General features: G+C 34.4%; 39 protein-coding genes and 1 pseudogene. 20 read left to right on the top strand and 20 right to left on the bottom strand.

Annotated elements, in window-relative coordinates:
* Positions 1–106: 106 nt before the first annotated feature.
* Together ACN4EE_RS10215 and ACN4EE_RS10210 are read right to left on the bottom strand one after the other, a co-directional pair.
* Positions 107–1,075: a CHAD domain-containing protein gene (locus ACN4EE_RS10215; protein ID WP_431706335.1), complete on the bottom strand. Its 969-nt coding sequence runs from the start codon at positions 1,073–1,075 to the stop codon at positions 107–109.
* Between the two features lie 178 nt (positions 1,076–1,253).
* The gene (locus ACN4EE_RS10210; RefSeq protein WP_431706334.1) at positions 1,254–2,093 is read right to left on the bottom strand and encodes a leucine-rich repeat domain-containing protein; all 840 of its coding nucleotides are present in this window, start codon (positions 2,091–2,093) and stop codon (positions 1,254–1,256) included.
* A gap of 432 nt (positions 2,094–2,525) precedes the next feature.
* Here ACN4EE_RS10210 and ACN4EE_RS10205 point away from each other — a divergent pair, with 432 nt between their 5' ends.
* The gene (locus tag ACN4EE_RS10205) at positions 2,526–3,335 is read left to right on the top strand and encodes a glutathione S-transferase family protein (protein WP_431706333.1); all 810 of its coding nucleotides are present in this window, start codon (positions 2,526–2,528) and stop codon (positions 3,333–3,335) included.
* 205 nt (positions 3,336–3,540) lie between these two features.
* Complete coding sequence (locus ACN4EE_RS10200; RefSeq protein ID WP_431706332.1) at positions 3,541–3,978, top strand: hypothetical protein; 438 nt, start codon at positions 3,541–3,543, stop codon at positions 3,976–3,978.
* On the opposite strand, the gene cobT is transcribed toward ACN4EE_RS10200, so the two are convergent.
* From cobT to ACN4EE_RS10160, 8 genes are all read right to left on the bottom strand, one after another.
* Positions 3,907–5,058 (bottom strand): nicotinate mononucleotide-dependent phosphoribosyltransferase CobT, encoded by a 1,152-nt coding sequence (gene cobT, locus ACN4EE_RS10195; RefSeq protein ID WP_431706331.1) that lies wholly within the window; start codon positions 5,056–5,058, stop codon positions 3,907–3,909. The two genes, ACN4EE_RS10200 and cobT, sit on opposite strands and share 72 nt — an antisense overlap.
* A 251-nt stretch (positions 5,059–5,309) precedes the next feature.
* The gene (locus ACN4EE_RS10190) at positions 5,310–6,014 is read right to left on the bottom strand and encodes a hypothetical protein (protein WP_431706330.1); all 705 of its coding nucleotides are present in this window, start codon (positions 6,012–6,014) and stop codon (positions 5,310–5,312) included.
* Positions 6,015–6,089: 75 nt separating this feature from the next.
* On the bottom strand, positions 6,090–6,944 hold the full coding sequence (gene purU, locus ACN4EE_RS10185) for a formyltetrahydrofolate deformylase (protein WP_431706329.1): 855 nt from the start codon (positions 6,942–6,944) through the stop codon (positions 6,090–6,092).
* A 140-nt stretch (positions 6,945–7,084) separates the two neighbouring features.
* Positions 7,085–7,837: a phosphoadenosine phosphosulfate reductase gene (gene cysH, locus ACN4EE_RS10180; protein WP_431706339.1), complete on the bottom strand. Its 753-nt coding sequence runs from the start codon at positions 7,835–7,837 to the stop codon at positions 7,085–7,087.
* A 184-nt stretch (positions 7,838–8,021) separates the two neighbouring features.
* The gene (locus ACN4EE_RS10175; protein WP_431706328.1) at positions 8,022–9,314 is read right to left on the bottom strand and encodes a Glu/Leu/Phe/Val family dehydrogenase; all 1,293 of its coding nucleotides are present in this window, start codon (positions 9,312–9,314) and stop codon (positions 8,022–8,024) included.
* A 134-nt stretch (positions 9,315–9,448) separates the two neighbouring features.
* Positions 9,449–10,696 (bottom strand): beta-ketoacyl-ACP synthase II, encoded by a 1,248-nt coding sequence (gene fabF / locus ACN4EE_RS10170; protein WP_431706327.1) that lies wholly within the window; start codon positions 10,694–10,696, stop codon positions 9,449–9,451.
* A 344-nt stretch (positions 10,697–11,040) separates the two neighbouring features.
* Positions 11,041–11,289 (bottom strand): acyl carrier protein, encoded by a 249-nt coding sequence (gene acpP / locus ACN4EE_RS10165; RefSeq protein ID WP_431706326.1) that lies wholly within the window; start codon positions 11,287–11,289, stop codon positions 11,041–11,043.
* A gap of 288 nt (positions 11,290–11,577) precedes the next feature.
* The gene (locus tag ACN4EE_RS10160; RefSeq protein ID WP_431706338.1) at positions 11,578–18,702 is read right to left on the bottom strand and encodes a hybrid sensor histidine kinase/response regulator; all 7,125 of its coding nucleotides are present in this window, start codon (positions 18,700–18,702) and stop codon (positions 11,578–11,580) included.
* 229 nt (positions 18,703–18,931) lie between these two features.
* On the opposite strand from ACN4EE_RS10160, the gene ACN4EE_RS10155 reads away from it, so the two are divergent.
* Entirely contained in the window at positions 18,932–19,192 is a 261-nt protein-coding gene (locus tag ACN4EE_RS10155; protein ID WP_431706325.1) for a hypothetical protein, read from the top strand.
* 10 nt (positions 19,193–19,202) lie between these two features.
* Here the strand turns inward: ACN4EE_RS10155 and ACN4EE_RS10150 are convergent, their stop codons facing one another.
* The 4 genes from ACN4EE_RS10150 to ACN4EE_RS10135 all read right to left on the bottom strand — a co-directional run bounded on the left by ACN4EE_RS10150 (position 19,203) and on the right by ACN4EE_RS10135 (position 23,189).
* On the bottom strand, positions 19,203–20,516 hold the full coding sequence (locus ACN4EE_RS10150) for an AMP-binding protein (protein ID WP_431706324.1): 1,314 nt from the start codon (positions 20,514–20,516) through the stop codon (positions 19,203–19,205).
* A 5-nt stretch (positions 20,517–20,521) separates the two neighbouring features.
* The gene (locus ACN4EE_RS10145) at positions 20,522–21,202 is read right to left on the bottom strand and encodes a salt stress protein, Slr1339 family (protein WP_431706323.1); all 681 of its coding nucleotides are present in this window, start codon (positions 21,200–21,202) and stop codon (positions 20,522–20,524) included.
* A 178-nt stretch (positions 21,203–21,380) separates the two neighbouring features.
* Complete coding sequence (gene ndhN / locus ACN4EE_RS10140) at positions 21,381–21,860, bottom strand: NAD(P)H-quinone oxidoreductase subunit N (RefSeq protein WP_431706322.1); 480 nt, start codon at positions 21,858–21,860, stop codon at positions 21,381–21,383.
* 93 nt (positions 21,861–21,953) lie between these two features.
* A complete protein-coding gene (locus ACN4EE_RS10135; protein ID WP_431706321.1) occupies positions 21,954–23,189 on the bottom strand; it encodes an FAD-dependent hydroxylase in 1,236 nt (411 codons plus the stop codon).
* Between the two features lie 210 nt (positions 23,190–23,399).
* Between ACN4EE_RS10135 and ACN4EE_RS10130 the strand changes: the two genes are divergently transcribed.
* The 8 genes from ACN4EE_RS10130 to ACN4EE_RS10095 all read left to right on the top strand — a co-directional run bounded on the left by ACN4EE_RS10130 (position 23,400) and on the right by ACN4EE_RS10095 (position 28,942).
* Positions 23,400–23,729 carry a type II toxin-antitoxin system Phd/YefM family antitoxin gene (locus ACN4EE_RS10130; protein WP_431706320.1) on the top strand — a complete coding sequence of 110 codons (330 nt, stop codon included), beginning with the start codon at positions 23,400–23,402 and terminating at the stop codon, positions 23,727–23,729.
* A complete protein-coding gene (locus ACN4EE_RS10125) occupies positions 23,719–24,099 on the top strand; it encodes a type II toxin-antitoxin system PemK/MazF family toxin (protein WP_431706319.1) in 381 nt (126 codons plus the stop codon). Before ACN4EE_RS10130 ends, ACN4EE_RS10125 begins: the two co-directional genes overlap by 11 nt.
* A gap of 104 nt (positions 24,100–24,203) precedes the next feature.
* Entirely contained in the window at positions 24,204–25,859 is a 1,656-nt protein-coding gene (locus ACN4EE_RS10120) for a DUF3352 domain-containing protein (protein WP_431706318.1), read from the top strand.
* Between the two features lie 149 nt (positions 25,860–26,008).
* Positions 26,009–26,902, top strand: a complete 894-nt coding sequence (locus ACN4EE_RS10115) for a response regulator transcription factor (RefSeq protein WP_431706317.1) — start codon at positions 26,009–26,011, stop codon at positions 26,900–26,902.
* A 3-nt stretch (positions 26,903–26,905) separates the two neighbouring features.
* Positions 26,906–27,190, top strand: a complete 285-nt coding sequence (locus ACN4EE_RS10110) for a circadian clock KaiB family protein (protein WP_431706316.1) — start codon at positions 26,906–26,908, stop codon at positions 27,188–27,190.
* Positions 27,191–27,281: 91 nt separating this feature from the next.
* The gene (locus ACN4EE_RS10105; protein WP_431706315.1) at positions 27,282–27,698 is read left to right on the top strand and encodes a XisH family protein; all 417 of its coding nucleotides are present in this window, start codon (positions 27,282–27,284) and stop codon (positions 27,696–27,698) included.
* On the top strand, positions 27,686–28,015 hold the full coding sequence (locus tag ACN4EE_RS10100) for a XisI protein (protein WP_431706314.1): 330 nt from the start codon (positions 27,686–27,688) through the stop codon (positions 28,013–28,015). The genes ACN4EE_RS10105 and ACN4EE_RS10100 overlap by 13 nt, the downstream gene beginning before the upstream one ends.
* A gap of 162 nt (positions 28,016–28,177) precedes the next feature.
* Entirely contained in the window at positions 28,178–28,942 is a 765-nt protein-coding gene (locus ACN4EE_RS10095; protein WP_431706313.1) for a Uma2 family endonuclease, read from the top strand.
* A gap of 179 nt (positions 28,943–29,121) precedes the next feature.
* Here the strand turns inward: ACN4EE_RS10095 and ACN4EE_RS10090 are convergent.
* Positions 29,122–29,693: pseudogene (locus tag ACN4EE_RS10090) on the bottom strand (Uma2 family endonuclease).
* 176 nt (positions 29,694–29,869) lie between these two features.
* On the opposite strand from ACN4EE_RS10090, the gene ACN4EE_RS10085 reads away from it, so the two are divergent.
* The 5 genes from ACN4EE_RS10085 (at position 29,870) to ACN4EE_RS10065 (ending at position 33,965) form a co-directional block, all read left to right on the top strand.
* The gene (locus ACN4EE_RS10085; protein WP_431706312.1) at positions 29,870–31,120 is read left to right on the top strand and encodes a sensor histidine kinase; all 1,251 of its coding nucleotides are present in this window, start codon (positions 29,870–29,872) and stop codon (positions 31,118–31,120) included.
* 106 nt (positions 31,121–31,226) lie between these two features.
* Positions 31,227–32,957, top strand: a complete 1,731-nt coding sequence (locus ACN4EE_RS10080; RefSeq protein WP_431706311.1) for a serine/threonine-protein kinase — start codon at positions 31,227–31,229, stop codon at positions 32,955–32,957.
* A 102-nt stretch (positions 32,958–33,059) separates the two neighbouring features.
* Positions 33,060–33,170: a cytochrome b6-f complex subunit PetM gene (gene petM / locus ACN4EE_RS10075; protein WP_431706310.1), complete on the top strand. Its 111-nt coding sequence runs from the start codon at positions 33,060–33,062 to the stop codon at positions 33,168–33,170.
* A 325-nt stretch (positions 33,171–33,495) separates the two neighbouring features.
* Entirely contained in the window at positions 33,496–33,699 is a 204-nt protein-coding gene (locus ACN4EE_RS10070; RefSeq protein WP_431706309.1) for a hypothetical protein, read from the top strand.
* Positions 33,696–33,965, top strand: coding sequence for a type II toxin-antitoxin system RelE family toxin (locus tag ACN4EE_RS10065; RefSeq protein WP_431706308.1), 270 nt, complete (start codon positions 33,696–33,698; stop codon positions 33,963–33,965). Before ACN4EE_RS10070 ends, ACN4EE_RS10065 begins: the two co-directional genes overlap by 4 nt.
* 7 nt (positions 33,966–33,972) lie before the next feature.
* Here the strand turns inward: ACN4EE_RS10065 and pyrR are convergent, their stop codons facing one another.
* From pyrR to ACN4EE_RS10050, 3 genes are all read right to left on the bottom strand, one after another.
* Complete coding sequence (gene pyrR / locus ACN4EE_RS10060) at positions 33,973–34,506, bottom strand: bifunctional pyr operon transcriptional regulator/uracil phosphoribosyltransferase PyrR (protein WP_431706307.1); 534 nt, start codon at positions 34,504–34,506, stop codon at positions 33,973–33,975.
* Between the two features lie 172 nt (positions 34,507–34,678).
* Positions 34,679–35,407 carry a PP2C family protein-serine/threonine phosphatase gene (locus ACN4EE_RS10055; RefSeq protein ID WP_431706306.1) on the bottom strand — a complete coding sequence of 243 codons (729 nt, stop codon included), beginning with the start codon at positions 35,405–35,407 and terminating at the stop codon, positions 34,679–34,681.
* 32 nt (positions 35,408–35,439) lie between these two features.
* Positions 35,440–37,146 carry an ABC1 kinase family protein gene (locus tag ACN4EE_RS10050; protein WP_431706337.1) on the bottom strand — a complete coding sequence of 569 codons (1,707 nt, stop codon included), beginning with the start codon at positions 37,144–37,146 and terminating at the stop codon, positions 35,440–35,442.
* A gap of 353 nt (positions 37,147–37,499) precedes the next feature.
* On the opposite strand from ACN4EE_RS10050, the gene ACN4EE_RS10045 reads away from it, so the two are divergent.
* The 4 genes from ACN4EE_RS10045 (at position 37,500) to ACN4EE_RS10030 (ending at position 41,455) form a co-directional block, all read left to right on the top strand.
* A complete protein-coding gene (locus ACN4EE_RS10045) occupies positions 37,500–37,874 on the top strand; it encodes an ArsR/SmtB family transcription factor (RefSeq protein ID WP_431706336.1) in 375 nt (124 codons plus the stop codon).
* A gap of 301 nt (positions 37,875–38,175) precedes the next feature.
* On the top strand, positions 38,176–38,457 hold the full coding sequence (locus tag ACN4EE_RS10040) for a hypothetical protein (RefSeq protein WP_431706305.1): 282 nt from the start codon (positions 38,176–38,178) through the stop codon (positions 38,455–38,457).
* Between the two features lie 111 nt (positions 38,458–38,568).
* A complete protein-coding gene (gene dxr / locus ACN4EE_RS10035) occupies positions 38,569–39,738 on the top strand; it encodes a 1-deoxy-D-xylulose-5-phosphate reductoisomerase (protein ID WP_431706304.1) in 1,170 nt (389 codons plus the stop codon).
* 847 nt (positions 39,739–40,585) lie between these two features.
* Entirely contained in the window at positions 40,586–41,455 is an 870-nt protein-coding gene (locus ACN4EE_RS10030; RefSeq protein WP_431706303.1) for a hypothetical protein, read from the top strand.
* Positions 41,456–41,599: 144 nt separating this feature from the next.
* Here the strand turns inward: ACN4EE_RS10030 and ACN4EE_RS10025 are convergent, their stop codons facing one another.
* Together ACN4EE_RS10025 and ACN4EE_RS10020 are read right to left on the bottom strand one after the other, a co-directional pair.
* A complete protein-coding gene (locus ACN4EE_RS10025; RefSeq protein WP_431706302.1) occupies positions 41,600–41,884 on the bottom strand; it encodes a hypothetical protein in 285 nt (94 codons plus the stop codon).
* Positions 41,885–41,987: 103 nt separating this feature from the next.
* Positions 41,988–43,121, bottom strand: a 1,134-nt coding sequence (locus ACN4EE_RS10020; RefSeq protein WP_431706301.1) for an RNA-guided endonuclease InsQ/TnpB family protein, incomplete at its 5' end; no start/stop codon positions are given.

The following is a 43,121-nucleotide window of genomic DNA, read 5'->3' as shown; positions in this document are numbered from 1 at the left end:
AAAAATGCAATTGTTATAAATTAACAGTTTGAATTTAACCTAATACCTGATACCTGATACCTATTAAAATTTTACCCATGAGTGCGTAACGTCAGTTATTAATTTATTAATTAATGATCTTTCTTAAATTATGACAAAAATCAGGAGAGAAAAATTTGATTTGTAGTTGTTGCCATTGTTGCCATTTATTTACTTTATCCTCTACAATTAAATTATGTAAATTATTAAGTTTCTTTAACCATTTATTACCTATTACTTCTGTTAAATGATCTTGTAAACAAAGATTATCTTGAATTTCTCCTAAAATTTCCTGTACTTGCACAATAAAGCCTAAATATTCTTGATATTCTTCGGGATAAAATTCTGTAAATAATTCTAGTTGATAACGAGTTTTTTTTGCTTCTTTTCTTAGTTTATGTAAACTTTCTCCTTGCTGATTAATTAATAAATTAATCTTTTTTTCTGATAAGTTTTCTTGAATTTGTATAACTCCATTTTCATCAATATTTGTACCAACTAACCATCCTGATTGTAAAAAAAATCGACTTATTTGAGGTAATAATAAATCTGGTAAAACATTCTTGATATTTTGCAGTGCGATCGAACTAAATCGAGGATTATCTAACCAAGACAATAAATCTTCTTTGAGATGTTGATATTTTTTGCTAGTTAAAATAGTTATTAAATTGTTCGTATTAGAGTCTAAATTTGATTCACTCATTTTATGAATAATTTTACCAACTAAAACACTTTCTTCCTCTAAAGATTTATGATGAAATTTGTTTTCTAAATTAATTTTAAGAATGTCTAAATCTCTTTGTTTGCCCAAAATTCGGGCAAGATAACTTATTTTTTTATCCGTAATACTTGATGGTATAATAATTACGATCGAAAAAACACTTAAAACACTTCTTAGTCTGCGCATCCCGACTCGAATTTGATGTAAATTTTCGGGATCATTTTCTGTTAAGATTTTTTCTTCATACTTAACAATTTTTTTAGTCTGTTTAGCTATGGCATTAAAAGCAAAATCAGCTAAAGTAACAGGATTATCTTTAATCTTGAAATTATACATAAGTTTGATTCAGTTCCATAAAGATTCATCTTTTTATTCCATTGTAACGTCAGTTCAAGATAAAATTCGGACTAAATGATTTTTTATTTATTACCTATTACCTATTACCCATTACCTATTACCTATTACCTATTACCTATTACTTTTTTAAATCAGTAAAATTATAGTGTATCCTAGTTTATCGATTACCAATAAAGCATAAAGCATTAGGATTATTAGGGCAGAATTGTCGAGAAACAGGATTATTATGAATATATAATTTCCTCAAACTTTCTAATTCCCATAATGGTTCAATATTGGCATCAGTGATACTATTACTGTTAATAGATAATTCTTCTAAATTTTTTAAAGCAATTAACGGACTTAAATTAGAGATTTCATTTTTGTCTAAATATAACTCTTTTAAATTGGTTAATTTACTCAGAGGAGTTAAATCAGAAATTTTATTTTCTTTAGCATATAATTCTTCTAAATTACTTAAATTTTCTAAGGGTTTTAAGTCACTAATATTATTTTGATTGATATAGAGAGTTTTGAGTTTAGTTAAATTTTCTAAAGGTTTTATATCCTCGATTTTATTATCACTAATATACAGTTTTTCTAAATTAGTTAAAGACTCAAGGGGAGTTATATCCGATATTTGATTATGCCCTAAAATCAATTTTTTAAGATTAGTCATGGGTTTTAAAGCACTAATATCAATAATTTCGTTATCGTATAAAGTTAACTCCGAGAGATTGACAAAACTATTAAAAGGGCGTAAATCAGTAATTCCTTGACTGCTAATATTAATGCTAAATACCTTCGGTGCAATTTCTGCGACTTGTTGACAATTTTCGACTCTCAAGGCTTTGACAATGGCGTTAATCGTTTTTTGGGTTGCGGAAGGCACGGATTCTTCTTGGCTACACCAATCACTAAAATTATTGATAGTGACGGTATTTTGGGCAAGGGTTTTATGTTGAATAAAAGTAGTTGCTAATATTCCTATCATTAAACTAGATTTAAAAAGAGACATTGTGTTCACTCCCACTATAAAATCTTTACTATCATACCTTGAGTTCAATAGAGATAGACTATATTTAGTAAAACAAGGGTTGAAGTGCTATACGGGTTGAATATTATTCAAACCCTACAAACTAATAAGAATGTCTAACATAAAAATTATACTTTAGACTAACGTTATAAGTAGTGTTTTTTAGCCAAAATTTATCGTTTAGATACACTACTGGTAGTGTAATTTTTCATTTAGTCTAAAGTACAGTAAAAAATGATGAATATGATAGGGAAACTAGAAGACTAGGAAAAAATTTTAATTCTTAATTCTGCATTCTTAATTCTTAATTCTTAATTCTTAATTCTTAATTCTTTAATTCTGCATTCATGTTCACTATTTCTTGGAAAAACGCTAAGATGAATGTTAAGTTTTATAAAGATAGAGGTTAAATAAATGTTAGAACTATATCAATTTGAATTATGCCCTTTTTGTGAAAAAGTTAGGTTAATTCTTGATTACAAGGGATTGGAGTATAAAAAAATTGAAGTTACTCCGGGTATTGGACAAATTGAAGTATTTAAAGTATCAGGACAAAAACAAGTTCCTGTGTTAAAAGATGGTGATACATTTATTGCAGATTCCACAGAAATCGCTTTATATTTAGATAGTAAATACCCCGAAAAACCCTTAATTCCTGCCGAGGGCGTGGCTAGGGCGCAGTGTTTATTGATGGAAGAATGGGCTGATGATTCTTTGGCGTTGAAGGCGCGTAAGGCTTTTATGGGTGCTTTAAATCATTATCCTAGTTTCCGTACTTCTTTTCTACCGAAAAATACTCCTGATATTTTGAAAACTTTTGTCAGCGCTTTTCCTTCGGAAATTTTTAATGCTATCGGTATGGGACTTACTTTTGGTACTGATGTACTTAAAATAGGGGAAAAAGGTTTAAAAAAGGATTTAGAGTCTTTAACTTTAATTCTGCAAAATCAACCTTATTTAATTGGTGATAAAATCACTTTAGCTGATTTAACGGTTTCTGCTTTGACGACTATTGTTAAGTTTCCTCCCGTTGCTTATTTTGATTTACCTATTGATTTGGAGGGTAAAGGCATCCCCGGTGTGGGTGATAGTGGTGTTTATGATGTCTTTTTTACATGGCGCGATCGAATTTATGCTGATTATCGTCAACCTGTGGACAAGTCTAATAGTAATAATTTTAACTCCGATGGGGGCAATCAACCCACTTCGATCGAAATAGAATAACGAATTAACAATTAATAATTAACAATTAACAATTAACAATTAACAATTAACAATTAACAATTAATAATTATTCACTATTCACCATCCATTACTTGAGCAAATATTAAATTAATCAGGAATACTGGGGATTATTTTCTTAAAGACTTTAGCATAGAAAGGAGAAAAGATAAATGAAATCATTATAAATATAAGAGGTTATAATCGTATGTTAGAAAAGAAACAAGATTTAATTAGTTTGCAACGTCAAGTAACCAAGCTATATCATACGGTAAAAAAATTAGGGGAATATATCGGGTGGGATGAAATTAATCATCTTTTGTCAGAGGATTCTAATGTTATCTCTAATTATCATCAAGAGAAAAAAAGTCATGGCAATTTAACCTTAATTCGCCCTTCTTGTGATCATAAACCGACAAATAACTTTGATTCTGATGAAGATATTTTAATCGATGATGGTTCTATTTATGCAGATTTGTCTTCCCATTCTCCTATTGATAGTAATATTTCCTGTGAAGAACAAGTATATCGTTTAACTGCCCAGTTAACTGCTGCCTATCATCGCATTGCTTCTTTAGAAGATCAATTGTTCGCTATTCGTAACACTGTAGAAACGAGAAATAATGGCTTCTATCATGCTCAATAATTCTTCTTTAGTGATACCTAATAAATGAGATGCCATAGCGCTTCCTCCAGCGCCTACTCCTTCTTTAACGAATCCTTGTTCAAATACTTGTAAACTAGGATAACGAGAAAGGCTAAAATTCAAATCCGTGGCGCATAGGGGAATATTTCCAATAATTTTACTTAATCCTATGGTATCTCCTGTGGTATCTTCTGCCACCCAACGGGTAGTGCCAATAATAATATTGTCGAGGTTAGCTTTATAATCATATTGTTGATTGAGGGCTTGAATGAGGGCAAAAACTGCTAACATTTGTGTACCTCCTGCTAACATTACCCCTGTTTGTTTACTCGCCGAAATAGCCATAGATGCGACTACTATTTGCATAGGATCACCAATGGCAGATATAATTTCTAAAGCATCAGATTCGATCGAAAGGTTCGCATTAGCTAAACCCTGTTGTACAATCTCCCATTTTTGTTGATGATTGCAGATAGGATGACTACTGTTTACTTTGCCATCAGCTTGTTTTCCTAAAGCAGTAAGTAAGGCTAAAGCTGTGGTTGTGCCTCCGACTACGCATTCGCTTAGAATAACATAGTTCGATCGTTCACTTTTCGATCGAGCTTTTTGTGCCAACAATTCTCCCCAATGTAAACCTTGTTGATGTAAATGTTTAACCGTAGATAAAGGTAAGGCTTTCCCCGTAGAAACACAATCAGCAGGTTTTCCACCTAAATCAATAACAGACACCGAAGGTTGCTGTAATAAACCACTATTGAAAACATAGACAGGTAAATTAAACCTTTCAATAACGGCACGACTGATAAAAGTAGGAGAAACCCCTACCGCAAGAGGAGGTAAAGGAAAAACAGCATTACTATTAACCCCATTAACTAAAAATTCTGCATCAGCTAAAGCAGTATAACGCCGAGACTCAGGAGTTTTTCCCGCCGTAGAAATTCCCTCCAATAAAGCAGTGTTAGTGAATCCTAAAGTGCAAGTGAAGATAGGCAAACAACCCGAATATTTCTCTAACCATTGCCTCCCCTTGTCAATTTCTGTATAAATTTTAATATCACTGTCTTTAAAATAGATCATTATATATAAATTAATCGCTTTAGCTGATTTTAACTATTAGCTTTGCCAGTTTATTGCAAAGCGAGTTATTTTAACTTTATCATCTTGCTAGGAGATTAATGAGTCCAAACCATTATCCCAACGTGTAATAAATCGAGCAGCGTTGCGAGGCACGAAGCAATCTGACGTCTAATAGATACAATTCAATAAATTGAACTAAATTTCCAAAAAAAAATATCATAGTTTTTCATAATAACGGACGGCTATACTAATTAAAATTTAAAATGTTTAATTTTTTCTTCAATTTTATCAATTTGTTGCAATAAATCAAATTTTTTAGAACTAGAATAGGTTGTCTTTAATTCTTCCATTAAAACTTTTCTTTTTTGTTGTAAATTATCTAAAGTATTGCCTGATTTTTTCTGACTTTCTAAAGCAGGTTGAATAACTTTTTTTAATTGCTTTAATTCATGTTCTATTTCAATATTAGCCCATTGGTATTGCCAACTTAACTCAGGTGATGTTAGTTCCATTATGGCTTGATTATACAATTCTTGTTCAACTATTTTTTCTTCTACTCTGAAGTAAATTTCTGCAAAAGACTCTTTCGGAGAATCATCATTTAAGATTTTAGTAATGCCATAAATTCCTAAGCCTAAAATCCCCCCTGATAACGCCATTGTACCTAATCCGATACCAAAAGCAGTACCCCCAATACCTAATCCAACTCCTCCAATAGAATTATATACGGTTGCCCCACCTAAAACTCCTAAAGTTGTCGCTACATAAGCATCCTTACCTCCCTGTAAACCGCCATATAATGCCGAACCTGCGATCGAACCTACTACTGCCATAGTGCCTAAACCTAAGCCAACACCTCCAAAACCTCCCACTAAACCAATACCACCAATAGTAGAATAGGTGTAAGCTCCAGCTAAAGCTCCTCCTAGGGGAAATAATACGTTTGTTTGTGTCATAATAAAGAATTAAGAATTAAGAATTAAGAATTAAGAATTAAGAATTAAAAATTACAGCCTAATCTATTGAGTATTTTAAGCAAAAACTACAGTACGATTTCCATAAACTAAAACTCGATGTTGTAAGTGTAATCTTACCCCTCTAGCTAAAACAATTTTTTCTAAATCTTTGCCTTTTCTAATTAAATCTTCTACGGTATCTCGATGACTAATTTTAACCACATCCTGCTCAATAATTGGTCCTGCATCTAAATCTTGAGTTACATAATGGGCGGTTGCCCCGATAATTTTAACCCCTCGACTGTAGGCTTGATGATAAGGTTTTGCACCAATAAAAGCTGGTAAAAAAGAGTGATGAATATTAATTACATTCGGAAATTCTTTAATAAAATCAGAGCTTAAAACCTGCATATATTTTGCCAAAATAACTAAATCTATATCAGCTTTTTTTAACAATTCTAACTGTTTTAATTCTTGTTCTTTTTTGTTATCTTTATTAATAGGTAAATAGTGATATTCTATGGCAAATTGTTCAGCAATTTTCGCTAATTTTTCGTGGTTACTAATAATTAAACCGACTTTAACTTTTAATTCTTTCGCCTGAATACGCCATAATAAATCATATAAACAATGATCTTGTTGACTTACCCAGATTGCTACCTTCGGTATAGTGTCAGAAAAATGTAGTTGCCAACTTGCTTGTAAGGGTTGTGCGATCGAACTAAAAGCCGCACCTATTAACTCTCTTGGTAAATTAAAACCTTGTAATTGCCATTCAATACGAGACAGAAATAAACCTGCTTCCATGTCTGTATGATGATCAGCATGAATGATATTACCGCCATTAGAATAGATAAAATTAGCGATTTTTGCGACTAAACCTTGTTGATCAGGACAAGATACCAGTAAAGTAGCAGTATCTAAACTCATAATTAGTGAATAATGGACAAGTGGATAGATGGAGGAAGGAGAGGGGGAAGAGAGGGAAGAGGGGGAAAACAACAAATGATGATTATTTTCTGGTGAGGGAGGGCTTAATATATTAAGCCCCTAGTTACTCATTATTCATTTTAAAGTTGGCTAGAATCAAGACTTTGCGCTTCTTCGGTGGTAGTGGGTAGATGTAAACCGCATTCTTGTTTTACCCCATGAAAGCGAGTGTCTCTTTCATTATCATCATCGGCAGTTAGTGGGCGACTGGAATGCCAATCCCCTACGGATACATAACCTCGATCGAAATAGGGATGATAGGGTAAGTTATATTTAGTCAAATATTCATAAATATCTTTGGAAGTCCATCTAAGTATAGGTAAAATCTTATACTGTTGCCCTTGTCTATTGACAAAATTCAATTGTTGTCTATAGTCGGTTTGATTTTGTCTTAAACCTGCTAACCATGCCTTCGCATTTAACTCTTTTAATGCCCTTTGCATGGGTTCAACTTTCCTAATTCGATCGTACAGATTTAAAGATTCAATATCTTTGTTTTGCCAAATCTTACCATGAATCGCCTCCATTCTCGCAGGAGACAAATCCGATTGATAGACTTTGAGATTAAGATTCAGCCTTTGAGTTAACTCCTCCGCAAAAAGATAAGTTTCCTTCGGTAAATATCCCGTATCAATCCAAATCACTGGAATATTAGGAATAACTAAGGTGACTAAATGCAACATCACCGCCGCTTGAATGCCAAAACTGGTACTTATCACTAAATTATGGCTAAATTCTTGATCCGCCCATGCTATAATGTCTTGAGCATTAGCTACTGCAAGGTTATCATTAATCGCCTTAAGATCGAGATGACGATGAGAAATGGGATACACAGACTTAACAGACGAATTTTCTTGAGATGATGTTAACTTAGTTTCTAGCACTTCGATGGACTTTCCAGATAGAGGTTAAAATTAATTTTCAGACACAGACAATATTATACTAACTTAATGAGTCTATGATAGTTAATTCTACCTGTCCACCTGTCCACCTGTCCACCTGTCTCTTTTTCCCCTATCACGAATGTTGGGCTTGATAATAGTCTCTCGTGCCTTTAGCCGACATGGCTTCATTTAAGCGGTTTAAGGCATGAATATAACCTGCTGTGCGAGGAGAAACCCCCATTTTTTGAGCAATATCCCACATTGCTTCAGCTTCCTCAATCATTCTGACTTTTAACCTTTCTTGCACTTCCGTTAAACTCCAATATAAGCCGTTGCGGTTTTGTACCCACTCAAAATAACTAACGGTTACACCTCCTGCATTGACTAAAATATCAGGAAAAACAGAAATACCCTTAGACTCTAAAATTTTATCTGCTGAAGAAGTAATAGGACCATTTGCAACTTCAAATATATACTTAGCTTTGATTTTATCAGCGTTATCTTCGGTAATTTGTTTTTCTAACGCCGCAGGAATTAAAACATCCACATCAAGGGTTAATAGTTGCTCATTGGTGATGACTTCATGTTCTACAATATTGCAAACGCTATCTTTACAATAAACTCCTGTTACGGTGGGATGATTTTTTTTATATTGACGAATACTAGGAATATCTAAGCCTTGACTGGAATAAATGCCCCCTTGGGAGTCACTCACGGCAACAACTTTATAACCTGCTTTTGCTAACAATTCGGCGACTTCCGCCCCCGCATTACCGAATCCTTGCACTGCGATCGAAGTTTTTTCAGGAATTTGGTTATACTTAGCTAGGATGGTATTAATGACATAATAAGCACCTGTAGCGGTTGCGGTATCCCTTCCCTTGCTACCTCCCATAGTTTGAGGTTTTCCCGTGACAACCCCCGGAGAAATGCGACGGCGAATGATACTATATTGATCCATCATCCACCCCATGATCATCTCATTAGTATAAACATCGGGGGCTAATATGTCTATATCCGGTCCGATAAAATCGGCGATGGCTTCGATGTAACCCCGACTCAATCTTTCTAATTCTGCTTTGGATAATTCTTTGGGATTGACGGTAATACCACCTTTCGCACCGCCAAAGGGCAAATTCAACAAGGCACATTTAAACGTCATCCAAAACGCTAGGGATTGTACCTCATCCAAACATACAGATGGATGATAACGTACTCCGCCCTTACCCGGTCCTCTGGTATCATCGTAGCGCACCCGATAGCCTTGAAAAATTTTTAATGAACCGTCATCCATACGCACGGGAATCGACACGCTAATACTAGCTTTAGGATATTTTAGCCTTGAAAAAGCATCCTCGGAAATCGAGACATATTTTAATGCTTCTTCTAATCTGACATTGGCATCGGCTAATAGAGACATGGACATAATTTTAAGCTCCTTATAATCCTATCTCTATTTAATCATGTTTCGGGTTCGATCGAGCCTAACTCAGTTACGGTAAAATTCTCTGGTTTAGGTATTGGGGTATTGGGCATTCTTCATTCTTCATTCTTCATTCATTAGTGTTTTTTGAATGCTAAGGTGACGTTATGCCCACCAAAACCGAAGGAGTTAGATAAGGCAACTTCTACTTTTACCTCACGGCTTTCATTAGCTACATAGTCCAAATCGCATTCGGGATCGGGATTTTGTAAGTTAATTGTAGGGGGTACTCGATCGTGATAAATCGCTAATACCGTAGCCACTGCTTCAATACCTCCAGAACCACCTAGAAGGTGACCTGTCATGGATTTAGTCGAACTAACGACAATTTTGTGGGCGTTGTCTCCTAAAGCCCGTTTAATGGCTTTTGTCTCTGTAGTATCATTTGCAGAAGTACTTGTACCATGAGCGTTGACGTAGCTAATTTGATCCGGGGTTAAGTTAGCGTCTTTTAAGGCTAATTCGATCGCCTTTGTCGCCCCTGAGCCTTCGGGTACGGGAGATGTCATGTGGTAAGCATCGCAAGTCATACCATAACCCACCATCTCAGCGTAAATTCTTGCACCCCGTGCGATCGCGCTTTCTCTTTCTTCTAAGATAAGGATACCAGCACCTTCACCCATCACAAAGCCATCTCGATCGACATCAAAAGGACGACTAGCAGTCTCTGGGCTATCATTACGAGTGGATAAAGCCTTAGCTGAAGCAAAACCTGCCATAGCCAAAGGAGTAATAGCCGCTTCTGTGCCACCGCAAATCATGGCTTTAGCATAGCCTCCTTGAATGAGACGAAAAGCATCCCCAATGGCATTAGAACCAGCCGCACAAGCCGTTACAGCACAGGAATTGGGTCCTTTTGCCCCTACATGGATAGCGGTTAAACCAGCCGCCATATTAGAAATCATGGTGGGTACAAGGAAGGGAGTCACTCGTCCGGGTCCTTTTGTAAGTAATACTTCGTTTTGTTCTTCCATTACTTTCAATCCACCTACACCAGTACCAATGACGATACCCACATCATCAGCATTATCATCATTGATGACTAAATTGGCATCTTTGAGAGCGTCTATACTAGCGGCTACGGCAAATTGAGAAAATCGAGCCATACGCTTGGCTTCTTTACGATCCATGTAGGACAATGGATCAAAATCCTTTACTTCCCCTGCAATTTTACAAGCATGATCCTTGGTATCAAAACAAGTTATCATACCAATACCGTTGCGTCCTTCTTTTAATCCTGTCCAATAGGATTCCAAAGTGTTACCGATGGGAGTTATAGCGCCCATTCCTGTAACTACAACTCTTTTTAGTTGTCCATTACTCATAATTTTCTAAAAATAAGTATATATATAAGCTCTTAATAATAGACATAATTAGTGATAGAGAAAGGTGTTAGCTATTCGCTATTTAATTTATTTTGGTAATGCAATATCTTTACCAATAAACTTTATCCCTGAGAAATTATGCCTTTAATCAGTTAATTTAGATAAATTTTTAGGGTTTTTGAAAAACTATTTTCTTTGTTTTTATATCTTCTTTTCTATTCCTTAAGAAAACAGTCTTCATGGGAGGTATGGAAATCAAGAAAAAATAGTTCATTAGTATTTATTTTTTGAAATATTATTCTCTTGTCTTCCATTGTTATCCTTCGATTTTTTATATTTTAAGATTAGGCAACCGCTTGAGTTTTCGCTTCAATATGGCTGACAGCTTCTCCTACGGTGGTGATTTTTTCAGCTTCTTCATCGGAAATTTCGATCTCGAAAGCCTCTTCTAAAGCCATAACTAATTCCACAACATCGAGAGAATCAGCATCTAAATCATTAACAAAATTGGCTTCAGGGGTTACGCTTTCAGCACTAACATCTAATTGTTCAACTACGATTTCCTGTACTTTTTCTAATATTTCTTGGTTCATATTTCTTTTAATATCGATTTTAATTATTAAATCCGTTTGTTATTTTGACTTAAATAGGTAACAAAAATCAAGACGGACTATTTTATCGTTTCTTAGTTTACATTTTTTTGGTCACTATCCATGATCAATTTGAATGAAGAATGAGGAATGAAGAATTAAAGGTGTCGATCGACAAAACACCGTGTAATAAATTACACCTCTAATAGTTTCTCGTTCAATTTATTGAACTCTGAATTTTTGATTAAAAACTATTCACTATTAACTATTCACTATTCACTATCCACTACTTTAAGCTAGGGCGGGAGATTTTTGATCGACTAAACTTTTAATAGATTGTAAGAATTTTTGCTCAATATAAGGCTTGGTAAAATAGGCATTTGCCCCTAAATGGGTGGCTAATTTACGGTGTTTGTCGTTACTACGAGAGGTTAACATCGCTACGGGAATTTTATTTAACTCAGGATAGCGTCTTCTTTGTCCTAAAAACTCAAATCCGTTCATATTGGGCATTTCAATATCACAAATTACTAAACTAACATTAGAACTTTGTTGTAACTGTTCGAGAGCATCTTTACCGTCTTTAGCCTGAATGACTCGATAACCTGCTTTTTCCAAAGATAGTGCAAGGGTTCGTCTCATGGCGGCACTGTCATCAACTACTAACACAGAAGCCACTTGAAAAGCACTCACGGGGGGAGCGGTAAATGATTGACTCTGACTGAGAGCGCCCATACCCTGACGATTAATACGACTAGAGGGATTCATGGCTTCAAGGAAGTTAGCCAATAAAATTGCGGTGTTGATAACGGGGATTAATGTACCATCCCCTAAGATTGTACAACCATAGCTGTAACTAGGGGCAGTTAAGGCATTACCAAAGGGTTTAATAACCAATTCTTGCTCACTAACTAGATTCTCAACTTCGATCGCAAATAATTCTTGCCCTAAACTGATAAGCAATAAGGGATGATTCCAGTCTTTAGGAGTTGGTAAGACTTCTAAGGCTTGGCTGACAATGGGATTTTCGGCGACATAGCAACGATATTCCAATAAGTCACTTAAGGGATAAATCGGTACTACTTTATTTTCATAGTATAGAAATCTTTTGTTACCAGAGGTTTTCAATTCGTGTTCTTCGGGTACAATGATTTCTTGAATATTATCGGAGGGGAGGGCGTAAAAATGACTATTCGCAGATAATACCAATAATTTGTCGATCGTGAGGGTAAGAGGTAATCTTAAGGTAAAGGTAGTGCCAACTCCTGCTTCGGAGTCCACTGATATTGTACCTTTGAGCGATCGAAGTTGAGAACGAACAATATCTAAACCGACACCACGCCCTGAAATTTCTGTGACGGCGGCGGCGGTAGAAAAACCGGGTTCAAAAATCAAATCGAGTAAATTATCTTTAGTTGTCACCGCTAATTGTTCAGGAGTTAACATTTGACGCTCAATGGCTTTTTGTCCAATTTTGTTTAAGTTTAAACCGCCTCCATCGTCTTTGATTTCGATAATGGTTTGGTTGCCTTGATGATAGGCTTTCACTTCGATAACCCCTGTTTCTGGTTTACCTCTTTGTTTGCGCACTTCTGGGGTTTCGATACCGTGATCGAAACCATTACGGATCAAGTGTACTAAGGGATCATATAATTTTTCGAGGGCGGCTTTATCAACTAATACGCTAGTACCGCTTAACTTGAGGTTAACTTTTTTGTTGTATTTTACTGACAAGTCTCGTAGAACACGGGGGAAACGATTTAATACTTCTCCCAAAGGAAGCATTCTCGCCCACATCAACTCATCTCGCATACGATTGAGCATTTGGCGTTGATTTTCCACCGTTTGCCCTGATTGCCCTGCATACAAAGCAATATCATCCACTGCCTCTTCTAATTGAATCATTTGTTCAATTAAGCCTTGGGTGAGATAGTACATATTATCGTAACTATCCATCTCTAAAGAGTCGAAAGCGGAGGTTAAATTAAATTCCCCTTCATCGGGAATGGTAAAGGGTAGGTTAGAATTTTGATTACTTCTGCCATTACTACCTCGGAATTTGTCGGGAGAAGCCACCATTTTATCGGATAAATCCCGTAAATTATTTGCTAGTTGTTGAAAGCGCATAAATCTTTCTAACAATTCTTTGACGGAAGTTTGCAGTTTATCGTTTTGGAGAGATAACCCGTTACGGTTAATGGATAATTCCCCGATAAGGTTATTCATTCTTTCTAAACGCTCTAAGTCCACTCTTACGGTTAAATTAGTTTTAGCAGAATTAGCAGGAGTGGGGGTTTTGATTTCTGGAGTAGTTTTTTCTACTTTTTTAGCTTTGCGATTCTGACTACCCTTAATTTGCTCAGGAGTTTTTAAACCGGGTAACTTTTGGTAAACATCCCCGATCGATCTTACCACTTCATTTAATTCATCAGGAGTGGTGGATTCTTCTCGATTGATTTTACTAAGAATATCTCCTAAACTGGCTTGTTGATCAAAGGTTTTTTCTAGTTCGATCGAATCTTGTAGATTATCCGTCACATTTTCTTCCTTATCGGGTACATCTTCGTTGACAGGCACATCTTGGGGTATTGGAGTAGTTTCTTCATTGCCTTGAACTTCGGGTTTCACCTCATCGGTAAAAACCTCACTCAAGAAGGGGAAAAGGGTATCTGTATCATCTTTTTGTTTCCCTTGATTAAGGGCAGTAATGTCCACATTAGAGAAAACTTCACTCAGAGAGGGTAAAACCGCATCATCCTCGTTTTTGTCTTCCATTTCCTCTAACTGATCAATAACAGACATATCAACATTAGAAAATACTTCACTTAAAGAAGGGAAAACTCCATTATTTTCTTGAGTTTCTCCTTCCCCAATTTCTTCATCAATAACCGACATATCCACATCAGAAAATACCTGACTTAAGGAAGGTAAATCCATATTATCATTATCTTTTTGCTCTGGTACTTCTTCAATTTCTTGATTGATAATAGACATATCCACATTAGAAAAGACTTGACTCAGAGATGGTAAATCAATATTATCGTCTTCTTTTTCTTCTTCCATATCATCAATTACTGACATATCCATATTAGAGAAAACTTCACTCAAAGAGGCAGTATCTTCTTCCTGAGTATTTTGAGGCTCATTTTCTTCCAAAGAAGGCATATCTTCACTAGCGAAAACATCACTTAAAGAGGGAATTGTCACGTTTTTATCCTCTTCTAAAGCCAACTCTGAGGCTTTGGCTAAAAGTTCGATTTCTTCCTCACTAAATTCTGACGCAAAGATTTCCTCTAAGTCAGGGATATTATCATTTTGATCATCATCTTCTATAGCTTGACGAATCGCCTCCATTTGAGCAGTATCGAAACTAACGTTAAAGACATCATCAAGGGAAGGGATATTACTATGAGTTTGTCTATCTTCATCACTGAGGGTAAATAATTCATCGTTGGTGGAAGCAATATCTCCGAAAACATCATTTAAGGCTTGTTGATTAGCGTTATCTTCTTCTGTGTCTAAAACGAATATTTCTTCGTGGTGATCTTCTAAAGGTACATTTGTTTGGGCAAATTGTCTTAATTCTTGGCTTGGTGTGCCTCCAGTAGTTCGATCGCCCCCTAGCACTAAATCCCTTGCATTATCAGCATCTCGAATAATAGTTTCAATGATAGCTAGGGCATGGTGAGGATTTTTTTCAATGGCGGTTAAGCCTAATTTGGCAATTTCTGCAAACCCCGGCAACACTAACATTTCTCCAAAACCTGAGAATACCTCAAGGGTGGCTCGTAATTCTCCTGCTAGGGGTTGTGCTGTGGGATTTTTGATGACATCTTTTAAACGTTGTAATTCTTCTTGAACATCCACTTCAAACATGGATTGTACAATATCCACTCCCAAGTCAGAAGATGAGGGAATGTAATCATCAACTCGATCGAGCGCCGTGCCTAGCTTACCATTAAGTCTTGCCCAAATTTCATTAGCGGTAGCTAAAGTTTCTTGGGGGTTATAACTACCTGTTTCGATTTGTTGAGTTAAGGCATTTTTTAAGCAATCAAAACCATCTAACAATAAACCCTCTAGCTCATCATCTAATTCGATGTTAGGATCATAAAGTACTTTGAAAGCGTCTTCTAATTGGTGTGAAATTGTCTTAATTGCTTCTAAACCAACACTTGCCGAGCCTCCCTTGAGGGAATGAGCCGCCCTCATAATCTCATGAATTTTAGCGGTACTTCGATCGTCCTTGAGAGTTAACAAGCCATTTTCGATCATTTCTAACAATTCTGGTGCTTCTTCCACAAAGAAACTGTAGGATTGATCCGAAGTGTCGATAGCTTCTTCTGTATTTTCTTCTATGACAGGCTGTGAAGTTGCTTCTCCTGCTAAAGCTAATAACTCTGTACTAGGTTCTCCCCCAGACTCTCGATCGCCTTCCATTACTAGATTTTGAGCAATTTCTAAATTACTAATAAAGGCTTGAGTAATTGCTGTAATTTCTGATGGACTATATTCAAGGGCTTTTCGTGCTGTTTCACAAATAGCGACAAAACCGGGTAAAGCCAACATTTCTCCAAAACCAGAAAAGACATCAATCTGCATAGAAACCAAGTCTTGCATCTCGTCTTCGTTACCTTGATTTAAGGCTTCCTGTAAAGTTGCGATACCTTCTACCACATCCACCTCAAAAATCGAAGTAGCAATATCGATACCCAAATCACTGGAGGAAGGCAAAAATTCTTCAGATTTAGCGATTTCTTCGCCGTATTGTGCCTCAAACTCCGCCCAAAGCTCATTAATAGAATCTAACGCCGTTTTTTCATCAAAACTTTGATTTTCCAATCTAGCCACAAGGGGTTGACGCAGTAACTGATACACCTGACGAATGTAGGCTTTCCGCTCATCATCAAGGGGAATATCCTCATTAAATAAGGCTTTCAAACTCTTTTCTACCCTTAAGGCAATATTACCTAAATCTTCTAAACCTGCACTTCTCGCCCCTCCTTTTAAGGAATGGGCTGCCCGTGCCACTTCGTTAACCTCATTAATATCTCTGGTTTCTAGGGCATTTTCTAAACCGTTATCGATAAGGGCAATCAAGTCCACTGCTTCTTCGATATAAAATTCGTAGGCTTGGGCTTGTAACTCTTTTTGTTGTTGAGATACACCATCATCTTCGCTAAATATGTTATCTTCAAAACCATCGGTATTAAAATCTAAATCCTCAAATTCCGAGCTATTTTCTGGTTGATTATAGTCACCAAAATTATCAACTAAATTAGCAAAGTCTAAATTATTTTCTCCTTCGTTATAGTTATTAATATCATCAATTAAATCACTAAATTCTAAGGTATTTTCTTCTTGGTTATCATTAACTAAAGCAGCAAAATCTACAGTATTTTCTTCTTGATTTTCATTAACTAAATCAGCAAAATCTACAGTATTTTCTTCTTGATTTTCGTTAATTAAATCAGTAAAATCTACAGTATTTTCTATCTGTTCAAAATCATTAACTTCATTAACTAAATTTCCAAATTCTGCTATTTTTTCTTCTTCATCAAAGTCCTGAAAACCATCTATTAAATCAACAAATTCGGGTGGATTTTCGTCTTGATTCATTTCGTAATTTTCTGCAACGGAAGCAAAATCGAAATTTTCTGACTCTAAATCATTATTTCCCTCAAAATTTTCATCTTGTTCTCTTATCTCTTCAAAATTATCACTTTCTGTAGAACTGGTGATGTTTTCTTGGTACTCTGTCTCTTCTATTAATTCACTAAAATCAAGGGTTGAATTTTTACTGTCGTTAACATCGGTTAATCCTGCTAATTCTAATAGGGTAGCACAAGGTTGACCTCCTTGATCTCGATCGCCCTCTAGCACTTGTTGTCGGGCTTCTGTTAAGTCATTAATGAGATGGGAGGTGATTTGTTGAATGCGATGGGGATAGTTTTGAATAGCTAAAGATACTGTATCAGCGATAGCTTTTAAACCAGATAAATTAGTCATTTCGCTAAAGCCAACTAACATTTCTAGCTGTAATGTAACCTCATTTTGCAATTCAATAATCGGTAAATTATTCAGGCTTTCTCTTAATTGTTCGATCGATTGTAAAACATCAACTTCAAATAAAGATTCTACTAAATCCACCCCTAAATCAGCAGAAGAAGGGAGATAATCATTAACTTGAATATGTCCTAATTTTTGTCCTAATTTATCCCAAACAATACTTGCATTTTCTTCCCATTCTGGTTGATAACTTCCTGTTTCAATTTGTTCGTTGAGGGCATTTTTTAAACAGTCGAAACCATCTAATAAATAGGTTTCTAATTCATCATCCACTACCACACTTTCATCGAATAAGGCTTTGATATAATCTTCTAATTTGTGGGAAATATTTTTGATACCTTCTAAACCGACACTAGCCGCCCCTCCTTTAATGGAATGTGCCGATCGCATCATATCATTCACTTTTGAGATGTTTTTGTCATTTTTGACACTCAATAATCCGCTTTCGAGGTTATGCAATAAATCTGGTACTTCGGCGATGAAAAATTGATAACTAGGATCGTCTATATTAAAAGTAACTTGATAATTTTCCGCTAACTGTTCAATAACGTTCATTTCGACATGAGCGCTGGTGTCTTCTGCAAGGGTAAGTAAGGCAGAGCAAGGGCTTCCGCCTTCGGTTCGATCGCCCATTAAGACTGCATCCCGACTTTTATCTAAATCTTGAATAAATAATGTGGCAATGGTGACGGCTTTTTGGGGGTGTTTGTCTAAGGCTTGTTGAGTGATGCTTGTAAGTAAAGAAAATCCTGATAAGTTAACAAACTCTGACAATCCCGTTAAAATATCGAGGGATTCTTGTAACTCTTGTACGGGTTCAAAACTTTCGGGAGAGGCGACTAAACCTTTCAAACGGCGGATTTCTTGGGCTACATCCACTTCAAAGATAGATGCAATCATGTCGATACCTAAATCTTCGGAGGAGGGAAGATAGTTTTCTACTTGTTTAAGGGCGTTTCCTAGTTTGGCTTCTAGCCTCTGCCATACCTCATCTGCCCTTGTTTGGGCTTGTTTTCGATCGAAATTCCCCGTTTCTAATTGTTCTCTTAAGGGTATCGCTAAACAATCAAAACCTGCTAAAAATAAATCTTCTAACTCCGTATCAACTACCAAATCCTCATTATACAGGGCTTTCAAATAGTCTTCTAACTTATGGGCAATATTCTTAATGCCTTTTAAACCAACACTAGCCGAGCCACCTTTGATGGAATGTGCCGATCGCATCATACTATGAACCCTAGCAGTGCTTTTATCTTCTCGCAAATTAAGTAAGCCATTTTCTATTTCTTGTAAATATTCAGGTACTTCGTCAACGAACAATTGATATGCAGGATTCAAGGGATTCATAGCAACCATCAGATTTTTTACTCTGGAATAATTTATAGTCTATCTCTTAGTTTAACAATACATTCTACAAAGTCATAAATAATATTTTTCTTTTTTGATATTTTTTTGATATATTTAATTTGCTCCCCATAGTTTTATACAATCATTGATAGCAATTTCAAAACAAATTATCTTTCAGTAAATTCAGATTGCTATTTTTGAAAAAAATAGTATTAGGGATTTCATAGGTATGATTAATCAAGTTTTGACAAAACCCGAAAATATTACAAGGCTTGAGGGAGTCCATTGGCAAACTTATCAGGCTTTATTGTTTGATTTAGGGGAATCTTCTCATCAAAAGCTAACTTTTAATCGGGGGATATTAGAGATTATAACTCCTTTACCCATTTTATCTAAGCAAATCATTCTTAATTTTCTAAGGCGACGAGGTGAAATGGGAGAAAATGCCCTATTGCGTGAGTTTCGTCAAACGTTAGAAAATCAAAGCTAACTTTTGTTTGCTATGACGGGGGAAGGAATATCGACTTTTCTATGATAACTTTCCCTTGAGAATTACGAGGAATCATATCTAATTTATGCCAAATTTTTGGTATTTTATAATAAGTAATTAAAGAGGTTAATTTTAGTTTAATATCCGCTTCTGTAATCTTGTCATTAATTGGTATATAAAAAGCTGTAATTACTTCGCCCCAATAGTCATTTTTTGCACCCTTAATATAAATATCTTTAACTAATCCTGTCGATAATATTGCCGTTTCGATTTCTGAGGGAAAAACATTTTCTCCTCCCGTAATAATTTTTTGACTATTACGCCCTAAAATATGTAAAAAATTTTCATTATCTAAATAACCAACATCATCAGTAATAAAAGTATTAATATCTTCAAAATGGGGATAATATCCTTTGAAAAGAGAATTTCCTTTAATCTGAATTAAATTTGGGTTTTTCCCTTCTATGATAACTTGAGCATGAGGTAAAATTTGCCCATTACTAGGGTTTTCTCTTAATTTGTCAGGTTTTAAAATACTTATTCCCGATGCGGTTTCTGTCATGCCATAGGTTAAAGACAAGGGTAAATTATATTGCTTTGCTAATGCTATTTGTTGAGGATAAATAGACGCACCTCCTACTAAAATTGTTTTAAATTTTTTTAAGTATTCTGGTTTATTAAGCAGAAAAAATTGTAATTGGGTCGGCACTAAAGAGATAAAATAATCATGGTAATTTTCGACTATTTCTAAATTATTTTTGATATTTTGGAAACTATTAATAATTAACTTACCATTACTAATAAAACTCCTGATTATCTGCATTAAACCGCTAACATGATAAAGGGGAAGACAACAATAGGAATTAATGGGAATACTGTCAAAATATTGATTAAAACCCATAGCAGAAGCGGTGAGAGTTTTCCATGTATGAATGGCAAATTTTATCTTTCCAGATGTGCCTCCTGTGGGTATCATTATGGCTTCTAGTTTTGGTAAGGCTTGGGGAGTGAGGGTAAAGTTATAGTTAATTTTGCCAAAAATAAGATCAGGTTTAACTATTTTTTCGATTTGTTGCCATTCTTGTTGTTGCCAATGGGGATTGATTAAAAAAAGACAAGATTTGCTGATAATTCCTGCAAAAAAAGCATTGATAAAATTAATTTCGTCTCTTTCTGCTATAAAAATTATGGGATGTTTTTCCGTTGTTTGATAAGCCTTAATTATAGTTAAATAATGATTAATTTTTGCTTCATTGATGATGGAAATTTTATCGGGATAATATATCCATTGTCTGTTTAATAATTGTTGTAAATTGTGAATCATTAATTTTATTGTAAAGCTCTTAAATAGTCGATCGCAGCTTCTAATTTAGTGTTATAAGATAGGGCAAATTGTTCAAACCAAAAACCTTCATCGGAATAGGGATCTAAATTTTTTAACCATAATTCAGCTTTGCGTATTAGTTGTTTTTCTTGTCTTTGTTTCTCTAATTCTTTTTGTCTAATTTCTTCTAAATTTTCTGTTTTACTGTGCAGTTTAATTTCACTCTGTTTTTTACTAAAACTTTCAGCTATTTCGTCTAATTTTTGCTCTGCTAAATTACTTTTTTGAGCAGGTTTAGATGAGGTTTTATTCTGTTTAAATTGATTCTCTATATCAGCTAATAAATCTGGCGAAGTTTCTTTTTTATTTTGGGGTTTTTGTTGAATAAATTTACTTTCTATTTCTGTTAATAAATCCTCTGATTTACTTTGTTTAGAGTTCGATCGAGCCGTGCTACTTTGTGATCTAACCTTAGTATCTTTAAATTTTGTCTCAATTTCTGCTAATAAATCATCTTTATTAGATGGAGTTTTATTAGTGGATTTTTCACTTTGTAAATTAGATAAAAAAGAATCTATATCATTATTATTCACTTTATTATCACCATGATTTACACTTTGGTTAACAGGGTTCGATCGATGATATTTTTGTTCAATTTGTGTAATAAAATTATCGATATTATCCATAGATTTATCAGACAATAAACAACGAGAGAAATTAAGGACGAAGTTTTGATCGTCCTATAACATTATTTTACACTACTAATAAAACTTATGTTTTTGTACCGATAATTAAGGTAACAAGAGATTGCTTCGTGCCTCGCAATGACAAGACAAAATAGCATTATCTTTTTGTAAATCCTAATTAAGCAACGGCACTTAAAACAGATTCTAAAGACTCCCAACGGAAGTAACGCTCACCGCCTAATTCTAAAACAATTTTAATTCTAGGCTCTTGTTTTGTTAAACTAATTAAATACTCTTTTTCTTCATTAGAAAGAACAAATCCTTCAATAATCCACAATACTAAACCTTTAGAAGAAGGAGGTAAATTTTCTAGTTGTGAAAGGGCAATAGGAGGCACAAAATAAGTTAACCCAACTGCACCTTCTTGCCCAATATTTTTCTTCCCTAAATGGGGAGGGCGCACCCCATGAATACCCATTAAATAAGCACTTAAATCTCCTAATCCCCTAGCAGAAAGATTAAAAGTATGATAACCTGATGTTCTCAATCTTCTTTGATAACGCCCTTCAAAACCCCCCTCAAGAGGTGCATAAACTCCGAGAATACCAGATTTCTCTAAGTCTTTGATAAAACCTTTACCAGTGGTTAATAATGCCATGAATTTTATTGATGATTACTAATAACATTTATGCTAATTTCCTTGATTATAATAGGATTTGTGTTGATTTGATCGGGTTCGATCGATTCGGTGTCATGTAATAATAAGGGGTTTTCTACCTTTTAAGCCTGTCATTAACTTTAAGGCAAAAAGTTTTAAGGGTTGAATATGTCTCATCATTAGTAACCCTAAACGGCGAATAGCAATAATAGGTAAGAGATTACTAGAGAAAAATCTATCTAAAAAGTCAGTAAAGCCCAAAATTGCTAAATTTTCTCGTTGTCGCCAATTATTATACTGATTTAATACGTCTAAATCTCCTATGTCTTTTCCTTCTTTCACTGCCTGAGTTAATACTTCTGCTAAGGCGGCGGCATCTCTGATACCTAAGTTTAAACCTTGCCCTCCCACGGGATGACAACAATGAGCAGCATCTCCTATTAATGCTAGTCTTGGTTTAACATAAGTCTCACTCTGCATTAATTGTACTGGAAAGAGGTTTCGATCGCTCACTAATTCAAATGTACCAAAATAACCTTCTGTATGATGTTGCAGACGAGAGATAAATTCTGAGACGGGTAAGGATTGCAATTCTTTAGCGATGGCATGGGGTGCACTCCACACGATTTGACAACGATTGTCGGGGAGGGGAAGGATACCCATAGGACCTGTTTCCCAAAAACGTTCAAAAGCAGTATCATTAGTATTGGCGGAATGTTTGATGGTAAAAGCAACGCAGGATTGCCAATATTTCCAACCACGAGTTTTGATGTTTGCTTGTTGTCTAACGTAGGATTTTGCTCCGTCAGCGCCGATAAGTAACTTAGTCTCAAGGGTAATTTGTTGATTTTGATGATTAAGAGTCACTATATTATGAGAGTCTAGCTTTTCTATGGCTATCACTTGACTATTTTCTAACCAAGTAATGTTAGGGGATTGTAAACTAGCTTCTTGTAAAGCAGATAATATATAAGTGTGTTCTCCCACATAACCTAAATAATCTGTTTGCAAGTCTTCGGTTTTGAATTTGACTATCCAAGGAAAAAAACCATCACTGAGACGAATATGTTTAAATTTGCCTATATGGGGAAAAATATTTTGCCAAACCCCAATACTTTCAAGAATTTTACCGCTTAAAATTGATAAGGCGTAGGCTTGTTTACGACTTTTTGCCATAGCGAGGGTTTGAGTTTCAATCAGTGCAATTTTTAACCCTGTATTTTTTAAGGCTACGGCTAAGGTTGTACCAACTATACCTCCGCCGACAATGACTAAATCATATTTTTCTCTAACGGATAGATTTGTGATAGGGGATTTTTCTTGATTCATAACTCACTGCAAATAATATTATGGCGATCGAAATCCGCTCGATCGAATCCTTAATATATCTTAACAATGAATAGGGAATTATTGAGAAAATTTCTGTCAATATCTATAACTCTCTCTCAACCAGACAACTTAAATGCAAACTAGCTTACCAAAAATTTAAGAAAAAATCTGCTATGATTAGCTAAAATAGTTAATAAATCTTGTCAAATTATGAAAACTTTAACCGCTACAGAGGCAAAAAATAGTTTTGGAATGCTCTTAGATTGGGCAAGACAAGAGCCTGTATTGATTGAAAAACAAGGGCGACAGGTTGCGATAATGTTATCAGTCGAAGAATATCAACGGTTATCTAATCCTCAAAAACAATCGTCTAATTTAGGCGATAAAGATTTAACATTGGCAGAAAGATTAGCTATTTTAAAGTTGCCACCAGAAGAAAGGGCAAAAACTTTAAGAAAAAGTGCAGAAAAAATGTTATTGCATTATCAAGAAAATCAAGAATGGCAACATTTTAGCGAAGGAGATTTCATTGACTATTAAAACAATTTTACCCAAAAAAGGAGAGATATGGTTAGTCAATTTAGAGCCAACTTTAGGAGTTGAAATAAAAAAAATTCGTCCTGTTATCGTGATTAATTCTGATGCCATTGGTAAGTTACCATTAAAACTAATTGCCCCGATTACTGATTGGAAAAAACACTTTAGTCAAAATCCTTGGCACGTTCAAATTGTACCTAATTCTATCAATAATTTAACAAAAATTTCTGCGGTAGATACTATTCAATTAAGAGGAGTTGATATTCAACGCTTTCAAAAAAAAATTGGTGTAATTTCCGAAGAAGAAATGCAAAAAATTGCGATTTCAATTATTACTATCATTGACATTGATCTGGACAATTTATTATGTTAATATGAGTAAATCATTCCTTCCTGATTTTGTGAGTATTTTTTATAGTAGAATACGGTGTAAGGCTTCTTGCCGAAAAAGCTAAAGTAATGAGTGAAAAATTACTTATGAAATCTCGTTCTAGTCTGTCAAAAATTGTCATTGTTTCCGTTGTTATTATTCTTGTTATCGTCTTGAGTGTTGGCTTATTTTCAGGGAAATACTCTAGCTATATCCATAAAGGGGGTGTCAAAAATAATCCTCAAGGTATCGTATTTGTTCCCAAACGATCGCCCCTCATGGTATCTTTACTGATCAATCCTGATAAGTTGGGAGTGATAGCGAATTTATTACCTTCTAATGATGAACAAAAACGGGTTTTAAGATCGATCGAACTGTTCAGAACAAAGTTACTATCTCAAGCACAAGTGGATTCTCCAGACGATTTACAAGACTGGTTGGGAGATGAAATTACTTTTGCGGTGACATCGTTAGACTATGATCATAATCCAGATAATGGTATAAAATCAGGATATTTGTTAGCGGTAAAACATAAATCTGCGGATTTAGCAAGGGAATTTTTACAGACTTATTACGGCAAACAAGCGGTTTCTAATAGTGCGCAGTTGATTTTAGATGAGTATAAAGGAGTTAAGTTAGTTTATCAACAACCCTTAATACCTGATACGGAAATTAAACAGGTGGCAGCGGCGGTAATAGGAGATTTTGTCTTATTCGCTAATGAGATACAGGTATTAAAAGAAGCGCTTAATAATGCACAAGCGATCGATCTCAACTTAGCCCATGATTTAGCATACCAAAGTTCGATCGAATCCTTACCAAAGGAAAAAGTTAGTATCGCCTATTTTAATTTACCTTCTACTTCGGCATGGGTGACAAATCAAGGAGAAGTCAGCAATCCTCAATCTCAAAGTTTAACCCTTTCTTTAGCCTTAAATCCTCAAGGTTTAGTGACTTATAGTCGTCTTTTTGGCATGGATGACACAGAAAACCAAGCGCCCAAATTATCTACGACACCTCAAACTTTAGCCTACATTCCCGATAACAGTATTTTATCAGTGGCTGGAGTTGACTTACAAGGATTTTGGCAAGATATTAAGGGGGGATTGAATAATAATAATCCTTTACCTCAACTCCTTTGGAATGCTATCCATCCCCTAGAAGAATCTTTAAACATCGATTTTGACGAAGATATTTTTCCTCAAGTAACGGGAGAATATGGGTTATCTCTTTCTATCAACAAGCAAACTCAAGATTTAGACTGGTTATTCATCAACGAGACGGGATTGACGGATAAACTCGATAACCTTGCCAAAGAAAGTGGTTTAAGTGTTGGTACATTACCCCTTAAAGATAACACTATCACCGCATGGACAAAATTAGTCACTACCTCCGATAATAATTTTTCTCGTCTGGAAGCACAAGTCAAAGGAGTGCATACTCAGAAGGATTCCTACGAAATTTTAACCAATTCTGTCAATGTTTTGAGTGATATTTTAAGCAACCCTAACCATAATTTACTCGAATCAGAGGAGTTTCGATCGAGCATTTCTGGTTTATCTTCAGAAAATGACGGTTATTTATATCTACAGTGGCAACCTTTGAAACCTTATCTAGTCAAGAAATTTCCTATTGTCAAAATTGCCGAATTAGGATTTAAACCATTATTTGATAACTTGCAATCCCTAATTATCACCAGTGAAGGAGTCGAAAACGGAGTCAAAAAAGGTACTATTTTCTTTAACCTATCTTCTAGTAAGTAGAGATTGCTGAATAAATATGTTAGAATAACCTAAAATCGAAAAATAATCACTTTTAAACAAAGTATAGTATCTATTTCGGTTTAAGTAGTATAAGTTTATAGTCAACAATATTCAAAATTGAATACTATAAACCTAAAATCAATGAAAATATGTCAAATAGTGTCTATGAAATCTTGTTAGTAGAAGATAATGCCGTTAATGCTCAACTCATTCAAAGTTTACTCTCCAATTCCCATACATCAGTTTTAGCGGAGGGATTCTCTTTTAATGTCTCTTTAGTCGATAATTTAACCCAAGCCATTACCCTACTTAATCATCAAGAATTTGATGCCATCTTACTGGATTTAATGTTGCCCGATGGTAAAGGTATGGAATCCCTCTTAAAAATTAAAGAAAATGCTCCCGATACTCCTATTATTGTTCAAACAGCGAACCATGAACAAGAAGAAAATATTATAGTTAGAGCATTTCAAATGGGCGCTAATGGTTATCTGCGTAAAAAAGATTTGGATACAAACCTCTTAGTTTATGCCCTTCGTCTTGCGATCGAGCGACAACAATATATTGAAAAAATAGCTCAATTAAAACAGCAACAGCAACAAATAGACGAATTTGCCAGTTTAGAAAATTTAGCTAATTCCATTCAACCGAGTATTACGGCGAGAATGTTCGCATCGGAGTCATTAAAAGAGGGTATTCCCGATGTTTTTGCCGAATTGAGTGAAAAATATGGGGAATTATTAGATTTAGCCTTAGAAGAAAGAGCTTTTCGAGTAAATCATGATATTTCTGAACAGTTACGAGAATTAGCTAGTAAGTTAGGATTTTTTAAAGCCAGTCCTAGGGATGTAGTTGACATTCATACAAAAGCATTAAAAGAAAAGACTCAAAATGTTAACCTTTCAAAAATTCAAGCATACGTTGATGAAGGTAGGCTAAGATTATTAGAGTTAATGGGTTATTTAACTTCTTATTATCGTAAATATTATATTGGTTTAAGCAATCTTAATATTATTTCTACCCCTGATTTGGATAACATTTAATTCATGAGCAACTATATTTTACGTTTATATATCACTGGCAACTCTCTTAATTCTCAGCGTGCGATCGCAAATCTACTCAAATTATGCAAAGAGGAGTTAAATAACCAGTATAAAGTAGAAATTATTGATGTATTAGAAGAGCCACAACGGGCAGAAAAAGAGAAAATATTAGTTACTCCCACTCTGATTAAACAGTTACCTCCTCCATTACAGAGAATTATCGGGGATTTGTCTAACCGTGAGAAAGTCATTTGTGGATTAGACGTTATTTCTAAACACCCCGAATAAATTTGATTTACAGAAAAATTATGAAGACAAGAGGAGGAGGAGGGAGAAAATATCAAAAGTGTATTCTATTTAAAATTCGGAACAAATAAAAATGTCAGCAAAAGACTTATTTCATAAAGCTGTGGTTGTCGCTATTGAAAAAGATGGTTGGATTATAACCCACGATCCTTTTTACCTCAAACTCAATGATATTGAATTTTATATAGATTTAGGGGCAGAAAGATTAATTACGGCACAAAGATCAGGTCAAAAAATAGCGATCGAGATCAAATCTTTTTTAGGAGCTTCTGCTGTTAAAGAATTTCATTTAGCACTAGGTCAATTTCTCAATTATAGATTAGCATTAAAACAGGTAGAACCAGAGCGAATTTTATATTTAGCAATTCCAAAAGATACCTATGAAGATTTTTTTTCTCGTCAATTTGTGCAAAATTCTGTTGCTGAATACCAAATAAAATTAATGATTTTTGATTCCGTTAAGCAAGAGGTGATTTTATGGAAAGAATAGATTATATTCAATTAATCAAAAATATTTTAACTGAACACTCGATTAATCATTCTCGAAGTGATACAGAAATTCAATTAATATTCGATGATCATAATCATCATTATCAGGTTTTACATATTGGTTGGGATGATCAAACACGAATCTATGGTGTAATTATTCATGTGGACTTAAAAGGGGATAAAATTTGGATTCAAAGAGATGGTACAGAAGTAGGTATTGCAAATCAGTTATTAAATGCAGGAGTCTCAAAAGAACATATTGTTTTAGGTTTTCAAGCACCGTATAAACGAGAATTTACAGAATTTGCTATTGGTTAAGCTAGGACGCATCTAAGTTTACTGATTGAGAGGGGGAATGGGCAATAGGTAAGAGTTGGGAATATAATAATGAAACCTTGTTATACAAGCCTTTTGAAAAAATAGAAAATATTGTCATAATGAAATTATCATCAAATAAAATTTATTTCGGAGTTTAAAATTATGGTTGCTTTAACGTCAACACCTCTGATCAATCTTCCTACTCAAGATGATTTACCCTACGATGATAATGAAAATATGGAAACTTTACGGCATAAATATCAAATGGATTTACTTTTAGAAACTATTTACCCTTGGCTAGAAAATCGTGAAGATGGTTTTATCGGGGGAAATATGTTTGTTTATTTTAGCCAAGCTCAAGTAAAAAACTATGACTATAAAGGACCAGACTTTTTTTGTGTTTTAGATGTCACCAAAAAAGAACGCAAAAGTTGGGTAGTATGGGAAGAAGGAAAAGCCCCTGATGTGGTGATAGAATTGTTATCGGAAAGTACGGCTAATTATGATAAAAATGGAAAAAAACTAATTTATCAAAATCGCCTAAGAGTACCAGAATATTTTTGGTATGATCCTTTTAATTCAGATGATTGGGCGGGTTTTTCTCTGTCAAAAGGAGTCTATCAACCCCTAACCCTTGATTCTGAAAATCGTTATATCAGTGAACAATTACAATTAGCGTTAGTTCGTTGGACTGGAGTTTACCGAGACATTGATACTACTTGGTTACGTTGGCAAACTTTAGACGGTGATTTATTACCTACTGATAAAGAAGTTAGTGAACAAGAAAAACTACGAGCCGAACAAGAAAAACTACGAGCTGAACAAGAAAAACTACGGGCTGAACAAGAAAAACTACGAGCTGATGAAGCTGAGCGAGAAATCGATCGATTAAAGGAGTTATTGAGAAATGCTGGTATTGATACTTAATAGGTATCCCCAAAACTAACACATTAAGGTTCTTCACGAGATGCTAGAGAGTGAAAGCAGAAAATATTGATCTGTATTTCTGAAAATATATTTGCATACTTAGTAATGAAGAACCATATTTGTCTATATTTTCATTATTCAATTTTAAAATTTTCTCTCATAATGGACAAACATAAAAACTAAATAGCCAACCAGTTAAACATTTCCTCCACGGATAACTCTAAATCTTTAATAGCATCTAACATAGGTAAGATTTGCTTTTCTATTTTAATTTCGGGAAATTGATTGGCTTAAATATCATTACGGACTCATCTTCCGTATCAATCAACCATCCTAACTGTGTTCCTTAATTAAGACAAAATATAATTTTTCTCATCACTTTATTAGCAGATTGTTCAGGTGATAAAATTTCAATTACCCAGTCTGGATAAGTTTCAAAACGATTAGCGATTCTTCCTTTTTCATCTTTAGGAATACGTTGCCTAGTAAAAACCGATATATCTGGTACGATCGATCGTCCTCCAAAAGTACATCGCAATTCAGGGAAAGCATGGGCAATTTTCGTTGCTAAAACCTTATCATTAATAATGGTAACTAAACGACCTTGTAAAACGCTATGTTGTCCTTGAGGTATGGGCTTTTCTTGTATTTTTTCATCAATATATTCACTATAGGGCTTGGTTTCGGGGAGTTTCAAAAACTCATCTAAACTTAAAGATGTTTCCCTAGTGGGTTCAAGAGTAATAATCATGTTAAATTAGCTATACTAAAACACGGATAACTTTACTTTATCGCAAAAAATATTGAAAGGTAAGACTCGATCGAATTTATGCAAAAAACACAAATCGTGATAAAGTGAACAAAATAAAGAAAAAACAAAATCTTATGTCAGGGGATATACAATTTCATTTTCCCAACATTTAGCTTATGAGAGAATATGAAGAAGATATTAATATTAGTCAAGAATTTGTGAGTTTATGTCATGCCCAATTAACTGTACTCATCAATAGTTTTTTTGTGCAAGAAATGGTAATTTATTTAACTAATAATAATGTAGATAAAACTAACTTAATTCCCATTTTTATCTATCCCGATACTGCCTATAATAACTATATTAAATCGTTATTTTATTTACCTGAAGATCATGCTAATTATGATTCCTATAACTATAGTCAAGTCTTAGAAGATTCTTTATTACCCCAAGAAATTATCCGTTATATTCCTAATACTTATTCACCCCATCAATTAATTTTACCTCTGATTTATCAAAATATTGTTTTTGGTTTATTAGCGATAAAAAGAAACACTAATCCTTGGCAAGATTCCGAGGTTTTACAAATAAAAGATATTGCCCTCACTATTACTCTAGCTCGTTTTCTGGAGCAACAACAACAATTAACCCAGATTAAATTATCTCAGATACAACAATTAAGATCGATCGAACATGATCATCTGGACGATTTTTTACATCAATTACGCAATCCCTTAACCGCTATTCGTACTTTTGGTAAATTATTGTTAAAACGTTTATTTCCCGATGACAAAAATTATCAAATTACCGAAAATATTATCAGAGAGAGCGATCGAATGAAAGACTTAATCGCCGATTTTTCTCAACAGTGGGAGGAGGTAAATAATGACGAGATTATTACCTTAAATGAGGGTAACAGTAGCTTCTTTTTAACGGAAAAAATTGAAGCCTTAGAATCTTTGGATATAAATAAAATTATTAACCCTTTAATTAACTCTATTAAAGTCATAGCAGAAGAAAAAAATATTAAAGTTTTTTATCAAAATTATGATTCTTTTCCCTTAATTTTAAGTAATGAAAAAGCCTTAAAAGAAATTTTAAATAATATCCTCGAAAATGCTGTTAAATATACTCCAGATAATGGCAAAATAATGGTAGAAATAGAGCAAAATACCGAAGAATTAATTATCAAAATTACTGATACAGGTTATGGTATTCCTTTAGAAGATCAACCTCATATTTTTGAAAGACATTATCGGGGAATACAACAACAAGGCGAAATTTATGGTACTGGTTTAGGACTTTCGATCGTGAAAGAATTATGTGATAAAATAGGAGTAAAAATTAGTTTAATTAGCCCTTATAATTGGGTTAAAAATCAAGAAAATTTAGGCACACAATTCTCTTTATTCATTCCCCTCGTCTAAAAACAGAAGAGCAAACAAGATAAAATAGTTATTTTCACGGAGAAGAAAAAAACGATAAAGATGTATAATCAATCACATTATTTTCACTAATAAAAGTATTGCGATTATGGACAATTCTAATTATAAAATATTGAATTTAGTGGGTGAAGGACAATTTGGGAAAGTTTACACCGCAATTCATCGTCAAACAGGAGAATTAGTTGCTTTAAAAGAATTAAATCCTCGCAAATTTTCTACTAAAAAATTTCTCCGAGAAATGCGCATTCTTCTGAGTTTAGAGCATCCTAATATTGTTACTTGTAAAGGTATTGAACATAACTCTAAAGGACGTTATTTAGTCACAGAATACTGTGAAGGCGGTACTTTAAGAGATTTATTAGAAACCTCGATCGAACTTAGTTTAGAACAAAAATTAAAAATTATTACTGATATTTTAGAAGGCTTAAATCAAGCTCATATAGAAGGAATTATACATCGAGATTTAAAACCAGAAAATATTTTACTCTGCGTCACTTCGGGGGGATGGAAAGCGAAAATTTCGGACTTTGGAGTAGCTAAAATCGAATTAGAAGATGTCAATGTTAGTAGTAATATAGGGGATACTGGTTCACCCGCTTATATGGCACCTGAGCAATTCTATGGTAAATACTCCTATAGTTCTGATCTCTACGCTATAGGAATTATGCTATATGAAATACTCATCGGTTATCGCCCTTTTAGTGGTAGCCCAAATGAAATTATGATTCAACATTTGAATCTTGCTCCGAAAATTCCTCCTGAGATACCTGAATCTTTAGCCCAAATTCTCAAAGAAGCCTTACAAAAATTACCTCAGCATCGTTTTCGCACCGCCCAAGAAATGAAAACAGCTATATTAAGGGCAACTTTAGAATTGCAAGTATATAATCAATCTTTATATAGTACTATTCCTTATCAGTCAATTTCTCTAAATTTAGTTTATCAAGAGTCTATCCAAGAGCCGATTAATTATGTAGCTGTAAAAGATAATTTTCTGTATTTAGCCACTAAAAAATCTCTCTTAATTCAATCTTATGATCATCTTTCTAATAACATAGAAATAAAAGATATTATTAAACATCAATTTGACGATAAAATTATTGAGATAAAATCAGTAGAAGATGGGTGTATTGTTGTGACACAGAATCCTAATAATTATTATCAATATTCTTTCTTCCATTGTGGCAATCAAAAAACAAATTTAAGAGAAATAAAAAGCGAATCTTTTGCCTATGCTATACCGAATAATTATTCATGGATTGCCCTTAATAATACTTTCGATAATGAGCAGGGTTTTCAAATTATCAATACAAAAAATGGCAATGTTATCCTTAATTTAGTTAAGGATTTTCTCCCAAAACAAATTCTTAGTTTGGACAATAATCATGGTGTAGCAATTTATGATCAATTAGAGATTGACAAAAATCAAACATTTCTCAGATTTTTCAATCGACGAGGAAACTGGTACGATGCTTATATTATCTCTTTATCGTTACATTCTTTAGTCTATCATCAGAAAGTAACTAATACTTTTTTAACTAGAGAAAAACAAACAAATAATTTAATTTTAATTAATTTATATCCTTTTGCTATTCGTCGTATTCCTCTTAATTTTAAAGCTGATTTTTGGATTTGTAGAGATAACGGTTTTATTTGTGCTAGTCATCAAGGAAATATTGCTTTGTTAGATACGAAAGGAGATTATTTAGGGGAAACTAATCTTAATTTATCTATCAGTTCGATCGAATCTTTAAAAGATGATAAAATTTTAGTTATTGTCAATACAGAAAACGGACAAGAAAAACGTATTTATCATTAATTAGGAAGATTGATGAAAAAGTATTTTGGTGATTGATTCTTGTTCTAAGCTAAGATAAACTAATAAAAATACGAATAAATTTATTATATTGGAGACAAATTAATGACGGCTGAAAGTATGTTGTTTAATGGGGCAATTCTTTGTTTTGGAGTTGTTTTAGTTGGTTTAGCATGGGGTTTTCTTTTATTAAAATTAACTGGAGAATCTAAATAGGGTCTGCTTAAAAAGTCTTTTGATAAGGATAGTGAATAGTTAATAATGAATAGTTAATAGTTTTAATAAATCAAAAATCTAGGTATTGAGATTAATACAATTGTTATAATCTGCCGATTTATTCAGCAGATCCTATTTTATCAACTCTACAGCATCCCTACCGTCGATCGAATCTAAAGATACCTTAACTTATTTGTGGGCAATATTTGGATAATTTACAAATATAAGAGATTAAATACAATATTAGCCTTAACCTTATTGGGTTGAATACTATTCAATCCCTACGAATCAAAAATTGATAAATACAAGAAAAATTTAAAAAAATATGAATACCAAAAATTATCCGTTTGCCCAAGAATTAATTACTGATATAGATGGTAATATTCGTAAAGTAATTTTAGATTTTAACGACTATCAATATTTATTGGAAATGCTAGAAGATGAAGGTTTATATCAAGCTATGTTAACAACAAAAAATGAACAACCATTAAGTTTGGAATCAGCATTAGAAGAATTAGAAAAAGAATGAAAACAGAATATTTACCCAGTTTTATTAAAGACTTAAAAAAGCTAAAAAGTAATCCTATTTACAGCAAAATTAAAACTTTAGTAATGATAGAAATACCCAACACTGAAAATTTGACTACTATTGGTAATGTTAAGAAAATTAAAGGTGATGATAATGCCTATCGTATCAGGGTTGGAGATTATAGAATAGGATTTTTTTTAGAAGAAGATAAAATTATATTTTCTAGGGTTTTACATCGTAAAGAAATATACCGTTTTTTCCCTTAAATAAAAACTATTTAATCAATTCTACGGCATCTCTACCGTCGATCGAATCCACATATACCTTAACTTGTTCTTCCTTCGCCGTTGGTAACGATTTGCCGATGAAGTCGGGATGTATCGGTAATTGTCGATGACCTCGATCGACCAGTACTACTAATTTAATAATTTCGGGGCGCCCATATTCACTCACGGCATTTAAAGCGGCACGAATCGTTCTACCCTTATAAATCACATCATCCACCAACACCACAATTTTACCCGTCAAATCGAAGGGGATTTCCGTTCTTTCGGGGGTACGAGTCTTAATCTTATCTAAGTCATCTCGATAAAAGGTAATATCGATCGCACCTACGGGTACTTTAACCCCTTCAATCATTTCAATTTGAGTAGCCAATAAATGGGCAAGGGGTACACCTCTCGTATAAATTCCCAATAAGACTACTTGAGATAAATCTGAGGCTTCCTCCACAATTTGAGAAGCTAAACGAGTTAAAGTACGGCGAATTTCGTCAGCCGATAATATTTCGATAATTTGGCTAGACATAAATAATTAACAATTAACAATTAACAATGTTGCCCTTCTGGTAGAATTTAGAGTTCCCCCTTTGTTAAGGGGGTTAGGGGGAGGAAATAATTATAGTTTTTTGGTGGGGGTGGGTTTAATATATTAAACCCCTACATTTCTTATTACTTTTGCCCTTTGCCCTTTGCCCTTCTTACTCCACTGCGACTAAAACAACGGTAATGTTATCCGAACCGCCTCCGTCTTTCGCATTTTGGACTAATAAACTGGCGGCTTCTTGTAAGTCTTCGGGAGTGCCTAAAGATTTACTGATTAACTCGTCTGACACTTCTTCTGTTAAACCATCACTACACAACAAAAATCGATCGCCTGAGAGGGTTTCTTCTATTTGTTGAATATCAATACCTTCGTATAAATCCCGTCTGCCTAAACACTGGGATAAAACGTGCCTCCAAGGGTGATGTTTAGCGTCATCGGGAGTTATTTCTCCTGCACGAATCGCCTGAGAAATCCATGTGTGATCAAGAGTCACTTGTTCTAAGGTTTCTCCCCTTAAACGATAAAGACGAGAATCTCCCACATGGGCTCGCCAAGTTTCTCCATTTCTAAATATTATCATGACAAGGGTAGTTCCCATGTCTGCTCGTTGGGGATTCACAGCCTGATCTTCTAAAATGCCTTCATTGGCTTGATAAATGGCTTTTTCTAAGAGATCATAAGACTCTATGGGGGCTTCCCAATTGTCTGCTAAATAGTCTTTAATTACCTGTGTGGCGATGCGACTGGCTTCTTCCCCCCCAGCGTGGCCACCCATACCATCGGCTAAGATAAAAAATCTACCCTCTGGGTCAATATAATGGTTATCTTGATTATAAGGTCTAACTAATCCGGGGTCGGTTAAACCAGCAAATGCACATTTCATAGGTTAATCTGATTTTTACTTGCAATATTTTATTATAGTTTGCGATCGAATTTATCTAATTGTCTTAATAATCGGAACAAAGAAAAAGTCGGAAAAATACTGACAACAGCAACCACGATCGCCCACTGCCAAAGTCCGTTTACAACCAGTATAGTACTAGATAGAATTAATGCACTCATAAATAAACTATAATTCGTTGCCATTTGCATACTGGCGACACGGCGTAATAGTCTTTCCGACTCTAACGATCGAACCCGTAAACGGATATCCCCTCGTTCTAATTTCTCTATTGTATCTTCTAATCGTCTAGGAAGACTCAAAGCAGTGTTACTAACTTGAAAGGCTTGACGACTAATCTCATCAAAAATTGACTTTCCGACACCATTTTCATTAAAATCATTCATTACTTGTAAAGCAAAAGGTTGTGCTACCTCCATAAAGTTAAATTCTGGGTCTAATCCTTTCCCTACACCTTCTAAAGTGGAAAATGCTCTCATTACAAAGGTAAATGTAGCAGGAAAACGAAAAGGTTGATCATAGGCGATTTCGTACAAATCTTCACTAATTTTACCGATGGATTGTTCCTCGAAGGGTTTATCCATAAAATTATCTAACATGAATTGTACTGAACGTCTTACAGGTCCTGGATCATCCATTACTGCTAAGGCTTCTAAGTCTATTAAAGCAGAAACTACTCGATCGGCATTTTTTTCCGTGACACCGAATAACATTTCGATCAGTTTTTCTTTCACATTACTCTTAAGTTGCCCCATCATGCCAAAATCATAGAAGATTAAAGCACCATCTCCAGCTACAGCCAAGTTACCGGGGTGCGGATCGGCATGGAAAAAACCATCATTGAGTAACTGTTGTAAATATGCCCTAGCCCCCAATTTAGCTAAGATTTTTCGATCGAGTCCTGCCGCTTCCAAAGCCTCATAGTGACTAATTTTGATGCCCGGCATATACTCTAAAGTGAGGACACGAGGAGAGGTATAACGCCAATAAACTTTCGGTACTTTTACCCAATCAGCAGTACGAAAATTACGGCGAAAAGTATCAGCATTTTGTCCTTCGTTTAAATAATCCGTTTCCTCCCATAAAATACGACAACATTCTTCATAAATGCCCAACCAATCTCTACCCTTACCCCAACGAGGATGATTTTGAAAATAGCGTGTTATTTGCTTGAGGATAGCCAAATCAATGGTAAATAGTTGAGGTAAACCGGGGCGCTGAATTTTAACAACAACTTCTTCCCCTGAATATAATAAAGCCTTGTGAACTTGCCCTAAACTAGCCGCCGCCAAAGGTGTAGGATCAAAACTACGAAATAATTTATTCAGAGGTTTACCTAAATCTTTTTCAATAATGGCGCTAACTTGTTCAAAACTGAAAGCTGGTACTCGATCTTGTAACTTAGATAATTCTTCCACATATTCCGCAGGAAAAATATCCGCCCTCGTAGAGAACAGTTGTCCTACTTTAATGAATGTGGGACCCAATTCGAGTAAGTTTTCCCGAATCCATCCTGCTTGAATACGGCGACGGTTCGATCGTTTTTCTTCGGTGTAACCATTGGCATAAGTCCATTTTTTGCTATTGCGCCACAGTTTGAATAAAAGAATAAGCACAAAAGTCCAAATATCGATACGCCGACGCAGACTAGAATAATTGTCACGATTCCAACGATATACTTTTTTCCCCGCTTCTGGTTTATTATTTAAGGGCGTGGGCATAAAGTCTGGATTGGAGGATAAATATTTTTGACTATTAGAATATGCTGATGACACTGATATATATAATAAGGTTTTATGATGACAGAATCAGAGATAGAGAGAATTTAGAATAATGATGACTTTTTCTCAATATTTCTTAATGGTTTTGTTACAAATTATATCTTTATTTTCTCAGTTTGGATTAATTGATTACCACTTTCTCTATTATCCCATAGAAATATTCTGGTTGTGGTAAGTTCGATCGAAACTTGATACAGTTTAATTTACTATATAATGATATGGTGAATTTAGTTCGATCGATTAAAATTATGAATAATCAAGATTTACTCACTATGACAAATAATCATAATGCTATGTCATCTCAAGAATGTTTAATGGCACAGATGCCCCCTTCAGCGTTAGGATTAGTTGCGGATTTTTTTAAAGTCTTATCCGAAAGCAGTCGCCTCAATATTGTGTGTTGCCTCAGAAGTGGAGCTAAAAATGTGTCAGAAATTATTGAACAGACAAATCTAGGTCAAGCAAATGTATCTAAACACCTTAAAATGTTAGCACAGGCGGGAATTGTTACCCGTAGTCAAAAAGGTATTAACGTTTATTATCATATTAGCAACCCTTTCGTATTTCAGCTATGCGACCTAGTTTGTAGCTCACTATCTATTCAGTTTCAGGAACAATACAAACAATTATCTCAAATCAAATTGACACAAAATAAAATTGATAGTTAATCATCATATTTAGTGGGCATCAATTATTAATGTTTATATTGATTAAATTTAAGAAGAAATCATTTTTTAAGTATATGTACGCAACTTTATCTTAACTTTATATTTAACAAAAACAATTTTATTAAGCTCAGATAAATACTGAAGATAAAAATGTCATTTTTGTCATTTTATAGTTTAAATTGATGAATATAGACAAGATTTGTATAAAAAATTATCATTTATTTACTAAAATCTATTATTATGAAAAATAAGTCAATGTTAAAAAAACAAAAATTGTAGCGAAGATTACCAATTTAAAATTATGAATGAATCTTTAATTAATTGTGTAGAAGAAATATCTTTAAATCGTGATGAAAGGGTAAAACAGTTAAAAAATACGATCGAGACTTTACAAATTGCTGAAGAGATTTCTCGTCATGGATATTTAATTACCAGTTCAGAATTAGCCGATTTAATGGATATAAATGCTAGTGCTGTCACCAGTAGAGGAGAAGAATGGTCGTGGCGTAACTGGATTGTGTCAAGGGTAAGACGGGAAGGCAATCAAATTCTCTGGCAATTAGAAAAAATAGACAATATCTAGGAAAAAACAGAGCAAAAAATCTCTTGGTGAAGCGAGGCAAGTTTTGCACAACCAAAAAATTTTATGTCGAACTCAGGTAAGATATTGATCATAAAATTTATATAATGATTTATGAAACTAATTTCTATACTAGGTTCAACAGGCTCGATCGGAACTCAAACTTTAGATATAGTAAGAGAAAATCCCGATCGATTTCAAGTAGTGGGTTTAGCCGCCGGTAATAATATCACCCTTTTAGCGGAACAAATTCGAGAATTTAAGCCCGAAATCGTGGCAATTCAAAACCCTGATAAACTATTAGAATTGAAAAGTCTCATAGCAGATTACCCTCAACAACCCATTCTCTTAGCAGGAAAAGAGGCAATTTGTGAGGTAGCTAGTTATGGTAACGCCCAAAGCGTTGTTACTGGTATTGTAGGATGTGCAGGATTATTACCCACCATCACCGCCATTAAAGCAGGAAAAGACATCGCTTTAGCTAATAAAGAAACTCTGATAGCAGGGGCGCCTGTGGTGTTACCCTTAGTGAAAGAGTACGGAGTTAAATTATTACCCGCCGACTCCGAACATTCAGCTATTTTTCAATGTTTACAAGGTGTACCCGAAAAAGGCTTACGCAAAATCATTTTAACCGCTTCTGGTGGCTCATTTCGTGACTTACCCGTAGAGAAATTGGCTAGTGTAACTGTTAAAGATGCCTTAAAACATCCTAACTGGTCAATGGGACAAAAAATCACGATCGATTCTGCTACTTTAATGAATAAGGGTTTAGAAGTCATCGAAGCTCATTATTTATTCGGTTTAGACTATGATGATATTGAGATCGTCATTCACCCTCAAAGTATCATACATTCGATGATCGAGCTACAGGATACATCCGTACTAGCTCAGTTAGGGTGGGCAGATATGCGTTTACCCCTACTCTATGCCTTATCTTATCCCGATCGAATCCCTACCAACTGGGAAACTTTAGACTTAGTGAAAGTAGGTAGTTTAACCTTCCGTGAACCAGATCACAACAAATATCCATGTATGCAGTTAGCCTACGAAGCAGGAAGGGCTGGAGGTTGTCTTCCTGCGGTATTGAATGCGGCAAATGAGCAAGTTGTGGCATTATTTTTACAGGAAAAAATCGGTTTTCTCGATATTCCCCGCATTATTGAGTCTGTATGCGATCGTTTTTCGAGTCAGAATACATCTAATCCTAGTTTAGATGACATTTTACACGCTGATCAATGGGCAAGGCAACAGGTTTTACAGCAAATTCCCGTGTTAGCCTGATGAATTTTATAAATAATATCTTGTAATCTAGCCAAGAATAAATGAATATATTAGCAAAATATTTTGTTACATAGCACTTACGCGCCAATAACGATATTCTGTCATTCTGAGCGTAGCGAAGGAATCTCAATCCCTTGATTTTTAGAAAATTAACAATTTGTAAATAAACGATAACTGTAGGTAGTGTATCATAACCTGCCAAGAAATAAATTTCATGGCTTATAGCACAAGTCTGCTAAAGCGACTAAATTCAGGAATAAAAACGTATTGCTGAAATATTTTAATTAAAAACAATGTTTATCAAATCACTTTAGTCGATTTTCGCTGTTAGCTTTGTCAATTTATTGCAAAGCGAGTAGTGTTAACCTTATCAGCTCTAGGCTAGTTATATTGCACAAAATCTACTTTTTGTCAAGTTTTATTTCCATTTAACGATAAATAATGTAGGGGTTTATATAGATTCCCCTACTCAGTCAAAATTTCGTAAACTCTTAAATTGCCTTTTCGTCTCAAGTAAAGCATCAAACTGATTTTTGTTAACTCCTAAATATAGGTGAGTATTTTTTTCTTCACACTATGCCTAGTGTAAAATTTGTATATTTTGATCTTTGATTATATTTAATAAAAAAAACTAATAAATTTTCTCAATATTCTTCACTTTGTACTTAATAACTTTTTAAATTAATTGTTTAAAAAATACCATTAAATTTTTTTTAATTATTACTATTTAAAGTAGCAAGAAAAGATGTATAATGATGAACCCTGAAGAAATGAGTACTGTTTTTGTACTGTGTATTGAGTAAAATTAATTGATGTAACTATGAGCAATTTGAAGACAAAAAATACTATGAATAGAAATATCGATCGTTCGATCGAACTTCTGTATAGTAGTGATGAAGATAATAAAAATGAACTATTTTGGGAGAATATAAAAGAACCCTATAAATCCATATTAGAAGATTGTTACTATATTAATGAAGAAGGAAAATATCATCAATTAGATTACCTTACTAATAGTATTAAATATAATCGAATTAGCTATATAAAATTAGGCATTCAACTATATCAAGTTAAATATTATCGCCTATATAAAAATTGCTATGATTCCTTTAAAAGCTACTGTGAAAAAGCAGTTTACTACCCTGTATGGAGAGCAAATCAAGTAATTGAATCATCAGGAGTGGCTATTAAGCTAATAAAAGCAGGGTTTGATATTATTCCCCAAAATGAAGCTCAAGCTCGTTTATTAATCAAATTAAATGATGAGCAATTAATAGAAAAATGGCAAGAAGTTTTACATACTTATACCCCCGATAAAATTACCGCAAATCGAATAGAAAGAATTGTTTTTGGAGAGCAAACTTTTAAAAAAGGTAGTTTAAAATTACCCATAAAAGTTATTAGTCAAATTGAAATAAAAGCCTTAGAAAATGGGATGTCAGCAGGAGATTTTATTACTAAAATGATGGAAGGAGAAGTAACCATTAATTATGATGGTTCAGTGGAAACTAGAGTGAAAGAAAATGAAGATTATCAAGAAAATATTAGCCCTGAGATGATTAATAAATGGGAAAAAGATTTACAAAAATTAGCTTTTCAAGAAAGATCGATCGTCGATGAATTTGCTGAAGATTTAGCAGAAGAAATCAAAAATACTGTAACAGATTTTCGGGAAGTAATCAAAAAATGTTTTTTACACACTTTTTTGTTAACGTAGGGGTTGAACATTATTAAACCTGTCTTCACAATTGATTTTAATAGCTTTCCTATCTGAATTGTAAGAATTTAATCCTCCCTAACGCTTATTATCGGAATCTGAGACTCTTTTATAAAGAGGCTGTCATATTGCCTCTTAGAAAGTTTAACCAAGTAGATTCGGATAAAGTATTTTTGCTAATCCGAGTAAAAAGGCAATTAAAATCCCATAAATTACACTCCGAGAGATAAACTCAAGGTTATCTAATCTTTTCCCTAATCCGTTAACATCGCTTTTAATGGTAGCTATCTCAACTTTGATAGTAGTTAACTCCTCAAATATTTTCTCGAATTTACTATCTATTTTTTCAAAGTTTCGATCGACTTGCTCAAATTTAGAGTTAATTAAATCCCTTAACTCTTTTAAGTCATTATCTGTTACTGTACTCATGGTAAAATTCTCATTAAGATAAAAAATTGATTAGGGGTAATTTGCTCTTACTCGTGACACTCCCACGCTGACCTAAGGTACAGGCGTGGGCTTCCAAATATCGCTACTTGGATTTTCTGCTTCTCAGGGTGGTTCTAGCTGTCGATTTCTCCACAGCCCCGATACCATTCTCCTTCACAGACTGCAACACCGTCTGCCCAACGGCTAGGAGTCCACGTTGCTCTATTATCATAGCGGCGGCAACATCTCTGTCGATAGTAAAACCGCACTCAGAACAACAATGGACTCGTTCTTTCAAATCTTTTTTTCCTGTAAGAGTATTGCAATTTGGACAAGTTTGAGACGTATAATCTTTATCTACTTTGAGAAGATATACGTCTCTTTTTTTTGCTACTAGAGTCAGAATATCGACAAAAGCACCAAAGGCAAAGTCTAGGGAGTGTTTACGCAACATCCCCCTTCCCCATGACTTAAAGTCTATGGCTTCTATGAAAATCATCTTGGCTTGATCACACAAATAATGAGCTAGTTTAAAATGATAATCTTTCCTGACTCTGTGGATATATTCGTGTAACTGTGCAATTTTCTTACAGGCTTTTTTCCAATTATTAGAACCTTTTACTTTGTCTTTTAGCTCACGTTGCAGTGATGTCAACTTGCTTTGTAAGCTGATTAAAAACTTAGGTCTATCAATAATTTCATTTCTGGATGTAGCTACAAGGCTAGAAAAACCCAAATCAATACCTAGACTAGAATAAGCTAAATCTGGAATTGGGTCAGGGATATTTCCCTCAGACTCGATTGTACAAATGACGTACCAACCTGATGCTTTATTCACTACTTGGACTTGCTTAACTACGAATCCTTCGGGAATCGGTCGATGCAAGTTAATTTCAATATCGCCAATTTTCGGCAATTTGATTTGATTACCAACAATAGGATTAGTCTTAAATTGAGGAAACACCATTGAGCGAATCCTTTTACGAAAACGGGGAAAACCATACCCTCTATTATGAAAAGACCTGAAAGCCTTATCTACTTTACCAACAACCTCTTGAAGAACCTGAGAGGGTACTTCTTTTAATTCAGGATTTTCTTTTTTTGCTTCCGTCAATTGACGCTTTTGGTAGTAATAGTCGGGATATTTCGTTTCCGCAGGAATAATATACTCATTAACCAACGAGCATTGATCAACAGGAGACTTCCTCGATTTTATCCAATCTTTTCGTTCTGCCAG

The organism is Geminocystis sp. CENA526, from assembly GCF_050753365.1.
In the GTDB taxonomy this organism is placed as follows: Bacteria; Cyanobacteriota; Cyanobacteriia; order Cyanobacteriales; family Cyanobacteriaceae; genus Geminocystis.
This window is presented reverse-complemented; position numbering and strand designations above follow the sequence as displayed.

Bases quoted from the DNA above. Each gene is read 5' to 3' on its own strand.
- ACN4EE_RS10215 (WP_431706335.1), bottom strand. From the start codon at position 1,075: ATGTATAATTTCAAGATTAAAGATAATCCTGTTACTTTAGCTGATTTT.
- ACN4EE_RS10210 (WP_431706334.1), bottom strand. From the start codon at position 2,093: ATGTCTCTTTTTAAATCTAGTTTAATGATAGGAATATTAGCAACTACT.
- ACN4EE_RS10205 (WP_431706333.1), top strand. From the start codon at position 2,526: ATGTTAGAACTATATCAATTTGAATTATGCCCTTTTTGTGAAAAAGTT.
- ACN4EE_RS10200 (WP_431706332.1), top strand. From the start codon at position 3,541: ATGTTAGAAAAGAAACAAGATTTAATTAGTTTGCAACGTCAAGTAACC.
- cobT (WP_431706331.1), bottom strand. From the start codon at position 5,058: ATGATCTATTTTAAAGACAGTGATATTAAAATTTATACAGAAATTGAC.
- ACN4EE_RS10190 (WP_431706330.1), bottom strand. From the start codon at position 6,014: ATGACACAAACAAACGTATTATTTCCCCTAGGAGGAGCTTTAGCTGGA.
- purU (WP_431706329.1), bottom strand. From the start codon at position 6,944: ATGAGTTTAGATACTGCTACTTTACTGGTATCTTGTCCTGATCAACAA.
- ACN4EE_RS10175 (WP_431706328.1), bottom strand. From the start codon at position 9,314: ATGTCCATGTCTCTATTAGCCGATGCCAATGTCAGATTAGAAGAAGCA.
- fabF (WP_431706327.1), bottom strand. From the start codon at position 10,696: ATGAGTAATGGACAACTAAAAAGAGTTGTAGTTACAGGAATGGGCGCT.
- acpP (WP_431706326.1), bottom strand. From the start codon at position 11,289: ATGAACCAAGAAATATTAGAAAAAGTACAGGAAATCGTAGTTGAACAA.
- ACN4EE_RS10160 (WP_431706338.1), bottom strand. From the start codon at position 18,702: ATGAATCCCTTGAATCCTGCATATCAATTGTTCGTTGACGAAGTACCT.
- ACN4EE_RS10155 (WP_431706325.1), top strand. From the start codon at position 18,932: ATGATTAATCAAGTTTTGACAAAACCCGAAAATATTACAAGGCTTGAG.
- ACN4EE_RS10150 (WP_431706324.1), bottom strand. From the start codon at position 20,516: ATGATTCACAATTTACAACAATTATTAAACAGACAATGGATATATTAT.
- ACN4EE_RS10145 (WP_431706323.1), bottom strand. From the start codon at position 21,202: ATGGATAATATCGATAATTTTATTACACAAATTGAACAAAAATATCAT.
- ndhN (WP_431706322.1), bottom strand. From the start codon at position 21,860: ATGGCATTATTAACCACTGGTAAAGGTTTTATCAAAGACTTAGAGAAA.
- ACN4EE_RS10135 (WP_431706321.1), bottom strand. From the start codon at position 23,189: ATGAATCAAGAAAAATCCCCTATCACAAATCTATCCGTTAGAGAAAAA.
- ACN4EE_RS10130 (WP_431706320.1), top strand. From the start codon at position 23,400: ATGAAAACTTTAACCGCTACAGAGGCAAAAAATAGTTTTGGAATGCTC.
- ACN4EE_RS10120 (WP_431706318.1), top strand. From the start codon at position 24,204: ATGAAATCTCGTTCTAGTCTGTCAAAAATTGTCATTGTTTCCGTTGTT.
- ACN4EE_RS10115 (WP_431706317.1), top strand. From the start codon at position 26,009: ATGTCAAATAGTGTCTATGAAATCTTGTTAGTAGAAGATAATGCCGTT.
- ACN4EE_RS10110 (WP_431706316.1), top strand. From the start codon at position 26,906: ATGAGCAACTATATTTTACGTTTATATATCACTGGCAACTCTCTTAAT.
- ACN4EE_RS10105 (WP_431706315.1), top strand. From the start codon at position 27,282: ATGTCAGCAAAAGACTTATTTCATAAAGCTGTGGTTGTCGCTATTGAA.
- ACN4EE_RS10100 (WP_431706314.1), top strand. From the start codon at position 27,686: ATGGAAAGAATAGATTATATTCAATTAATCAAAAATATTTTAACTGAA.
- ACN4EE_RS10095 (WP_431706313.1), top strand. From the start codon at position 28,178: ATGGTTGCTTTAACGTCAACACCTCTGATCAATCTTCCTACTCAAGAT.
- ACN4EE_RS10085 (WP_431706312.1), top strand. From the start codon at position 29,870: ATGAGAGAATATGAAGAAGATATTAATATTAGTCAAGAATTTGTGAGT.
- ACN4EE_RS10080 (WP_431706311.1), top strand. From the start codon at position 31,227: ATGGACAATTCTAATTATAAAATATTGAATTTAGTGGGTGAAGGACAA.
- petM (WP_431706310.1), top strand. From the start codon at position 33,060: ATGACGGCTGAAAGTATGTTGTTTAATGGGGCAATTCTTTGTTTTGGA.
- ACN4EE_RS10070 (WP_431706309.1), top strand. From the start codon at position 33,496: ATGAATACCAAAAATTATCCGTTTGCCCAAGAATTAATTACTGATATA.
- ACN4EE_RS10065 (WP_431706308.1), top strand. From the start codon at position 33,696: ATGAAAACAGAATATTTACCCAGTTTTATTAAAGACTTAAAAAAGCTA.
- pyrR (WP_431706307.1), bottom strand. From the start codon at position 34,506: ATGTCTAGCCAAATTATCGAAATATTATCGGCTGACGAAATTCGCCGT.
- ACN4EE_RS10055 (WP_431706306.1), bottom strand. From the start codon at position 35,407: ATGAAATGTGCATTTGCTGGTTTAACCGACCCCGGATTAGTTAGACCT.
- ACN4EE_RS10050 (WP_431706337.1), bottom strand. From the start codon at position 37,146: ATGCCCACGCCCTTAAATAATAAACCAGAAGCGGGGAAAAAAGTATAT.
- ACN4EE_RS10045 (WP_431706336.1), top strand. From the start codon at position 37,500: ATGTCATCTCAAGAATGTTTAATGGCACAGATGCCCCCTTCAGCGTTA.
- ACN4EE_RS10040 (WP_431706305.1), top strand. From the start codon at position 38,176: ATGAATGAATCTTTAATTAATTGTGTAGAAGAAATATCTTTAAATCGT.
- dxr (WP_431706304.1), top strand. From the start codon at position 38,569: ATGAAACTAATTTCTATACTAGGTTCAACAGGCTCGATCGGAACTCAA.
- ACN4EE_RS10030 (WP_431706303.1), top strand. From the start codon at position 40,586: ATGAATAGAAATATCGATCGTTCGATCGAACTTCTGTATAGTAGTGAT.
- ACN4EE_RS10025 (WP_431706302.1), bottom strand. From the start codon at position 41,884: ATGAGTACAGTAACAGATAATGACTTAAAAGAGTTAAGGGATTTAATT.